42 protein-coding genes, 3 pseudogenes and 1 riboswitch (2 of these 46 cut by a window edge) are annotated in these 57,671 nt (G+C 28.9%); of the genes and pseudogenes, 7 read left to right on the forward strand and 38 right to left on the reverse strand.

Annotated features, from left to right (window positions below; all coding sequences use genetic code 11):
- The 17 genes and pseudogenes from HGAG_RS08390 to HGAG_RS08465 form a co-directional block, all read right to left on the reverse strand.
- Nucleotides 1–311, reverse strand: partial view of a YveK family protein gene (locus HGAG_RS08390; protein ID WP_019118724.1) — the start only. Its footprint begins 328 nt before the window's first position; only the first 311 of its 639 coding nucleotides appear in the window; it begins with the start codon at nucleotides 309–311; its stop codon lies beyond the left edge, outside the window.
- A 61-nt stretch (nucleotides 312–372) separates the two neighbouring features.
- A complete protein-coding gene (locus HGAG_RS08395) occupies nucleotides 373–2,058 on the reverse strand; it encodes an asparagine synthetase B family protein (protein WP_019118725.1) in 1,686 nt (561 codons plus the stop codon).
- Nucleotides 2,059–2,075: 17 nt separating this feature from the next.
- The gene (locus tag HGAG_RS08400; protein WP_040401665.1) at nucleotides 2,076–3,422 is read right to left on the reverse strand and encodes a hypothetical protein; all 1,347 of its coding nucleotides are present in this window, start codon (nucleotides 3,420–3,422) and stop codon (nucleotides 2,076–2,078) included.
- Between the two features lie 4 nt (nucleotides 3,423–3,426).
- Nucleotides 3,427–4,560, reverse strand: coding sequence for a glycosyltransferase (locus tag HGAG_RS08405; RefSeq protein WP_019118727.1), 1,134 nt, complete (start codon nucleotides 4,558–4,560; stop codon nucleotides 3,427–3,429).
- A gap of 27 nt (nucleotides 4,561–4,587) precedes the next feature.
- Complete coding sequence (locus tag HGAG_RS08410) at nucleotides 4,588–5,664, reverse strand: glycosyltransferase family 4 protein (RefSeq protein WP_019118728.1); 1,077 nt, start codon at nucleotides 5,662–5,664, stop codon at nucleotides 4,588–4,590.
- Nucleotides 5,665–5,686: 22 nt separating this feature from the next.
- Nucleotides 5,687–6,835, reverse strand: coding sequence for a DegT/DnrJ/EryC1/StrS family aminotransferase (locus HGAG_RS08415; protein WP_019118729.1), 1,149 nt, complete (start codon nucleotides 6,833–6,835; stop codon nucleotides 5,687–5,689).
- Entirely contained in the window at nucleotides 6,836–7,342 is a 507-nt protein-coding gene (locus tag HGAG_RS08420; RefSeq protein ID WP_019118730.1) for an N-acetyltransferase, read from the reverse strand.
- On the reverse strand, nucleotides 7,342–8,412 hold the full coding sequence (locus HGAG_RS08425) for a Gfo/Idh/MocA family protein (RefSeq protein WP_019118731.1): 1,071 nt from the start codon (nucleotides 8,410–8,412) through the stop codon (nucleotides 7,342–7,344). Before HGAG_RS08425 ends, HGAG_RS08420 begins: the two co-directional genes overlap by 1 nt.
- Nucleotides 8,413–8,415: 3 nt before the next feature.
- Nucleotides 8,416–9,500: pseudogene (gene wecB, locus HGAG_RS12525) on the reverse strand (non-hydrolyzing UDP-N-acetylglucosamine 2-epimerase).
- Nucleotides 9,501–9,519: 19 nt separating this feature from the next.
- Nucleotides 9,520–10,839, reverse strand: a complete 1,320-nt coding sequence (locus HGAG_RS08435; RefSeq protein WP_019118732.1) for a nucleotide sugar dehydrogenase — start codon at nucleotides 10,837–10,839, stop codon at nucleotides 9,520–9,522.
- Nucleotides 10,826–11,134 (reverse strand): glycosyltransferase family protein, encoded by a 309-nt coding sequence (locus HGAG_RS11170; protein ID WP_051008252.1) that lies wholly within the window; start codon nucleotides 11,132–11,134, stop codon nucleotides 10,826–10,828. Before HGAG_RS11170 ends, HGAG_RS08435 begins: the two co-directional genes overlap by 14 nt.
- Before the next feature lie 44 nt (nucleotides 11,135–11,178).
- Nucleotides 11,179–12,114 (reverse strand): glycosyltransferase family 4 protein, encoded by a 936-nt coding sequence (locus HGAG_RS10930; protein WP_051008253.1) that lies wholly within the window; start codon nucleotides 12,112–12,114, stop codon nucleotides 11,179–11,181.
- Nucleotides 12,115–12,128: 14 nt separating this feature from the next.
- On the reverse strand, nucleotides 12,129–12,812 hold the full coding sequence (locus tag HGAG_RS08445) for a sugar transferase (protein WP_019118733.1): 684 nt from the start codon (nucleotides 12,810–12,812) through the stop codon (nucleotides 12,129–12,131).
- A gap of 4 nt (nucleotides 12,813–12,816) precedes the next feature.
- Nucleotides 12,817–14,024: pseudogene (locus tag HGAG_RS10935) on the reverse strand (DegT/DnrJ/EryC1/StrS family aminotransferase).
- An 11-nt stretch (nucleotides 14,025–14,035) separates the two neighbouring features.
- Complete coding sequence (locus HGAG_RS08455; RefSeq protein WP_019118735.1) at nucleotides 14,036–15,997, reverse strand: polysaccharide biosynthesis protein; 1,962 nt, start codon at nucleotides 15,995–15,997, stop codon at nucleotides 14,036–14,038.
- Nucleotides 15,998–16,015: 18 nt separating this feature from the next.
- Nucleotides 16,016–17,539 (reverse strand): murein biosynthesis integral membrane protein MurJ, encoded by a 1,524-nt coding sequence (murJ, locus tag HGAG_RS08460; protein WP_019118736.1) that lies wholly within the window; start codon nucleotides 17,537–17,539, stop codon nucleotides 16,016–16,018.
- 45 nt (nucleotides 17,540–17,584) lie between these two features.
- Nucleotides 17,585–18,925: an LCP family protein gene (locus tag HGAG_RS08465; protein ID WP_083857228.1), complete on the reverse strand. Its 1,341-nt coding sequence runs from the start codon at nucleotides 18,923–18,925 to the stop codon at nucleotides 17,585–17,587.
- A gap of 355 nt (nucleotides 18,926–19,280) precedes the next feature.
- Here HGAG_RS08465 and HGAG_RS08470 point away from each other — a divergent pair, with 355 nt between their 5' ends.
- Nucleotides 19,281–20,600 carry a C1 family peptidase gene (locus HGAG_RS08470; RefSeq protein ID WP_019118738.1) on the forward strand — a complete coding sequence of 440 codons (1,320 nt, stop codon included), beginning with the start codon at nucleotides 19,281–19,283 and terminating at the stop codon, nucleotides 20,598–20,600.
- Nucleotides 20,601–20,933: 333 nt separating this feature from the next.
- Here the strand turns inward: HGAG_RS08470 and HGAG_RS08475 are convergent, their stop codons facing one another.
- The 5 genes from HGAG_RS08475 to HGAG_RS08495 are packed head-to-tail and all read right to left on the reverse strand — an operon-like array spanning nucleotide 20,934 to nucleotide 24,432.
- On the reverse strand, nucleotides 20,934–21,335 hold the full coding sequence (locus tag HGAG_RS08475) for a PTS sugar transporter subunit IIA (protein ID WP_019118739.1): 402 nt from the start codon (nucleotides 21,333–21,335) through the stop codon (nucleotides 20,934–20,936).
- 11 nt (nucleotides 21,336–21,346) lie between these two features.
- Nucleotides 21,347–22,165 (reverse strand): PTS system mannose/fructose/sorbose family transporter subunit IID, encoded by an 819-nt coding sequence (locus HGAG_RS08480; RefSeq protein WP_040401686.1) that lies wholly within the window; start codon nucleotides 22,163–22,165, stop codon nucleotides 21,347–21,349.
- Nucleotides 22,158–22,928 (reverse strand): PTS mannose/fructose/sorbose/N-acetylgalactosamine transporter subunit IIC, encoded by a 771-nt coding sequence (locus tag HGAG_RS08485; protein WP_019118741.1) that lies wholly within the window; start codon nucleotides 22,926–22,928, stop codon nucleotides 22,158–22,160. Before HGAG_RS08485 ends, HGAG_RS08480 begins: the two co-directional genes overlap by 8 nt.
- Nucleotides 22,929–22,938: 10 nt before the next feature.
- Nucleotides 22,939–23,412, reverse strand: a complete 474-nt coding sequence (locus tag HGAG_RS08490) for a PTS sugar transporter subunit IIB (RefSeq protein ID WP_019118742.1) — start codon at nucleotides 23,410–23,412, stop codon at nucleotides 22,939–22,941.
- Between the two features lie 9 nt (nucleotides 23,413–23,421).
- Complete coding sequence (locus HGAG_RS08495; RefSeq protein WP_019118743.1) at nucleotides 23,422–24,432, reverse strand: Gfo/Idh/MocA family protein; 1,011 nt, start codon at nucleotides 24,430–24,432, stop codon at nucleotides 23,422–23,424.
- Between the two features lie 158 nt (nucleotides 24,433–24,590).
- Between HGAG_RS08495 and HGAG_RS08500 the strand changes: the two genes are divergently transcribed.
- Nucleotides 24,591–25,472, forward strand: a complete 882-nt coding sequence (locus tag HGAG_RS08500; RefSeq protein WP_019118744.1) for a MurR/RpiR family transcriptional regulator — start codon at nucleotides 24,591–24,593, stop codon at nucleotides 25,470–25,472.
- 174 nt (nucleotides 25,473–25,646) lie between these two features.
- Here the strand turns inward: HGAG_RS08500 and HGAG_RS08505 are convergent, their stop codons facing one another.
- The 8 genes from HGAG_RS08505 to HGAG_RS08540 form a co-directional block, all read right to left on the reverse strand.
- Complete coding sequence (locus tag HGAG_RS08505) at nucleotides 25,647–27,041, reverse strand: S41 family peptidase (protein WP_019118745.1); 1,395 nt, start codon at nucleotides 27,039–27,041, stop codon at nucleotides 25,647–25,649.
- On the reverse strand, nucleotides 27,025–27,372 hold the full coding sequence (locus HGAG_RS08510; protein ID WP_019118746.1) for a hypothetical protein: 348 nt from the start codon (nucleotides 27,370–27,372) through the stop codon (nucleotides 27,025–27,027). The genes HGAG_RS08505 and HGAG_RS08510 overlap by 17 nt, the downstream gene beginning before the upstream one ends.
- A 17-nt stretch (nucleotides 27,373–27,389) precedes the next feature.
- On the reverse strand, nucleotides 27,390–28,400 hold the full coding sequence (gene tsaD / locus HGAG_RS08515; protein ID WP_019118747.1) for a tRNA (adenosine(37)-N6)-threonylcarbamoyltransferase complex transferase subunit TsaD: 1,011 nt from the start codon (nucleotides 28,398–28,400) through the stop codon (nucleotides 27,390–27,392).
- A complete protein-coding gene (rimI, locus tag HGAG_RS12185) occupies nucleotides 28,401–28,838 on the reverse strand; it encodes a ribosomal protein S18-alanine N-acetyltransferase (RefSeq protein WP_019118748.1) in 438 nt (145 codons plus the stop codon).
- On the reverse strand, nucleotides 28,831–29,499 hold the full coding sequence (gene tsaB / locus HGAG_RS08525) for a tRNA (adenosine(37)-N6)-threonylcarbamoyltransferase complex dimerization subunit type 1 TsaB (protein ID WP_019118749.1): 669 nt from the start codon (nucleotides 29,497–29,499) through the stop codon (nucleotides 28,831–28,833). Before tsaB ends, rimI begins: the two co-directional genes overlap by 8 nt.
- Nucleotides 29,500–29,508: 9 nt before the next feature.
- Nucleotides 29,509–29,934, reverse strand: coding sequence for a tRNA (adenosine(37)-N6)-threonylcarbamoyltransferase complex ATPase subunit type 1 TsaE (gene tsaE / locus HGAG_RS08530; protein WP_019118750.1), 426 nt, complete (start codon nucleotides 29,932–29,934; stop codon nucleotides 29,509–29,511).
- Nucleotides 29,935–30,167: 233 nt separating this feature from the next.
- A complete protein-coding gene (locus tag HGAG_RS08535) occupies nucleotides 30,168–30,764 on the reverse strand; it encodes an ECF transporter S component (RefSeq protein ID WP_004839492.1) in 597 nt (198 codons plus the stop codon).
- A 277-nt stretch (nucleotides 30,765–31,041) separates the two neighbouring features.
- Nucleotides 31,042–31,156: riboswitch (FMN riboswitch) on the reverse strand.
- A 235-nt stretch (nucleotides 31,157–31,391) separates the two neighbouring features.
- Nucleotides 31,392–32,057, reverse strand: coding sequence for a winged helix-turn-helix domain-containing protein (locus tag HGAG_RS08540; protein WP_004839493.1), 666 nt, complete (start codon nucleotides 32,055–32,057; stop codon nucleotides 31,392–31,394).
- 388 nt (nucleotides 32,058–32,445) lie between these two features.
- Between HGAG_RS08540 and HGAG_RS08545 the strand changes: the two genes are divergently transcribed.
- Nucleotides 32,446–33,438 carry a hypothetical protein gene (locus tag HGAG_RS08545; RefSeq protein ID WP_019118751.1) on the forward strand — a complete coding sequence of 331 codons (993 nt, stop codon included), beginning with the start codon at nucleotides 32,446–32,448 and terminating at the stop codon, nucleotides 33,436–33,438.
- Between the two features lie 80 nt (nucleotides 33,439–33,518).
- Here the strand turns inward: HGAG_RS08545 and HGAG_RS08550 are convergent, their stop codons facing one another.
- The 3 genes from HGAG_RS08550 to pepF all read right to left on the reverse strand — a co-directional run bounded on the left by HGAG_RS08550 (nucleotide 33,519) and on the right by pepF (nucleotide 37,455).
- The gene (locus HGAG_RS08550; protein WP_019118752.1) at nucleotides 33,519–34,196 is read right to left on the reverse strand and encodes a CPBP family intramembrane glutamic endopeptidase; all 678 of its coding nucleotides are present in this window, start codon (nucleotides 34,194–34,196) and stop codon (nucleotides 33,519–33,521) included.
- 212 nt (nucleotides 34,197–34,408) lie between these two features.
- A complete protein-coding gene (locus HGAG_RS08555; protein ID WP_019118753.1) occupies nucleotides 34,409–35,530 on the reverse strand; it encodes a hypothetical protein in 1,122 nt (373 codons plus the stop codon).
- A gap of 125 nt (nucleotides 35,531–35,655) precedes the next feature.
- A complete protein-coding gene (pepF, locus tag HGAG_RS08560; protein WP_019118754.1) occupies nucleotides 35,656–37,455 on the reverse strand; it encodes an oligoendopeptidase F in 1,800 nt (599 codons plus the stop codon).
- Nucleotides 37,456–37,502: 47 nt separating this feature from the next.
- Here pepF and HGAG_RS10940 point away from each other — a divergent pair.
- Nucleotides 37,503–38,761, forward strand: a pseudogene (locus tag HGAG_RS10940) (aminopeptidase).
- 1,343 nt (nucleotides 38,762–40,104) lie between these two features.
- Entirely contained in the window at nucleotides 40,105–40,764 is a 660-nt protein-coding gene (locus HGAG_RS08580) for a DUF6198 family protein (protein WP_019118757.1), read from the forward strand.
- A gap of 112 nt (nucleotides 40,765–40,876) precedes the next feature.
- Here the strand turns inward: HGAG_RS08580 and HGAG_RS11760 are convergent, their stop codons facing one another.
- Nucleotides 40,877–41,083: a hypothetical protein gene (locus HGAG_RS11760; protein WP_208853647.1), complete on the reverse strand. Its 207-nt coding sequence runs from the start codon at nucleotides 41,081–41,083 to the stop codon at nucleotides 40,877–40,879.
- A gap of 68 nt (nucleotides 41,084–41,151) precedes the next feature.
- On the opposite strand from HGAG_RS11760, the gene HGAG_RS08585 reads away from it, so the two are divergent.
- Nucleotides 41,152–43,113: a sodium-translocating pyrophosphatase gene (locus tag HGAG_RS08585; RefSeq protein ID WP_019118758.1), complete on the forward strand. Its 1,962-nt coding sequence runs from the start codon at nucleotides 41,152–41,154 to the stop codon at nucleotides 43,111–43,113.
- Between the two features lie 428 nt (nucleotides 43,114–43,541).
- On the forward strand, nucleotides 43,542–44,258 hold the full coding sequence (locus HGAG_RS08590) for a TraX family protein (protein ID WP_019118759.1): 717 nt from the start codon (nucleotides 43,542–43,544) through the stop codon (nucleotides 44,256–44,258).
- Nucleotides 44,259–44,770: 512 nt separating this feature from the next.
- Here HGAG_RS08590 and HGAG_RS08595 read toward each other — a convergent pair.
- The 4 genes from HGAG_RS08595 to HGAG_RS08615 form a co-directional block, all read right to left on the reverse strand.
- Nucleotides 44,771–46,291 carry an RNA-binding domain-containing protein gene (locus HGAG_RS08595; protein WP_019118760.1) on the reverse strand — a complete coding sequence of 507 codons (1,521 nt, stop codon included), beginning with the start codon at nucleotides 46,289–46,291 and terminating at the stop codon, nucleotides 44,771–44,773.
- 1,286 nt (nucleotides 46,292–47,577) lie between these two features.
- The gene (locus HGAG_RS08605) at nucleotides 47,578–48,825 is read right to left on the reverse strand and encodes an MSCRAMM family protein (protein WP_019118762.1); all 1,248 of its coding nucleotides are present in this window, start codon (nucleotides 48,823–48,825) and stop codon (nucleotides 47,578–47,580) included.
- A 24-nt stretch (nucleotides 48,826–48,849) separates the two neighbouring features.
- Nucleotides 48,850–50,949: a pilin N-terminal domain-containing protein gene (locus tag HGAG_RS10945; RefSeq protein ID WP_019118763.1), complete on the reverse strand. Its 2,100-nt coding sequence runs from the start codon at nucleotides 50,947–50,949 to the stop codon at nucleotides 48,850–48,852.
- Between the two features lie 193 nt (nucleotides 50,950–51,142).
- A protein-coding gene (locus tag HGAG_RS08615) for a SpaA isopeptide-forming pilin-related protein (protein ID WP_019118764.1) crosses the window boundary here: on the reverse strand, nucleotides 51,143–57,671 show its end. Its footprint extends 7,805 nt past the window's final position; only the last 6,529 of its 14,334 coding nucleotides appear in the window; its start codon lies beyond the right edge, outside the window; the stop codon is at nucleotides 51,143–51,145.

Below are 57,671 nucleotides of genomic sequence, written 5' to 3' on the forward strand. Positions count from 1 at the left end.
CTAGAGCTAGGATCTGGTTCAACAACAACCTTACTCAAATATTCATCATAAGTCATGTCTAAATCTAATTTTTTTATAATATCAGATACAAAAACATTAGATTTTGTAAGATTTGCATAAGTTGCATTTAAATTGCTATCAGTTGCTTTTGATATCATAATCATAGTTGATGTTTCATAAGTTGGAGTTGACATAAATTTAGTTATTCCAAAAAAAGATGCACCAAAAATTAGACAAGCCAAAAATATTATATGAATATTTTTTATAATCCCCTTACATAATTCTAAAATATCTATTTCTTTTTCATTCATTTTATTTTTCCTTTCTATACTATAATATTTTATAATACTTTATAAAAATTAAGATTTACATTTAAAATAGGTATTTATACGAACCTATCAAACTAAGAACTAATGTTTTTTCTATTGTATTTCCCGAATTATACAAAAAATCAATATCTTTATATAATTGCTCATAATTTTTCAAACACTCTTTATTTGATTCAAAATAATCATCCATAAACCTTTTTAGTTTTTGATTATTATCATACCAATAGTCAAATGGATTCATATCATTTCTTTTACTATACTTAGATTTAATTTTGTTCATAAGCAAACCTTTTATAGTATCTAACTTATATTCTTTCCCATTTATTTTTATTCCACGCATAGATGAAATTTTTACTCCATTGTGTGGATATTTGGTTGCATCTTTAAAGTTACTTATTACCCAAGAGTAATAAATATTATGCTTAAACCTAAATTCAAAAGGAAGTGAAAAACAAAATTCAGCAAAATCTACATCCATGAAAGGAGACATTCCTTCCCCATATTCTTTTATAGATGTTGAATATCCTAAACATGCACCATTTATTGCTCTATTCCTAAACATACCTTCTTCATAACTTGTATCTTTTATATTAGAAGATATTCTGTTAAGTAATTTTGTCGAATAAGCTCCATCGCCTAAAGCATATTTTTTATTTTTATAATCTAAAGATTTATTAAAGCTACCTGGAATTACATCACCTATAACACCTGTATGTATTATTCCAATTTCACTTGTATTAATAGCATTTAAAAAAGTATTAAATTGTGATGCCCATGGATAATAAATTAAACCATCTGCAATTTTTATAGAACTATCAAGGTTAAATAAATCCAATCCATTATCTAAATTTTTATATAACCACTCATATTTTAAATCACTTGCCATTTTTGGACAATACTTATAATCATTTGATTTACTATCAGAATAAGTGTATGTCAATACATTTTCTACACCCAATCTTCTTAAAGAATAAGCAACTATTCTACAATCCAAACCTGCACTTAATGGTACAATATTCCTATATCCATATTCTTCGTTTTTATTAACTTGCATTTCAACAGCATTCAAAAACAAAGAATCTAATTTTTTTATAGCTTCATCTTTATTAATTTTCTTCTCTTCAAAAACCCAATCATGATATGAACTTATTTCTATATTATTAGAATAAACCAGCTTTGAACCTGCTTCTAGTCTCTTTACATCTTCCACCAAAGTATTATCTTCTAACATATAAGCATAAGATATTAAAGAATATGCTCCGTCCATATTTAATTTATAATCAATATTATTAAGTTTTAAATTTTCAACTAATTCATTTAACCTTGTACTAATCAAAAAAACATCATTGTTCTTGTAATATAACAAAGGAATGTTAGACCAGTGATCAGTATATGCTACTAATTTATCTTTTTTTAAATCATATAATACTATGACAAAATTTCCTCTTAATTTATTTATAAATTCATCTAGTTTTCCGTTGTTATACTCTGATATTATACAATCTTTAAAATCATTTTTATTATATTCATTAATGATTTTTTCTTTATTTAAAATTACACCATCAACTAAGATAATTGTTCCATCAATTCTTGTTATAAATTTATCATTATAAAACTTGCCATTACTTGCTAGGCAAAAATATTTTTCATCTAGATTAATACAATTTATATTTTTTTTCTTATTTGTTTCTTTTAATTTTTTAATATTTAATCCTATAAACAGTCCCATTTAAACCTCCATTACTATCAAATAGTAACATATATTTTGCCCTTTCTATAAATCAAATCAATTCCTATTATAAGAATAAATGAAAAAACTAATCCTATATTATAAAAAAAGTCAACAAATCCTCCTATCAAAAGATTGCTAAAAGTATATGTAACTATTAAATATAAGACTATATTCATAGGTGTCTTTCTTTGTTTTAGTATAAAGTTGCTAACAATACTCATAATAAAAGCCACTAACCAAGGAGATATTAAAATTCCTATAATTCCAAAATTAGCATAGGCTTCTGCCAAATAAATTGAATTCATTACACCCGCTGTTCCTTCTTTAACTCCAGAATTATTAAAAATTTCCATAACTACCCTTCCTGATCTTATCCAAGATTGATCTGTATTAAAAATCCATGATATTGCAGTAGGAAAACTAGCTCCATTTAGATAAGAATGAATATTAGGAAAAGCTTGAAAGTGTAAATAACAAGTAGCAATTTGTGTTAAAATAAGTCTAGGTATAGGTCCTGATTTTAATGTAAATAATCCACCACTGTAATTAGTAGTTGCATAATAAACAAATAAAAATCCCGTACCTAAAATGCACATATAGAATAAAGGTTTTTTTATTGATTTAATATTACCAAGAAATATCTCAAGCAAATAAAATTGAAATAAATATATAACAACTGGGGATTTCTCAAAAGATAAGGTCTTGCATATTATGGATAATAATAGTAAAAATATAAATTGATATTTCCATCTTTTTGTATGTAATATTCGGTAATAAACATAGGATATATAAGATAAATTTGGAATCATATTTAAAACCAAAAGATTTCTAATATATTGGTTACCTTTAAAACCTCTACCTATTTGTATTCTCAATACACTTGTATCAGCCTTTTCTGTAATTACTTTTACAATAGGTATATAACCTATTTTATAAAAAGTATAAATCAAGCCTAAAAATCCAACAAAAGATAAGGCCACAATAATACTGTATATACTCTTTTGATGAGTGTTTATATCTACAATATCTCTTTCTAGGTAATCATTATAAAATTTATTGTATTTTTTTATTCCCATCAATCTATTAATTATTATCATTCCTAATGGTAAAGCTAAGTAAGAATAAAATAGAGCAATTGATGTCTTAGAAATTGCATCTTCAGAAGCTTTTTTTACTAAATAATGATCTCTAAACCCCAAAAATATCATGCAAGATCCAATAAAGCAATACATTAGTATCGTATAAAATGATAAACTACTCATATTTAATTTTGTTATAGACAAAGATCCTGATGATATCTTAAATAATGAAATAAAAAATAAAAATAATATAATCACCAAGATTATTCTAAATATAATCATAGATTTACCTACTTAAATCTTTCGCAACTTTACTTGCTCTACTACTCCAAGTATTTTCTTTTAAAAAATCAATACAATTTATATGCTTATTATAAATATCCTTATAATTTAGTAATAAATCTTTTAATAAATTGTTTAGATTTATATCATTATAATCAATAACCCATCCTATGTTACTTTCTTTTATACTTTCACTTATAGCAATATTATCCGAACAAATAATTGGGCAAACATGCCCAATATATTCAAATACCTTTATAGGCACAGCTAATTTCATATAATCATTATCTTTAAAATATGCCAAACATAAATCTGTTTTCATATAATAATCCTCAAGTTCAAAACCAGACTTATGAATTACTTTTATGTTATCATTTAAATAATCTCTATAAAGATAGCTGTATTTTTCCCATTCTGATTTTCTACAACATATTGTTAGTAAAATATTGTCAAATTTAGAAACCATTTTAACAAAATCTATAAAATTATAATTTCCAAAAATTCCACCCACATAAAATACTCTTAATTTTTCATCATAATTATCAAGACGATTCTTATAAAAATTTTGTTTTGAAATAATAAAATTTTCACTATAGGAAGAACCTGGAAGCAAAATATCTGTTAAACTTTCTAATTTTTTACTATTTATGTATTTAGATAATTTATTGCTTGGAAGATAAAACTTATCTACAAGACTTTTATATTTTAATAAATCATATCTATAAGATATTTTTGCAAAAAATTTCTTGATTCCATTAACTTGTTTATTATAAACTGGAAATTTCCAATGCATATCTCTATAAAATAAACCTATTTTTATTCCATGATTTTTGCAAAATTTAAAGAAACCAAAATCTAGATTTGGATATAAAGGAAGGTGATTTTTTTCTGTCAATAATGTTGGCATAGTTGAGCTTTCTGAATATAAAAAATCATATTTAATTCCACTTTTTATATTATTCTTAATTATATTTATGGATTTTTTTCTTTCTTTTCCATATCCCATTACAACATCAACATCATAACCAATATCTTTAAATGCTTGTATCATCATCCTAGGTCTAACTTGTGAACCTGACAATGACTTTTCATCAAGTTTATTAGGAATATGAAATATACATCTTTTATTATTTTCCAAATTCTCACCTTCTTTATATCAAACTTACTATTTAATATTTTTTTCTATCAAATCTAACTCTTTTTTCATAGTTTTTTCTTTATAATATCTTGTATCTTTAACTGTATGATAATCGTAATCTTTAAATTTATCCAATGTATCAATATTATCATTATCAATTAAATAAGCATTGTTAAACCCATCAAATATTTCCCTACACACTTTTATATCAGAAGTTATTACTGGCATACCAAATGCCGCCATCTCACAAGTCATTAAACCTTGTGTATCTTCCCTTGTAGGCATTAAAGCAAATTTGGAATTTTGTAAGTAATTTATCATATCATTATGACTAAGAGTATTATTTATCCACTCAATATTTTCAGATTTTTTATAGTGGTTAAAATACTCTCCCTTACCAACCAAAAGAAATTTTGCATCTGGAGTATTTTTAGCAAGTTCATTAACAAGGTCTACACAATATTTAGAACCATCTAAATTCGACCTTATTGTTATAAAATCATATTTCTTTTCACATTTATCATCAAATGTTTCTCTTTCAAAAACTTCTCCAACGCAGTTATTTATCACATAACAAGAATCTTCAAATTCATCACGATTAAGTTTTGTGTTTTTAAAAAATTCATCTTTTATCCAATTACTTACAAAAACGAAGCTTGATTTATCTTTGATTTTTGGTAAGTAATTCCTCCAAATTTTAAGTTTAAAATTATCGTATGCATTTTGAAGATTTTCTTTAATTTTATTTCTTTTGATATAAGGAAAAGGATCAGGATAAGCTTCGTTTAATTTTAAAACCTCATGACCATGATAGAAAAATATTATCTTTTTAAATTTATCGCTATTTTTTCGTAGAAATCTATAATGATTTCTAACATTAGATGCATGAATAATTAACAAATCAAATTTTTTATCTGATGAATAATAATCAGTTTCGCTTAAAACCTCAATTCCATCTTTTTTATATTTATTTTTAGTTGCAAAATTCAAAACAGTAACATCATATCCATTTTTTATATACGTTAAATTTCTATTATGCACGAACATAGATGCTACATTTCCATTATTATCCGGATAACCTTGCACTAAAACCAAGATTTTCATATTATCTCCTTATAAAATAATTTTATTTGAATGACTTAATGATTATATCTAAATCTTCTTTGCTCAAATATGGATGCATAGGTAGTGAAAATACACTCTTACAAAGATTTTCTGAATTTTTAAGTGATACTGGTGTAAGCTTATTATTTTCAAATGCTTTTTGTTGACTTAATCCTCTTGGATAATAAATATTTGTAGGAATTTCTTTTTTGGATAAGTCTTCCCTTAGTTTATCTCTTTGTTCTTCGTTCTCAGCAATTACTGTATATTGAGCAAAGCTAGAGTAAAAGTTTTCTGGTATTTTTGGCAATTTAATATTTATATTATTTTCATCAATTACTTCTTTCAAACTTTTTGAATAATAATCATAAACTTCATTTACTAAATCAAGTTCATCACTTACAAAAAATTTAAATTTTTCATTTAAAATTGCCGCTTGAACTGTATCTAATCTTGAGTTCATCCCTACCCTTACATTGTTATATTTATGATCTCCTTTTCCATGCACTTTTAGAGATTCTAGTAAATTTTTCAAATCTTCATCATCCACAAATATAGCTCCACCATCTCCATAACATCCTAGAGGTTTAGCAGGGAAAAATGATGTTGTTGAAGCATCTCCAAAAGAGCAAGCTCTATTTATTTTTCCATCAATTTCTATATGACCACCAAATCCTTGAGCTCCATCTTCTAACACTTTTAAATTATATTTTTTAGCTATAGGTAAAATTTTTGGATAATCTGCTGGTAGACCAAATAAATCAACAGGAATTATAGCTTTAGCTGATAATTTTCCATCTTCAATTACTTTTTCAATTGCTTGTTCTAATGATGATGTATCAATATTAAAAGTATCTGTATTAACATCTACAAAAACAGGTGTTGCTCCTACCCTCGATACAACTTCTGCTGTAGAAAAAAATGTAAAATCTGGCACAAAAACTGCATCGCCTTCTTTTATTCCCCATGCTAACAAAACTAGTTCCAATGCATCTGTACCATTTGCACATGTTATACAATATTTTCTGCCTACATAATCAGCTAGATTTTTTTCTAATTCTTTTACTGGATTACCACCTATAAATTGAGAAGATAATAATACTTTTTCTATTGCTTTATCTATATTTTCTTTATGATTTAAATATTGAGTTTTTAAATCTCTAAACTCCATTTATTCGTCCCCTTTTTTTAAAATATTTCCATACTCATCAACTTTTGCATAAAATCTTGCAGGAATTCCCATTACAAGTTCATAATCATCAATATCACAAGTTACTAATGCACCTGCTGCAACCATGGAATTTTTACCTAACGTATTTCCACAAACTACAGTTGCATTTGCACCTATGCTTGCTCCCTCTTTCACTAGAGTTTTTTTATAATTATCTTTTCCCTTTGGATATCTTGCTCTTGGTGTTAAATCATTTGTGAAAACACAAGATGGTCCACAAAAAACACCATCTTCTAAAGTAACTGCTGAATATATAGATACATTATTTTGTATTTTACAATTATCCCCAATTACTACATTTTCTCCAATAAAAACATTTTGACCTAAGGAGCAATTTTTTCCAATTTTTGCACCTTTAGAAACATGACAAAAATGCCAAATTTTAGTATTTTCGCCTATTTCAACACCATCGTCTACTATAGAGCTTTCATGAACATAATAAGTCACTAAAATTCTCCTTCAAAGTCAGTTGATGCACAATTTTCTAATGGCAATTTCACAGATTTTCCTGTAAATGATGATTTATATATAGCCAATACTATTTCCAAAGCATTTTTTCCATCTACAGCTGTTATATATGGATCTCTATCATCTTGTATTGCTTCTATCATATCTTTAAATAAAGATGTATGTCCATTCCCATACACATTTTCTGTTTCTTCTTTTAAGCCTATATTGTTTTGATCATCAGCATCCTCATCTTTAAAATTCCAAACATCAATATTATTTGTAGATTTTCCACCAATTTTTACAGTGCCATCTTCCCCAAATAAATATAAAGTTTCTTCTAAATTTTGAGGATATACATTGACTGTTCCTTCAACTGTAGCTACGGCTCCATTTTTAAATTTGAGTACAGCCATTCCTATATCTTCACATTCTAAGTAGTCATGAAATTGTTGTTTTGTAACTCCGTACACTTCTTCAACTTCTTCTCCAAGCATCCATCTTAACAAATCTATTCCATGGATGCATTGGTTCATTAAGCAACCACCATCAGATTCCCATTTTCCTCTCCAAGGTGCTTGATCATAATAGTTTTTATTTCTATTCCATCTAACATGAATTGAGCCATGAGATAATCTCCCAAATCTTCCTTCATCCATTGCTTGTCTTGTTTTATGAACAGCTATGTTAAATCTATTTTGATGACAAACTGATACTTTTACATTTTTTTCTTTACTTAAATTTATAATTTTATTTGCATCTTCCATTGACATTGCCATTGGTTTTTCAATTATTACATTAATTCCATTTTCAATACAATATAAAGCTATTTCTGCATGAATTCCGCTTTCTGTTGCAATGCTTACAAAATCTAAATCTAGATTTTCATCTATCATTTTTTTGTAATCACTATATTTTTTGAAATCTTTATTGTATTTTGTTTTTTCTACTAGCTGATCAATTTTTTCAAGTTTTATATCACAAGCTGCAACCATATCTATATTGTTTTCTACAACTGCTTTGATATGATTTACTGCTATACGTCCACATCCAATTAGTGCATATTTCATTTATTATTTCCTTTCTGAATATGATTTATATAATAAATCAACTATTTTCATTGCTGAGTTGCCATCTCCAAATGGTCTATAATTATCATTTATTTTTTGAATTTTATTTAAATTATTTAAAATATCACTTTTAATAGGCTTTGATAAATTATTCCTATTTTCAACCATTGTTTCTGGCCAACACTCAAAATCAAGAAGTGTTACACATTTTTTATTTGCAAAGAAAGCCTCTCTTTGTAGACCACCTGAATCTGTTACAATTTTTTCTGCATTTTTTACTAAACAAGTGCTTTCTAAATATCCTACTGGTTCACACAATATTATATTTTTAAAATTGTATAAATTATTAAGTCTTGATGCTCTTTTTTTATTTCTAGGATGAACCGGATAGATAGTTGGGTAATCTAAATCATTCATTGCCTTAAATATTTCTAGTAGAGTTTGATCATCTTTTGTATTTTCTTCTCTATGACAAGTCAAATAGTAAAATTTCTTAGGTACATCTATTTCTTCTCCAAATAATGTATTTAATTTAATATCTTTGACATTTAAAATCTTACTATATTTATCAAATGCATCATACATTGGATCCCCTACTAAGAAACTATTATTGGATAGTCCCTCTTTTTTAATTCATCGTATCCACTTTTTGTACTAGCAAGCAAAAGGCTTGATACATGATCTGTACATATCCTATTTATTTCTTCTGGATTTGTCATAGAATGAGTTCTTGCACCTGCTTCAACATGACAAACTGGAATATGAAGTTTTGCTGCTGATAATGCTGCTGCAAGAGTAGAGTTTGTATCTCCATAAACCAATAGATAATCAGGAGATTCTTTTTCCAATACTTTTTCAATTTCAATCATCATTTTTCCTGTCATTTCAGCATGACTCCCACCTGATATTCCTAAATTATAATTTGGCTTAGGTATATCTAATTCTTCAAAAAATTTTTCTGACATATTATAGTCATAATGTTGACCAGTATGGACAAGAATTTCTGTATATTTTTTTCTAAGCTCATGTGATACCACTGCAGCTTTTATAAATTGAGGTCTTGCTCCAACAACAGTTAATATTTTCATATTATCTCCCTATTTTTTTCTAAAGGACATCTATTTTATCTCTATTTTTTACATTTACTAAAGCATTTTTTGTATCAAATACGCGTTTAGATAACTTACAAATTCTTTCGTAATCTACTTTTGAGTGATTTGTTGTTACTACAATTAGATCTGATTCTCTGATTGTCTCATCGCTTAATTCTTTAAGTCCATCTGAATATAGTTTTCCTTTGTATTTATATTCTCTAATGTATGGATCATAGAATTTTACATTAGCTCCATAGGCTTTTAATTTGTCGATTACTTCTAATGATGGACTTTCTCTATAGTCATCAATATCTGCTTTATATGCAATTCCTAAAACTAAAACATTAGCTCCATTAAGAGATTTTCTATCTTTATTTAGTATTTCCATACTTCTATCAATTACATATTGTGGCATTTTATCATTTATAATCATAGAACTTTCAATCATAGATGTGTGGAATTTATATTCTTTCGCTTTCCATGTTAGATAATATGGATCTAAAGGTATACAATGTCCACCTAAACCAGGACCTGGGTAAAATGGCATAAAGCCGTATGGTTTTGTTGATGCTGCTTTGATAACTTCCCATATATCTATATCCATTTCATGGCATAGAATTGCTAACTCATTTACAAGTCCTATATTTACATTTCTAAATGTATTTTCAAGAATTTTTTCCATCTCTGCAACCGCAGGACTTGTAACTTTATAAACATCTCCTTCTAGGACTTCATTATAAACTGCAGCTATTGAATCTAGTGCATCTTGTCCTATAGCACCAACTACTTTTGGAGTATTTTTAGTTTTATAAACTGCATTACCTGGATCTACTCTTTCAGGTGAAAATCCTAGATAGAAATCTTCTTCACATTTTAATCCTGATTCTTTTTCAAGAATTGGTTTAATTAATTCTTCTGTTGTGCCTGGATAAGTTGTTGATTCTAATACAATCATTGTATCTTTGCTCATGTGTTTTCCGATTTCTGTAGCACTTGATTTAACATAATCCAACTCTGGTGCTTGATGTGCATTTAAAGGAGTAGGTACGCAGATAGCTATAAAATCCATATCTTTTATAAATGAATAATCTGTTGTCGCCTTTAATTTACCTTCATCAACTAATTGTTTCATTTTTTCAGGAATTACATCGCCTATATAATTAATTCCATTATTTACTTTTTCTACCTTTTCAGCTTGAACATCAAATCCTGTTGTTTCGAATCCAGCTCCTGCTTTTTCTACAGCAAGTGGCAAACCAACATATCCTAACCCTACTACGCCTATTTTTAATGATTTGTCTTTAATTTTTTCTAAAATTTTATTTTTGTCCATTTTTATTCTCCTTTTTTGTTACATTTCCAATTACACCTAATAATTTATTTGTTAAATTAACATAATCATAATTTATTGAAGCTTTTCTTGCATTTAAACCTTTTTTGATACGTATATCCTCATTATCAGAAATTTTTTCTATTAGTTTTGCTAATTCATCTGGCTTTTGCTCATTGAGAACATAACCACAATCATATTTTTCTATTATTAAAAATTTACCTGGAAAAGTTTGAATTGTAGGCTTACCAGATGCTAGATACTCAAATAATTTATTTTGACTTCCACCATATTTCATTATACCTGACGATTTATAATGCAATAAATTAAATGTAGATTTTGTTAAAATATAAGGTATGTATTTTTTTCTACTCTTCCCATAAATTTAACATTATTTATATTCTCATTTTTGCACTTTTTCTCTAGATTTTCCTTTTCATTTCCATCTCCATATATTATAAATCTAATTTTATTATTTTTTATAATTTTAGCAGTTTCCAAAATGAAATCTAAATCATTAACTTTTCTAATTGAGCCTGTATATACTATATTTATAAAATTCTTATCTTCTAGTATTTTGTCATTGAGAATATCTTTTTTTGCACTTACATCAAATTTTTCTAGCTCAACTCCATTATTAACATAATGAATTTTTTCAGAACCAATATAATCAATCCACCCCATATCTTCGATATATTTTGGACCGCCTGGCATTGTGAATATTAAAGCAGATGATTTTTTATATATCCATCTTTCTCCTTTGTATAAAATTTTTTCTAACAAAGAATTTCTTTTAACATATCCATATTCTATTAAACTTTCTGGCCATAAATCTCTGACTTCACAAATACACGGTACATTTAATTTTTTCGATAAATAGTTTCCTACAATCATTGTTAAAGGATGTGGTGAGGAAGCAATTATTACATCAGGTTTACCTTTTTCTCTAGCTTCTTTTTTAGCAACCTTATACAAATTCTTAGCGAAGTCAAACATATTTATAACTCTATTTATGCCATTTCCTGTGGCAGAGTGAGTTCTTACATAAATAAAAGGCACTCCGCTTGATTGGTCTTTCTTGTATAAACTACCATCATTAATAATCTGTTCATTAGAATAGTGAAGATATGAGGATGCAAAAACTGTAGGATCGTGTCCTTTTCTTATTAAATATTTAGAAAAATAATATGGCCTTGCAAGTCCTGTAGAAGTTGGTGGAGTTGCATAATGATGAAAAAACCATATTTTATATTTTTTATTTTCTTTTGAATTTTCCATTCGCTTTACCTTTTCTATTTTGATACAGCTATAACTGTTTTTATCATAGTTTTTATATCTTTTGCAAGAGAAAAGTCTCTAACACTTTTTAAATTATATTTCATTTTTTCTGGCAATATTTTTTCTATATATATTTTATCAGTGTCAGTTTCATCTCTAAGCAAATTTGCTTCATCCTTATATTCTATGCTTGTTTCTGATGTTACTCCTGCTTTTAGCAATAGGGTTGCATACATTTCATTTGTATAATGCTTTACATAATATGGACTTTCAGGTCTTGTGCCTACAAAACTCATATCTCCTTTTAAAATATTAAAAAGTTGAGGAATTTCATCAAGTCGATACTTCCTGAGTGTCTTTCCTATTTTGGTTATCCTATTATCATTACCTACAGTTACTTGACTACCTATTTTATCTGCATCTTTTACCATAGTTCTAAATTTATAAATCTGAAATTCTTTATTATACTGAGTTATTCTAGTAGACTTATATATGATTTCTCCTTTAGAATCTCTTTTTATTAAAATAGCTAGTATTATTAGTAATGGAAATAGTATTATTATCAATATTAAAGACATAATTATATCAAATATTCTTTTCAAGAATAAACTAACTTGTTTCTTTTTGAGAATTTTATAATATGATAGAATTTCATCTTTTCGCATTTCTAAAGGCAAATCATCCCATTTTTTCAACATCATTTTACCTTTTTATATATTTATTTGTTATAAATCTATAATTTTCAATTATATAATCAACTTCCTCATCAGTAAGTTTTGTGTGAAGAGGTAGGGTTATTTCATTTTCGAAATGGTTATAAGCATTTGGATAGTCTTTTATATCAAATCCTAGATTTTTGTAGGCTGTTAATAATGGAAGTGGTTTATAATGAACGTTACATGCTATTCCTTTTTCTGCCATTTCTTCTATTATTTTATTTCTTTGTTCTGTATCTATTCCTGGAACTTGTGTTATATAAAGATGTCCTGATGATTTGTGATTTTGGTCAAAGTGGTTTAGACTTTTTATTCCTAACGGTCTAAAGGCTTTGTCGTATTTTTCTATTATTTCTTTTCTTATTTTTAAAAGTGTTGGATACCTTTTTACTTGGGCAAGTCCTATTCCTGCTAATACATCTGTCATATTGCATTTGTACCAAGGGCCTACTATATCATATTCCCATGATCCAAGCTTTGTTTTGCTTAGGGCATCTTTTGATTGACCATGAAGGGATAATAATTGATATTTTTTGTAGAGTTTTTCGTTGTCTATTCCTTCTTTGTCTTTCCATGTTGCATATCCACCTTCTGCTGTTGTGAAATTTTTTACTGCATGGAAGGAAAAATTTGAAAAATCTGCTACTGATCCTACTTTTTTTCTTTATACTCTGCTCCCAAAGCATGAGCTGCATCTGCCATTACTATTATTCTGTTGTAGGCTTTTTGAATTTCGTTGTTTGCCTTAAATAAATTTTTCTTTTCTTCTACAATTTCAAATATTTTATCATAATCGCAAGGCACTCCGGCCAAATCTATAGGGATTATTACTTTTGTTTTTTCGTTTATGGCCTCTTTTAATTTTTCGTAGTCCATTTCTAAATTTTCTTCTTGGGTATCTACTAAAACTAATTTTGCTCCAACATGTTCTACTACTGAAGCTGTTGCGGTATATGTGTAGGCACTTGTTATTACTTCATCGCCTTTTCCAATTCCTAAAACTCTAAGGGTCATTTCTGCCGCTGCTGTTTGAGAATTTAAACAAACTCCTATATTTGTTCCTGTAAATTCTAGCAAATCTTTTTCTAATTTTTTTGTTTTTGGTCCTGTTGTTATCCAACCAGATTTTAAAGCATCTATTACTTCATTAATTTCTTCTTCGCTAATGTCTGGTGGAGAGAATGGTATGTTCATTTTTTTTGTCATTATTTATTACCCTTTCCTATAAACGTACTTATTAAATTATTTATCGTAACAACTATGTCTAATTCATCTATATTTTCTTGGTTTATTACTTTGTCTAGTTTTTGGAAAAATTCTTCTCTTGAAAATTCTAATGGTCTTCCTACGGATATTCCTTCGACTTTTGTATCTGATAGGAGCTCTTCATCCATTAGTCTTTCTTCGTATAGTTTTTCTCCTGGCCTTAGGCCTGTGTATACTATTGGCATATCTATATCTGGTTTATAGCCTGATAGTTTTATTAATTGTCTTGCCAAGTAATCTATTTTTACTGGCTCTCCCATATCTAGTACGAATATTTCTCCGCCTTGTGCCATTGAGCCTGCTTGTAATACTAATTTTACTGCTTCTTTTATGGTCATAAAGTAGCGGATTATTTCTGGATGGGTTACTGTTACTGGCCCACCTGATGCTATTTGTTCTTTGAATAATGGGATTACTGATCCGTTTGAACCTAGGACATTTCCAAATCTTACTGCTACGAATTCTGTTTTTGGTGTTTTTCCTTGTAGGTAATCTTTTGGATTTATTGTAACTATTCTATCTCCATCGTTGATTGTTACTTTTGCTAGTTTTTCGTATTCTTTGTTTTGTCTTATGTCATTTATTCCTTGGATTATTTTCTCACAAACTCTTTTTGTTGCTCCCATTACTGATGTTGGGTTTACTGCTTTATCGGTTGAGATTAGGACAAATCTTTTTGCATCATATATTAATGAAAGAAGAGCTACTATGTAGGTTCCTCTTACGTTATTTTTTATTGCTTCTACTGGACTTGTTTCCATTAATGGTACGTGTTTATGAGCTGCTGCGTGAAAAATTATTTCTGGTTTGTAGGTTTCGAATACTTTTTTTACTCTTGCATAGTCTCTTACTGATCCTATTAGGGTGATGAATTTTAAATCTTTATTATTTCTTTTTAATTCTTGTTCAATTTCGTAGGCATTGTTTTCGTATATATCTAATATTATCAAAAGTTTTGGTCCGTATTGAGCGATTTGTCTACAAAGCTCTGATCCAATTGAACCTCCACCGCCTGTTACCAAGACTACTTTATCATTTAGGTAATCAAATGTTTCATTTGAAAATATTTTTACTGGATCACGTCCTAATAAATCTTCTATTTGGACATCTTTCATTCCAGACATTGATATGCTTCCTGAAACTAATTGGTAAATTCCTGGTAGGACTTTTACCTCACAATTTGTTTCATTGCATATTTGTAGGATTTCTCTTTTTTGATTTTCTTGGGCTGATGGTAGGGCTACTAGTATTAGATCTATATCTTCTTTGTTTACAAGCTCTTTTATTGAATCTCTACCACCATAAATTATTGTCCCGTCTATATATTGACCTTTTTTTTCTGGATTATCGTCAATAAATGCAACTACTTTTATGCTTGTATTTTCTTGTCTGTTTGATTTGTTTATATCTTCTTTTATTGTCTGTCCAGCTGATCCTGCTCCTATTATTATTGCTTTTTTAAATTCTGGATTTTTGTCTAATAGATTATATTTTCCTTGTATAAACATTTTTTTTGAAAATCTTAATGCCACTGTCATTGTATATTGAATTAATAATCCAAAAACAAAATATGATATAGGCATTCTTCCAAATAGTTTAGTGATTCCTAAAAAATGGATTAGTCCTGATAAGATAACAGCTTGAGTAATTCTAATTAATTCATTATATGATATATATTCTAGAATAGCTTTGTACATCCTAAAAAATGAATAAATTGCAATTGTGATTAGTGTATTAACAATTGCATAATTTTCAAAATTTTTTAAATATTCTAAAGGAATATTTGTTATACTTGCATCAAATCTAAAAATTAATGCAAAAAGATAAGATAAATTTATTATAGCAATGTCAAATATTAATAACGTTACGGTTTTTTTATTCAATAGTTTTTCAAAACTCATTTTAACCTCTTTTATAAACTATTTCTTCAATTTTCTATTTTTAAAAGAATTGATAATTTCTTCGAATTCAGGAACTTTAATTATTATTATACCTATAAAATAAACTAAACCACCAAGTAAAACTGATAAGCCAACGCTTAAAATTAAAGGCAATACTTTTATAGACACATTATAAGCCAATCTTGCAATTACACTCATAATAATTGAGATTATTATTAATTTAATTATAGAACCTATATTATATTTACTATCATTATTCCCATATTTTCTTTCAAAAATATATATGATAATTATACTTCCAATAGCAGTAGAAATTGTGGTTGATAATGCTAATCCATTTAATCCTATTAATTTTGATAGGATCACATTTAGAAAAATATTAATTAATTGTTGTAATAAAATTATTATTACAGGGGTTTTTGAATCTCCTAAAGAATAAAATCCTTTAGAAACAATTTCTGTAATCGCAGCAAAAATCACAAAAGGAGCATAGGATACTAAAAGTGATGCAACTATTTTTGTATCCTCACTTGTAAAAGCATTTCTTTCAAAAACCAATTTAATAATTGGATTTGAAAGGCTTATCATTCCAAATGTAGCTGGCAATATTAAAATCAAAGTAAAAATAATAGCTGACTTTATTTTATTATTCATTTCTAACATTTGTCCCTTTTGAGCAAGTCTAGCTATTTCAGGAAAAGACATAGTAGCAATAGTTGTAGTAACTACACCTGTTATAAATCCAAGCATAGTTTTAGCATAAAACAATTTAGATATACTTACTTTCCCAAAAATTGCTGAAGCCATAGAATTATCTACTATTAAAGAAACTTGACTTGCAGCATTTGATAATATTATAGGCAATAATAAAACCATAAAATATTTTACATATTTATTTTTGAAATTTAAGCCTAATTTATATTTGAATCCTAATTTTTTTGCAGCAAATGGGAATCTTGCAAATTGTAAAACATTTCCCAACAAGGCACCAACAATTAGAATATACGGATTACCAAATATCCCTGTCAATACTGTTGCTGCAATTATAAAAACATTCATAATTATAGCTATTAAAACTGGATCTACAAAATTATTATTTATGTTCAAATATCCCCTTATAACTCCTCCATAGAGATAAGCAAAAGTTGAAAACATCATAATAATAGTGAAATTCGCAGCCATATCTAGCCATTTGCCACTCAAATCTGGAGATAAAATTTTTGATACTGGCTTAGCTAAAACAATTATTATAAGGAAAGAAATTAGTCCATAAAACATTAAAATATTTACCAAATCATTAGTAAATTTGTTAGCCTCTTCTTCTCCTCCTTCATTTTTAGCTTTATTAAATGTAGGAATATATACAGAAAGTATTCCAGAGGCAACTATACTAAATATTACAGTTGGTATTGTTGTTGCAGTTGTATAAATTGATTTCAAATCTCCAGCGCCAATGAAAGCCGCCATGACAGCTTCCCTTGCAAAACCAAATATTTTAGATATTAAAGTTAAAATCATTATTAATATGGTTGTTTGACCCATTTATTTCCCCAATCTAATAAATAGAGAATAACTCTCTATTTATTACTACTTATTTTTATTATTTTTCAAAATCCCATCATGAACTTGGTCAATAGATTCTTCATCCGCTCTCATCATGTATAAATTACTTCCTGGCATTAGGTATGATGGTAGACCTGGTTCGCTTGTTCCTGTTACTGCTTGACTTTTTATTTTCCAGTCCTTTGCGTCATCTATTTGACCATTTACTAATTCTATCATTTTATCATAAGGCATATTTGTATTTACTGAATCAAGTGCAACTTCTGCTATCGAATTGAAATTCAAAAGTGTTTCAGTTGATAATAATTTTTTTATTATACCTGTCATTACTCTCACTTGATTTTTTCCTCTATCAAAATCGCCTTCTGCAAGGTGGTATCTTTCTCTTGAATATGCCAAAGCCATATCTCCATCCATGTGAATTGTACCTTGTGGGAAATATTTGCCACCATTGGTTTCAAAAGCAACAGGATTTTCGACATCTACTCCACCCAATAAATCTATAAGTTGTATAAGAGTTGTGAAATTTACTTTTGCATAATAGTCTATATTTATATCAAGGAAATTTTCCAAAGTTTTTATAGATGTGTCTACTCCAAATAAGCCTGCGTGAGTTAATTTATCATTTGCATAATCTCCCATTCCAGCTATATTTACATAGGTATCCCTTGGAATTGTTGTTATTAAAATTTTTCCTTTTTTAGGATTTACACTTACTATTAAATTCACGTCAGATCTTGATACAGTTGCAAGATCTCCATAAGTGTCTATTCCTGAAATATATACATTAAAACTTTGATCTTTTTCAACTTCATTGTTTTGATTTAATTTTTGATCTCCCTTAACAGAATAAGATTTTAAAACTCTAGTTTTTTGGCTAAATCCTTCAATATTATCATCTAACATTTCCCTGAAGCCTTCATTTAATAAAACAGCTTGAACATTTCCATTAATTAAGCTGTTACCTAAAGTTAAATAATCTCCCAAGTCTTCAACATTTAAATCATCGCCATTTTCTTTTTTGAATTTTTCTAAAGCTTGTTTAACATTTTCTTTGTCCACTTGCTTAGCTATGGCAACTTGATTTTCATTCAAATCATCCAATGTTTCAATTGGAGATTCTTTCAAAACAACAAAAGACATTTTTGTTTTATTTACTTCTTTTTTTTGATTGATTTTTTGAACAGTTTGTATTGAAGTACTTGCGTAAGAAATAAATAAGCCTTCCACTGCACTTACAAACAAAAGTACAATTATAAAAAAGGCTTTAATTGGCTTGCCAGCCTTTTTTCTTTTGAAAATCAACAAAGAAAATCCAAAAATAAGTAAGAATATAAGTCCCAAAACTATAAACCTATATTTCACTGGCAAAATGCTATATTTATTTAAAAAATAAAAAAATATTATGTACACAATAGTTGATAAAAAAATCGAAATTTTAGATATTAAGTTTTTAAACATATCGTCGGAAAATTCTCCTTACATTTAAAATTTGTAATTATTCTCAAACAATGATATAACAACTTGTAGCATTTGTCAATAATAAAGCACTTCAAACATTTAAATTTTGCGATTTTCATAACTTTTAAAATTGATTTTTAAAAGTTCTTTTATAATTTTCAAATTAACAAATAAAACTTCTTACTATTATTATAAAAACAAGTTATTATCGTTTTTTGCTTTGTTGAAAGTATAATATTTCCAAAGAAAGAGGTGACCTATGATATTAGATGAAAAAACATTTAAAGAATTAGAGAAAAATTATGAAAAAGATCCTAAAAATAAAGTTATTGAAAATGCCATTTCAAATATGGGGATAATGGAGGCTTCTTTAAATAAAAATATTATCAACAAACATGATTTTATTTTTTCTAACGAAGTTGAAACTAAAGATGTTACTAATCAAAGAAAAACTGGCAGATGTTGGATGTTTGCAGGTCTTAATATGATTAGAATGCATATTGCCAAAAAACTTAATATGGAAAAATTTGAGCTTTCTGAGTCTTTTCTTTATTTTTATGACAATATGGAAAAAGCAAATTTGTTTTTGCAAAGAGTTATTGATACAAAAGACTTGGATATTAAAGATAGAAAAGTTGAAGATGTTTTTTATTCAACTCCAGAAGACGGGGGATATTTTGAATTTTTCTATTATTTGATAAAAAAATATGGAATTGTTCCAAAGACAAATATGGGCGAACTTTTCCATACAGAGGAATCTTCTTTTATGTTTTATACTTTGGAAAATGCCCTCAAAAAAATCGCTATGGATATTAGAGCGACGGATGACGAAAAAGAAATTGAAATTTTAAGAAAAAAAGGTCTATCCTATGCCTACAATATTTTTGTAAAATCCATTGGAAAACCTGTTGAAAATTTTGATTTTAAATACTATGACAAGGACAACAATTACAAAATCGAAAAAGATATGACGCCAAAGAATTTTTTTGATAAGTACGTTGGGGATTTTTTTGATGGAAAAATAAAATTATTAAACGATCCAAGACATCCTTACAATAGGATTTTGGTTGATAAGAACGCAAAAAATGCAATAGATTTGCCAGATCTTGTTGGAATTAATGTTGACATGGATACAATGAGTAAATCTGCTCAAAAATCTATAAAAAATAACGAAACAATGTGGTTTGCTTGCGATGTTGACATAGATAAAGACAGAGAAAGCGGAGTTATGGATGAAAATTTATTTAATTTTGACCAAACTTTTACCAATTTTGAAAAAATGACAAAAGCTCAAAGAATTGATTCTAGATATTCTTCAGCTTGCCACGCTATGAATCTTACAGGATTTGACAAAAAAGATAAAGACGTGAAATTTTGGAAAATTGAAAATTCATGGGGAGAAGATAATGGACACGATGGATATTTTTCTATGACTGACAAATGGTTTAGGGAAAATACTTTCGAGTTAATAGTCGACAAAAAATATTTAACCAAAAAAGTTTTGTCTGCCTTTGATAAGGAAAAAATCTATTATGATGAGTTTGACCCGATGTATAAAATGCTAAAAAATATAAAATAAAATCTTTGAAAAAAATTTATAAAGCTGGGCTTAATATAAATAAAAAACCCAGCCTAGGCTGGGAAAATAAAGAAGAACGTTATACGGTATAAAATAAATAAGTCCGGGATTAAACAAAGTTCAACTTTATAAAATTTACAAAAGTAGTATTACTTCTTGTAAAAAATTATACCCCAGCAAATCGAAAAAGCAAGCGGAAACGATTTTTTCCGAAATGTTTTATGGCGTATTTTTATAATTCGAATAATAAAAATCCTAGAAATAAAGAAATTTATACTAGGATTTTTATTTATTAAAATTTCATTCTCAATTTTTATAATTTTAAAAGGTAATTTATTTTTCAATTATATCATTCACAGATGCAATGCTTGATTTCCCAACCTCCAAAAGTTTATTTCTATCAAATATTTCATTTCTTGTGTTTGTATATTCCAAAACAGTAGCAAGATTTATTCCAGATATTATTTCTAATTTTCCTTTATAAATTTCTTCCTTTAGTAAACTTGAAACTATGTTGCTAGGAGTTCCATATAGTAAGTCACAAAAAACAACTACACCATCACCAGAGTCCACTTTGTCAATTTTATTTTTTAATTCTTCAATAAAACTCTTTAAGTCTTGATCTGGTAGTAGTGAAATGTATGAAAAATTTTCCAGCTCTCCAGAAAACATTTTTATAGCATCATACATTCCTTCTGCAAATTTCCCATGACTTGCAATTATAATTCCTCTCATATTCTTACATCCTAAAATATTCCAAAAAATGACAAGACAAGACTTACAGCTATTGTTGAAAAAATTAGTTTACTTATGCTGAAATTTTTCTTGCCTATCAAATAGTAAAATAAGAATAAAACCAAGATTGTTAATATTCCTGGAAAAATTTTATCTAAATTTTCTTGAACGTTTATAGCAGCCTTCCCAAATCCAAAATTTAATTTGCTTTGTAAATTAACCATATTAGCTGATAAAGCCCCCATCATTCCCATACCAAGAATATTTGCTCCATACAATACATATCTCATTTGCTTTGAAGATAAAACATCTTTTATAGCATCACGACCTTTTTTATAAGTTAAATTTGTTGTAATAACCAACTCTGCCATCAAAATAGCATTTCCCAAAAATAACATTGGAAGAGCAAAAAAGGAACCTTTTACAGCCATAGTACTTGCAGCTAATATGCAAAGTGTTTGAAATGTTCCAGCACTAAAGGAATCTCCGAAAGCAGCAACCGGTCCCATAAGACCAGTTTTAATAGCCACTATTGCATCACTTGAAATTTTTCCTGTTCTAGCTTTTTCTTCCTCCATGGCGATTGTCAGTCCAACAATCAATCCGCCAGCTGTAGCATTTGTATTAAATAACTTCATATGACGAACAAGTGCTTCTTTTAATTCACTTTTTTCTGTATACAATTTTTTTAATATCGGCAAAAAAGCATAGGTAAAAGCTAAAGCTTGCATTCTCTCAAAGTTAAGAGATAATTCAGTAGCAAAATACCACCTTCTCATAACCCTATTTATATCTTTTTGACTAATACTTATTTCTTTATTTTCACTCATTTTTAGCCTCCAATTTTTCATCTACTTCCTTTTTGTTGTAGACTAGTATAAAAGCAACACTTATTAAAATTGCACCAGCAACTAAATTATTTAATCCTAGAGCTTTTACCAAAATAAAGCCAATTATTGTATAAGGAATTAATTTTGGCTTACCAATAGAATTCATTATAAGAGCAAATCCTACAGCAGGCATAACATTTCCTGCAACTTCTAATCCATGAAGCATCCATTCTGGTATAAAAGCTAACAAATCTAGCATTACATTTTGCCCTAATAAAACCACTAAAAAAACTGGCAAAAACAATAAAGGAAAAGCCAATAAAGCTGGATACAAAATCGCATTTTTTTCTAATTTTTTAGTATCTACATCTTCTACCGCCTTATCTGCTCCGTGTGCAAAACGTACATTAATAATTTTTCTTAAACTCATTAATTGTGCTCCAAGTAATCCCAAAGGAACTGCGAGAGCAATCGCCTGATCAACATTTAAATTTGCTGATAAAGCTAAAGGAATCATAGTGGTTGCCGCCATAGTTTGATCAGTTGGCATATTTCCACCAGGAGCAATAATTCCAGCAAAAACAGCAGAAATACCTCCTCCTAAAATCAAACCTTGAGTCAAATTTCCGCTTATTATACCGGCGACAACCCCTACAAATATCGCATTTCCTATAAAAAATAAAGCAAAATATCCACCCAACATACTTCTTGAAATCCAATAAATTAGACCCATAGCAATAGCCATTATTAAAGCATTTTCCATACGATTCTCCTTATATTTTTTTCTTCATATTTTCTAAACTTATTTTAGAATTTTCAGGTATAGATTGAGAATAAACATCTATTTCCTTTTTTCCTAAAATATCAAGTTTTTCAATTTCTTTTTCAGATAAAGAAACTCCTTGAATAATTTGCTTTCTTTCTGATGTACTTTCAGAAGCACCAACATTTATTTCTTCCAATATTAATCCATTTTCAACAGCTTTATAGCAACTATCTACATTTTTAAAAATAAGCATTACATTATCGTCACTAGATTCTAAACATTTATTTAGATTTTTTATAGATACAATATCAACTTTTTTGTCAGCTGCTGCCATTTTGTATATATCTGCCATGAACTCATCATCAACAAGTTCATCATCAGCAAGAATTATTCTGTCTACAGGATTATATTTTATCCACTTAGCAACAACCTGACCGTGTATGAGTCTATAATCAATACGTGTCATTTTTATTTTCGCCATAAATACTCCTTATATTTTTTCAATTTTACCAGACTCTAAGCTTCTATGGATAGCTTCTGTTAGTTTAGCAGCTTGGAGACCATCATAAACATCAGCTACGAATTCTTTATTATTAATTAAAGCATCTACAAAAAAATTAATCGGATCTGCACCAAAGCCTATAACTTTTCCATGAAAATCATTAAAGAAAAAAACATTAGGTGTATGCAATTTATTTTTATCAAAAATTTCAACACCCCTGTTTTGATTATCAATTCTAATCAATTCTTCACTCGTTATTATTGATGTTTTTCCATCATTATTTTTTGCAAAACCTTTTGGCAGAATCCACGAATTTTCTAAAGTACATACACATCCATTTTCAAACTTTATAATTGAAGTTACACTATCATAAGTATCTACTCCCATGCTAGGTAAAAGTTTTTTTGAACCAACAGCATACACATCAACCGCTTCACAATCCATATACCATCTCATCAAATCTACACAATGAACACCCAAAAAATCTACAGGATCAGAAGAGCCTCCCCATTTAAACCATTCAGTCGGCACATCAATAATATCATCCATATTCATATAAGCTCTTATTGGATAACCTTTGCTTGATTTTAATTTATTATAAATAAATATAGCAGCAGGATCCCACCTCTTATGAAAATCTACAGCAACTCTAACTTTATTTTTCTTAGCAGCCTCATATATTTTTTTACAATCATCCACGCTTGTTGCCAAAGGCTTTTCAATAAGTAAATCTACGCCCTTTTCAATACAAGCCAAAGCAGGCTCTACATGAAGATGATCAGGCGTTACAATTGATGCAGCATCAATTTTTTCATTTTCTAACATATCTTCTACATTATTGTAAGTTTTTAAGCCATAATTTTTTTCAATGTTTTCTCTTATTTTTTCACTTTGATCGCAAACAGCAATTAAATTAACATAAGGATTTTGATGATATACATCCACATGATGAATACCATAAATCCCCGCACCAATTACTGCTACATTTAGTTTCTCCATAAATTTTTCCTTTCCTTAATATAAAAATGATTTATATTGTTGTTCCATTCTTTTAAAAGTATTGTAACATAATTTTATTAAAATTACAACATTTATTTTTTTTATGTAGTTTTGCTACTTGTATTTATATATAGTAAGATAAAAGCAGAGGTGATATTATGTCTGATGAATTAATTTTGGATAAAATTGAAGCTATGCTACCTTACTTTACTAAATCAGAACTAAAAGTAGCAGAATATATTTTAAATTCTAATAATACAATCAACTGTAGTCTATCTACACTTGCAAAAAAAATCAAAGTTAGTGAACCAACAATAATAAGATTTTCAAGATCAATTGGACTAAACGGATACTCAGATTTAAAATTAAAATTGTCTATAAATAATTCAATAAACGATAGTAAAGAGTTAAAAAATTTAGATATAAAATTAAATAAAGGCGATGATGCTTACGAAATTTATAGATCATTATCAGAATACACAATAAAATCTATTAGAAGCACGTGGCATAATACCTTAGATAAAAAATCATTTGAAAAAGCAATAGATTTGATTTACAACACTCATAAAAATAATAAAAAAATTTTTTTAACTGGTATGGGCGTTTCATCGATATTGGCAGAATCCCTACAAATAAAATTAATGAGATTAGATATAGACTCAATATTTTATTCAGATATACATTTAAGATTAGAAGCTTGCTCAAACTTAAAAAAAGATGATTTACTAATATGCTTTACTACCCTTGGAAAATCTAAAGAAAATCATGATTTTATAAATTTAGCTAAAGAAAAAGGAGTAAAGGTAATTCTTATTACTCAATTTGGAGTAAATAAAATAAATAAGTCATCAGATATAGTTATCTATACTTCCGCAATAGAAAATAATCTAAGGCTTGCAACTCAAGCATCATTTATTGTTCAAAATTTAATTATAGAAACAATTTTTCTTTCCCTAGCTTTGAAAGATTTTGATAAGATAAGTGAATCCGTGAAAGATACAAAAGATATTTTTCATAAATATGGATATAATCTAAATTAGGCTTTTAAAAATACCAAAACAGCCAAAGATTTAATTGCCGTTAATATATAAATACAAATATATTTTTAATCATTTCTTCTTTATAAAAATCTATCTATCATTTTATATCTAAACGCGAAAACCCCTCTATCCATTTTTGGACTTTGGGGTTTACTTTATTTTATCTATTTTTATTTATTCCTCAATTTTTTCCAATTTTTTTATTGTATCTATTGATTCGTTTAGGCTTTCTGTGTTTATGTCTGGGTTTGTTTTTTCTTCTTCGTTTATCATGCCGTCTGGGGCGTAGCCTAGGGTGTTTGTGTAGGTGAAAACTAAGCCGGAATTTGGGCATACGTCATTTATTAAGCCAAGTGTTACTCCATCTCCCCCTGTTTTTTTCCCTACTAATTTTGCAATTTTTGCGTTTTTACAAAAATTTGCCATTCCTTCGGCTGCTGAATATACTCCTTCGTCAACTAATAAATACAAATCTCCTTTAAATTTATTTTTTTTCATTGGAGTGATTTCTATTTTGTCTTTGCTATAATATGAAAAATCTTTTAAATCTTCTTTGTGTTCAAGATCCATTTTTTCTATATTTACATTTGAAATATCTTCAAAGCCAAGCTCTTCGCTTTCTAATAATAGCTTTGTTCTCATTCCATCTTTAAAAAACATGTGGTTGTTTACGGAAATTTTTTTGTCTATGAGTCTTGGCAAAAGATATTCTTGCCAATATTCTATATTTCCACCGGAATTTTCTCTGATGTCTATTATTATGGTTTTTAAATCTTGATTTTCTTCTAAAAATTTGTCTAATTTTTTCATATCTTCTGAAAGTTCATATTCTGCTAGCATTTCTTTTATTTTTATTAGTCCCAAACTTGGTGCTAGCATTTTTACTTCCATATTTTCGCCGGAATTTTCTGTGTATAGGGTTCTTCTCCTGATTTTTTTCCTATCAGCCTTATTTGATTGGACTCCATCAACTCCGTATCTATCTCTTACGCTTTCTTTGTTCAGTGTTAAAAATTCGTAATACATTGACGGATCTGTCCAAAAATGTGAATAGTATTCTAAGGTTTCTTCTACGTAATCTTTTTGTGCAATTGTTGCGTGGTCATTGTGCAAATCTTCCATTATTTTTTGCATAGTGTTTGTAAATTCTTGGTCGTTTTTGCAAAATTTTATTTCGCTTAAATATTTTGAATAATTTGCCAAAAAGTCAACTCCGTATTGCCTTTTCAAAACTCCAAAAAATGGATAATTATCTCTAATTTCATTAAAAAGATAATTGAAATCTTCTACCATTTCTTCTTGGCTTAATTCTTTTTTTTCTACCTTATCTTCAAAAACTAATTTGCATGGCCCATCTAATTTTTTATACCATGCCATATAGGCTTCTATTGATTTAAATTCATCAATTTTATCTGGATTTATTTCTATTATTTTCTTCTCTTTTGGCTTTTTTTCTGAAATCAAACTATCTTTTCTTTTTTCTAGATAGTTTATTCTCCTTTGAGCGCATGATGAAAATAAAATAATAATCGCCAAAAATAAAATGCTTATCTTACTTTTTTTCTTCATCAAGTCCTCCATTTATAACCCAATCTCTTTTTTTTATTTCGTATAAAAAGGGAAGAATGCCTATTGGATTTATTAATGAAAAAGCCATTATCATCAAAAGTTTAAAGTAAAGTCCTTTTTTTTCATTTCTCAAAATTGAGCCTGTGCTTTTGTTGTTGGTTTTTATTAAATATATTCCTCTTAAAAGCAAAAATATTCCACCAGCAATTTCAAAACCTTCTTTATAATATATGCCAAAAGCGAAAACGCAAATTGCAGACAAAAAGTAAAGAAAGTATGCTATTTTATTTTTTGTATTGTATTTTTTTAATTTTGTAATTTCTCTACTCATAAGTCTATTATATCAAATTAAAGTCCTAAATTCGGATACACTTTCAAATAATTATCAGACCTTGCTCCAGCTTTGTAATTTAAATATCCTGCCATAGCAATCATTGCCGCATTATCTGTGCACAAAATTATATCTGGATAATAAAATTCGACTCCCCTTTTTTCACATTCTTCTTTTAGTCTTTCTTTTAATCTAGAATTTGCAGCAACTCCTCCTGATACTGCAAATGTATTTAATCCTGTTTCATCTATCAATCGCATAGATTTTTCTACCAAAACATCTACAACGGCTTCTTGAAAACTTGCTGCCAAGTCTGCCTTGTTTATTTCTAAATTTTTTTGCTTTTGGTGGTTCATATAATTTAAAACTGAAGTTTTTAAACCTGAAAATGAAAAATCGTAAGAATCTTTTTCTAGCATAATTCTTGGAAAATCTATGGCATCCTTTCTTCCTTCTTTGGAAAGTTTATCAATTTTTGGTCCACCTGGATAGCCAAGTCCGATTGACCTTGCAATTTTATCGTAAGATTCGCCAGCAGCATCATCTCTTGTTGTTCCAATTATTTCATAATCTGTATAATCGTTTACTTTTACAAGATAAGTATGACCTCCACTTACAACCAAAGAAATAAATGGTGGCTCTAGGTCTTTATTTGACAAATAATTTGCACAAATATGTCCTTGCATGTGATTTGTTCCAATCATTGGAATATTTGCTGACAAAGAAAGAGCTTTTGCCGCAGAAATTCCTACCAAAAGTGAGCCAATAAGTCCAGGACCTTTGGTAACAGAAATTAAATCAATATCGCTATAAGATAAATTTGTATCCAAAAGCGCCTTTTCAATCAAAGGATTGATTGCCTCAAGGTGTTTTCTTGATGCGATTTCTGGCACAACTCCTCCAAATATTTTATGTATATCAATTTGTGATGATATTAAATTAATCAAAACTTCCCTGTCGTTTTTCAAAATAGCAACTGAAGAATCGTCACAGGAAGTTTCAATTCCCATTGTATAAAAATCTTTCATCTAATCCAATTCCTTTAACATTATATAAGCATCTTCGTGAACTCTGGCATAATAATTTTCCCTAAGTCTAATTTTTTCAAAACCAAATTTTTGGTAAAGATTTATAGCTGGAAAATTTTTTGTAGAAACTTCTAGCCAAATTTTTGAAACTTTTAAACTCTTTGCAAAATTTATCATGTGTTCAAGCATAAATGAACCGATATTTTGCCCGCGATACAATTCATCAACTGCTATTGTATAAATTTCAATTTCATCCAAAATTTTTGAAATTATATAAAATCCTAGAGTTTCTCCATTTTTTTCATATACAAAACACTCTTTGTGCTTATTTTTTTCAATATCATTTATAAGATCTTTTTTAGGCATGGGTCTATAAAAAGCACTAGATTCGATTTTATAAACCTTATCCGTATCTCCTACAGTCATTGTCCTAATCATTTTTCTTTTCTCTATCCCTTTCCGCTTGCGATTTTCTCAAATAATTTGGCACAAGCTTATAAAGATCATAGTCCTCATCTTTTTTCAAAAGAGCAAGCTTACACAAATTTTTTCCAATACAAGAATTATAAGAAAAATCCAAAATTCTTGCCCTAGCAAATTTGTCCTTATATTTTTCACCAACTTCCGAAACCAAATCAAAATCTACATTTTTTTCATTACAAAGTTTCGAAAAATCATCTATATTATATAAATCTTCCTTAACAATTTCATTCATATTTTCATCATACATTGCCCCATAAACTCTTTTTCCCCTTGCATCAAGCATAGAAGCCTTAAAAGAATTCGAAGAAGAATTTAAGGCAAGAGCCTTCAAAGTTGAAACTGGAATTAATTTTTTATTTCCAACTTGGGCAAAAGTCTTTGCAATTGTCATTCCAATTCTTAAACCCGTAAAAGATCCAGGACCTTGGCTAATTGCAAAAATATCAATATCAGAAAGCTTTAGTCCCAAAAGATTTAATAAAGTTTCAATCATTGGCACAAGCGATTCCGAATGAGTTTTTTCTTGATTTACATTAAAATCCCCAATGATTTTTTCATCTTCTACAACAGTTACAGTAGAAATCATAGTTGATGTATCAATTCCTAAAACTCTCATTAAAATCTCCTAATCTAAAAATTTCACGCTAATTTCCCTAGCGTTTTCATCAATTTTTTCTATATTAACTTCAATCATATCATCTGGAAGATATCCTTCTGCCTTGTTAGCCCATTCCAAAAATGTTACAGCATCTTCTGGGTAAAAATAATTTTCAAAATCTATATCTAAAATTTCATCAGGACTTTCAAACCTGTAAAGGTCTAGATGATAAATCGGAAAATCTTCCCCTTGCTTTTCTCCATTATAAATATTTACAAGAGCAAAAGTTGGAGAAGAAGTATTAGAAATCCCAAAATATTTGCAAACAAAAGAAGTAAAAGTAGTTTTGCCACTACCCATTTCTCCAATTAAATTTACAACTTGGCCCTTTTTCAATTTTTTAGAAAAATCAAAAGCAAAATCTTCCATTTCCTTTAAAGAATTAATTCTCATAAAAACTCCTTCTAATCTATTATACTACAAAAGTTTAATTTGAAGCTTTTTGTAAGATATATTATAGTCTAAAATAAAAAAATTCCAATGATTTTTAAGGTAAAAATAAAATTCTATCTATCTCCAAAAATAATAATAGAGATCTCTTTTATTAAATTTATAAAGTAATAAATTTCAGCTTTCAGAAAAAACAAAAAACAGACCACAAAGTCTGTTTTTAAAATTTAAAATAATTATTTTCTATCGTGCAAAATTCCTGAAACGTGTTTGTATAATAATTTTGTTACCAAAATTTCTATTGAACCTTTTATCAAATTAAATGGAACAATAGCGAAAAGCATCATAGTAAAATAAGAATTTACTAAAGTATTTGTTTTGTGTGCCATAGCTACAAAGGCGCTCATTTCTACTCCCATTGCTTTTCCGTAAAGTGGAAAAATTACAAAAGCATTTGATAAGGTTGCTGCAAGTGTCATAATTAACATTCCACAAATCATAGCTATAGTTGCATTTTTTTTGGTTTTTTTCCTTTTATATATACTTGCTGATACAAATACAAAAAGTCCTCCGACTATAAAATTTGAAATTTCTCCAACGCCGCCTGTGCTTGTCTTGCTCAAATTCAAAATATTTTTGATAAGTTGAATTAAGACTCCATACAAAGGCCCCATCGAAAATCCACCAATAAGAGCTGGCACATCTGCAAGGTCAACTTTCATAAAAGGTGGTGCAACTGGAATTGGAAATTGAATAAACATAAGTATAAAACTCATAGCTGAAAGTATTCCAACTTTTACTAAATTTCTTAATTTTTTTTGATCATGACTCATAAAATCCTCCTAAAATTCGGCATAAAAAAATGCCCTTTCAGGGCTCAGACTGTTGACAAAGTTTACAAATCCTCATGCTAAGAATATCATACGGAAAAAATTGATTTGATTTCAAATTTTAAAATTCGTTAAAAATCGCACTGATTGAGCGTTAGCGAGTTTGCGATTTTAGAATTTTGAAATTTAGAAATCAACAATTTTTGAAGTCAGATATTCGTGCTTGAGGGTTTGTATACGATCCGTGCCCTTTCAGGGCTAAATAATTTCTCATAAAAAAGAATATCTTCTCTCATCCAGACTATAACTGTCGGTATGGGAATTTCGCCCATTCAGTAAAAAACTCGCAGACTTTAACTGCCGGTTAGGAATCAAACCTCACCCTGAAGATATTTATATAATATCACAAAATAATTTGTGGCACAAGATAATCAATATCAATTTTATTTTTTTATTTGAATTTGAAAATCTCTAAATTTTTTCAAAAAAAATAACCCATCTAACAAAGTATAAAAATTTCAAAATTTAAATTTTCTAATTTTAAAATTTTTATACCTCTCCCGCTAGTTAGATTTGGGTTATTTAAAATTATTCATATTCTATATTATAAAAATCATTGTACAAATCGGGCTAATTTCCTATTTCACAAGATTCTAAAATCCATTCGTATCCTTGTCCTCTTACTGTTTTAATTGGTTCAAGTTTTGCTTTTTTAAATTCTTTTCTGATTTTTCTAACATGCTCTCTAACTGATCTGTCTGTTGTTTCAATTCCCATTTTTGACATTTCTTTTACAATAATTTCTTTTGAAACTGGTCTGTTCATATTTTTTATTAGAATTGTACAAAGACTAATTTCAGATTTTGTAAGATCTAAAATTTCATTTCCTATCCTAAAAATCCCATTGTCCACTTCAATTGAACAAAAACCAAAAGAAATAATTTTGGAATTGTTAATTTCTTCGACCTTTTTCAAAGTATATTTTATAAATTCATCCCTTGAATAAGAATGAATTACAAAATCCTTGTCGTCAATTTTTGCCTCATAGGGACTTTTTTTGTACCTATCTGTAAGATAAATTACCGGAATATTTGTAGTTTGTTTTATGTACTGGATTAGCTCAATACACCTAGTATGAGTCATATCCACTAAAATTAAATCAAACTCCGACAAATCATCTTCAAGAATAATGTCTTCAAAATTCTCATATTTTTTTACAACAACTTCATTCTCATCAAATTTAGAGTTGAGCAAGTTAGAAATCCCATTTTTGTATTCCATCGATGCAATTTTCATAAGATCTCCTAACTTTTAAATATTATCACGTTAATTTGTAATAATTTCACTCATTACTATTATATAGAAAATTCTTGCAAATATCAATATAAATATTCACAATTATTATAGAATTATTTAAGCTTTGAAAATTATTTTAAAATCGCTCATTTCAAACAATTTAAAATTTTTCAAAATCCTTTTAAATTTTCCGAAGTTTATTTTACCTCATTTTTCTTTTAAATTCCAATATTTATTTTATATGATTATTTGATTGTTTTCCGTAAGAAATTCTTTCGATAAATTATAAGACAAAAAATCCAGAAAATTTTATTGAAATATGATATAATATTTTGTATAAATTATGTGGATATTTTCCCGTTATATTTTTATTATTAAGGAGGAAGTTATGACAAAAAAACAGGGAAAACTTGCTGTCTATATTGGACAAATTATTACTAATTCATTATTGGTTCTTTATTTGGGAATGATTTTGGCAAAGATGAAATCATTTTCAAACATTTACGAATCAATTGAAAACGGCACAGGTAATATTGAAGATTTTTTAAGCCAAATGGAATTTGCTATTTTTGAATATCTTGGAAAATTCAAAAATATAATTCAATACATAGGATTTATCAAATTTTTATTTTTTGTAAATCTAGTTTTGTTGATTGCTGGAATTTTTATTTTTAAAGAACAAATTAAAAAATATATTTTCTCAGCCGCTGGAACATTGGTTTTATTAATATCTTTTATTACAATTTCGCCATTGATGGAATTTGTTAAAGTAGTTAAAGCAAATATTATGGCAATTAATTTTTCAAATCCAGACTTGGGGGCAATTGAAGGAAGTTTTGCAAATATTAGTCAAGCTTTACAAAATTTAGCCAATGATTTTGGCCCACAAAAAGCAAAATTCGCAAAATTTTTGGTAATTTTGGCAATAATTTTATTTGTTATTTCAATAGTAGTTTTTGCCCTAGCAATTAAAAATAAAGAATATGATAATCTTTCAGATTTAAATACAGACGCAAAAAATACAACTGAAAATTCTTTAGAAAATGACGAACAAAGCCAAACAAAAACAAGCGAAGAATTAAAAGAAGAAGTTAAATACGAAAAAACAAATGAAAATATAAAAGAAGAAGAAAACGAAAATAAAAAAGAAAAAATTTCTGAAAAACCCGATTTAGCCGAAGATACAAAAGATAAAGAAAATAAAAAAGAAGTAAAAAATAAATCCACAAAAGATAAGAAAAATCAAGACAAAGACAAAATTACAAAAGCAAAAATTGATGACATAATAATCAAACGTGGTGCTTACGACTTTTCTTCTGGTTTCAAAAAAAATAATATCGAAGAAAAAAAACAAGAAAATCCACAAGAAAATAATAAATAAAAATTTACGAAAAAAGGACTGTTGCAGAATTAAAAAACATTTAATCTTGCAACAGTCCATTTTTATTTAATATTTTAAAATTAAATAGCGTAATATAAAATCACACTTGACAATAAATTCCAACAAATATGAACAAAAGCCGATAACTTCAAATTATTTGTCAAAAATCTTACCATAACCAAGACAAAGCCTATTGAAAAATATACCAAAAAACTATAAATATCAGTTGGAAGATGGGCAAGAGAAAAACAAACATTCGCCAAAATAAGGGCGAAAAAATCCTTAAAATCCTGATCACGTCTTTTGAAAATATTTCTAAAAACACCAGGAAGATACTCCCTAAAAGTATATTCTTCAACAAGAGGTCCCAAAAAAACTATATGAGCAAGAAGAGCCGGAGAAAAATTTCTCCTAAGCATAAACTCAATCGCCTCTTGATTTTGAGGATTTGAAATATTTTCCCCAAAAGCTAATTCAATCAAAAAAGACAAAGTATAAATTGCCACAAGAGAAATTAAAATCACTTTTAAATTTGCAAAAAATCCCCCAGACAATTCAAATTTCCTATAAAAAATAAGAAAAAATAAAAAAGCCGCAAGAATATAAGCCCCAGTCATAATATAAAGCAAAGACTTGTCCACGCCCCTAATCAAAATACTATAACTTGCAGGCAAAGCTCCAAACAAAGTCAATAATAACAAAAAAATAAATTTAATTATCCCATAATTTCCAGTAAATCTTTTAGATAAATATTTCATAAAATTCCTTTCTTTTTCCATATATGAATATTTTTACCCAAAATAATAGGAATTTAAAATTTACAATAAGGAAGAAATAAAAACCCATCAAGTGAGAAATATTTCTCTATGCGTACCAATCCAAAGAGATCCCTCCACTTCGGTCGGGATGAGTAATTTATGTTCTTTTTTTTATAGCTAAAGTTTTAAAAACTTAAAATATATTTATTTTTTCAGTTTTGTTTATTAATTAACCCTTTTATGCCATCAAATTCATCTTTGCTAACAAATTTCTTTAAATTATTTTGGCTTATCATACCACTTTGATTTGGGAAATGGTAAAAAAATTCCAAATTAATTTTTTCAATATATCCTTCTATAATTTCATTATCTATCTCTTCATTATGTATTTTATGCAATGTAGCAACTAGTTTGTATTGCCATTTGCTATAAGACCTAAATATAAATAATGGTTTTTCTATTTGTCTTACTATGTTTTTTCTATAATTTTCTAAATCATTTAAATACTTACCAATTCTATACCAAATTATATAAGCAGAAAATTCACTAAACTGTGTATTTAAAATCTCATTTGTTACAGTGCCAGCATTCTTCGCTCTAAATGGACATAGATCTATATTTACAATTCTATCTGTAATTTTATATTTTTTATCGTTATTTTCTAACTTATCAATTACTTCACTTTTCAAAACTTTATAGTACTTATCTATATAATAATGATCTTTATCCATATTTTTTAATTCTTTTGTCAAAGTAGATTCTTCGCTTATTATTATATCTACAAGCTTGTTTATATTTTCTTCTTTTTTTTCATTTTTATACCAAGTTTTATATTCATTGATAATTGTCCAAAATTCTTCATTTGCTAAATCATTTTTTCCTTCTACCATAGGAGGTTTTGTATAGTAATCTTTTATGCTACATATTTTAGTACTTTTCTTTTTAGATTTTTCACTTTTATAAATCAAATTGCTATCTTGAATTTCTACAACGTTTGGATTGAACAAGCACAAATATATTAAGCCATCTCTATAATTTCCATGAATATGTGAAGGTAAGCCATAATGAATATTTGCAATTTTGTCTTTATCTTCTTCATCTATATTTTTTTCTCCCTTTAACTTGTCAATCCAAGAAAATTTTGAATTTCCATTTTCTAAATCTATTAAAAATTCTTCTATTTTTTCTTTTAAAAATTGCCTACTATCATCCAAAGGATTTTTAGAATTTTTATTATTTTTTAAATAAGGATTTTTTTCATTTATTTTATCCTTTTTCGAAAAATCTTTTAAAGCATCTTCTATTTCATCAATTGTAACAATTTTCTTAGCCATATTCCCTCCCAAATATTTTATAATTCTTACTTTATATCTACCCAAGTTTTCACAAAAAAACTGTTGTAAAATTGTGAATAATCATCATTTTACAACAGTCTTTTTTTCTGATTTTTTAAATTATTTTATTTATACAACCCAAGCTTCTCGCAAAGCTCATCTATTTGGTCAATTATTTCTCCGATAAATTCTATGGTTTCTTCTAAGGCTTTTGTATTTGTCATATCTACTCCAGCTTTTTTTGCAAGATCCATTGGGCTTAGGGTTGAGCCTAGGTTTAAAACTTCTCTCCAATTTTTGATTTCTTCTTTATTTCCGTTTATTATTTTGTCGGAAACTTTTGTTCCTATTGTAAGGCCTGCTGAATAGGTGTATGGATAAAGTCCCATGTAATAATGTGGTTGGCGCATCCATGTCAAATCGGATCCTTCTACAAGTTTTACATCTTCTCCCCAAAATTCTTTTAATTTTTTATTAAAAATTTCTTTGAAATCTTCTGCTGTTAGGCTTTCTCCCTTATCTATTCTTTCATAAACTTCTCTTTGGAAAACTGCCTCTAGAAAATGGGTTACGAAATTATGGTAGTAAGTTTTTGAAATCATTGTATCCAAAACCCACAATTTTTCCCTATCATCCTTGGCATTTTTTAGTAAATATCTTTCCATGGTGATTTCGTTTGCTGTTGATGGACTTTCTACAAAATACATGGAAACATCTGTGTTTATTGCATCTTGATTTTTGTTTGTATTTTCAAAATGTCCAGCGTGTCCCAATTCGTGAGCAAGGGTCATAACTTGGCTCATATCCTTGTTGTAAGTTGTCATTATATAGGAATGAGATCCGTAAGGTGTATCGCAAAATGCTCCGGTTCTTTTTCCCTCGTTTTGTGCATAATCAATCCATCTTTCGCTGAAGGCTTTTTTGAGCATTTCTACATAATCATCTCCCAAAACTTTTAGCCCATCGATTATATAATCTCTTGCCTCTTCAATTTCAATTTCTTTTGAAAAACCAGAATCAATTGAAAGTTTCAAATCCGCATAGGTCATCTCGTCAAGTTTGTAAACTTTTTTCAAAACATTTGCATATTTTCTCATGTGCTTTGGAAGTTTTTCCATAATTGTATTAATATGATTGTCATAAATTTCTCTTGGAATATCTTGATAATCCAAAAGCATATCGATTACTGAATCATATCCCCTTAAATTTGCAAGGATTTTTTCATTATTTATATGAGTATTATAAATTGCCCCATTTCCTGATTCGTAGCGACCAAGTGCCTTGTGATAATTTTTGAAAGCTTCCCTTCTTACTTTTGTATCTTTATCACTTTCATAATACTCTTCAAAAGTATTGTGATTTAAAGGAATTTCCTTTCCATCAATTTTAATATCATCAACTTTTATATCCCCATAACGTAAAGAAGCATATTCGCCGTAAGGTGCATCAAAAGTTGGAGATAATTTTGAAATAACTTCTTCAGCCGCCTCTCCCAAAATATGGTCTTTTTTGTCCAAGGCTCTTTTTAGAAAATAATCATAATCTTTGTGATTTTCTCTCACTTCATTTATGATTTTTTCATCAATTTTTGTCAAAAGCCCATCAAAAAAAGTTAAATTTGCAGAGATTTCGCTCGCCTTTGCCCCAAAATTTGCATATCTTTTTTGTGGATATGGGTCATTGGCATCAACTTCTGTAGAAATTCCTGCAAAAGATCCCAACCTGTGCATGGCCCCATAAATTTCTGACAAATCTTTTAATCCCTTATATAATTTATCGGAAGAATCTATTTGACTGTATGTTTTTTTGAAATTCTCACTTTTTTTGACTGTTTTATCAAGTTCTTCATAAAATTTCTCATCATTTTCAAATAAATCTTCCAATTTCCATGTTTCTTTTATATCAACTTCATTTCTTTTTACCATAATATCCTCCATTTCTAAATTTTATTATACCATCACAATATAGTATAATGAAAAAAACGGAGGGAAATATGACAGTAAACAAAAATAAATTAGAAAATTATGCCAAACTTGCAGTTGAATTTGGTGTAAATGTACAAAAAAATGAAGACGTTTTGATAAATTCTTCCTTGGAAGATCCTACTCTTGCAAGACTTATTGCAAAATATGCCTACGAGAAAGGTGCTAGACTTGTAAGTATCAATTGGAAAGATGAAGAGCTTACAAAATTAAAATATACCTACGAGACCCAAGAAACTTTAAACGAAGTTCCTGATTATATTATAGAAAAAAATATCTACCAACTTGAAAAACATAGGTCAAATAGGATTTCAATAATTGGCGATGATCCAGACTTATTAAAAGATTTGGACCAAAAAAAGATAGCAGAAGCTGTTAGAGAAAATTCTCTAAAATTAAAAGATTTTGTAAAATATACCATGAACGATATGGTTTCATGGCTTGTAATTGCCTATCCAACCAAAAAATGGGCAAAGAAAATTTTCCCAGACCTTGATGAAGAAAAGGCAGTAGACAAATTATGGGAAGTTATTTTTGATGTGAGCCGTGTTGATGAAAATTGGGAAAAAACCAAAAAAATTGGAATGACCATATTTCTTTATTGAATGAAAAGGCAGAATTTTTAAATTCTCACCAATTTGACGAAGTTCATTACAGGTCAAAAAACGGAACAGATTTAAGAGTAAAATTGCCAAAAAACCACATTTGGATGTCAGCTTCATCAAAAAATGAAAAAGGCGATTTATTTTTGCCAAATATCCCAACAGAAGAAGTTTTCACTTCCCCACAATTTGACGGAGTCGACGGAAGGCTAGTTTCTGTAAAACCCCTTGTTTATAATGGGGTTATAATAAATAATTTCGAATTTACATTTGAAAAGGGAAAAGTTGTAGATTTTAAGGCAGAAGAAGGCTACGATACTCTAAAAGAAATGCTAGAATCAGACGAAAATGCAAAATATTTGGGAGAAATTGCCCTAGTTCCTTATGAATCTCCAATTTCAAAATCAAATATCCTATTTTTTAACACCCTATTTGACGAAAACGCATCATGCCACTTCGCCCTTGGAAAAGCCTATCCAACAACTATAAAAGGCGGAACAGAAGTTGAAGACAAAGATCTTCACAAAATCGGCCTAAATGATTCCCTAATCCACGAAGATTTTATGGTAGGAGCAAAAGATTTAAATATAAAAGCCTACAAAGACGGGGAAGAATTTGATGTATTTGTTGATGGAAATTGGGCGTAAAATATTTTATTTTAAAAATAATTAAATATAGAATAATAGATTAGTATTTAAATAGCTTAATTTTTTTGAGTATTAGGCAAAGTTAAAGTAAATTATATTCTAAAATTAATCCAGAGATCTAATTTTTAATGTAAGCATAAAATTATATAACGTAGATTTTTAAATATATATAATGAAAACATATTGAAAATAAAATAAAAAGATGTAAAATAATATTAAACATGGAGTCGAATATACCATGACCAATTAAAAAGACAGGAGTGACGCCTCCTGTCTTTTTATGTGCTAATTATCGTCTTTTAATATATCTATCTAGCCGCTTGCTGATATAATTTGCTATTATACCAGCTACGATAGATATAATCATAGAGTCGAATTTTTCCATAACCTCACCTCCCAACTGTTACCAGTTTGGGTACGACAACAAAATTATTATATCATTTTGAAAAATCGTAAACTATTAAATTGAAAATATTATAAAAACTTATATAATAATATTGAGCATGGTACCGAGTTATATCCATTACAAACAAAAAGACAGGAGCAGCCACTCCTGTCTTTTTTTGTGCTAATTATCGTTTTTTATATATCTGTCTAGCCACTTGATAATATAATGAGCTATTACATTACCTGCGACAGATATTAAAATGGTACCGAGCTTTTCCATAACCTCACCTCCCAACTGTTACCAGTTTGGGTACGACAACAAAATTATTATATCATTTTGAAAAATCGTAAACTATTAAATTGAAATTAAAATAAAAACTTATATAATAATATTGAGCATGGATTCGAGAATTATACCATGGCACACAAAAAAGACAGGAGTTGCCGCTCCTGTCTTTTTTAGGCTAATTATCGTATTTTGAATATCTATCTAGCCATTTGATAACATAATGAGCTAATATGTTAGCTGCGACAGATATTATTATAGATTCGAGAACATTCATGACTTCACCTCCCAACCGTTACCAGTTTGGGTACGATAACATCTTTATTATATCATTTTGTTTATTATTTTATTTTAAATTCTAAGCAAAAACCCTAAAACTTTACAATTTACAAAAACAAGGTATTATAATATACGAAGAACTGTTGTAAAACGGTGGTTGCCGATTTTTTGTCGGTAGTTTTTATCTGATTCGTGGAAGTCGAACCTTGCCAAATAAGTGCCTGATGTGGGATTTATTTGACCTTAAATTCTTCTATAAGCTCAGAGTTTTTACAAGAAAAAATAATCTAAACAAAAAAGCATCAACACCAGCCGAAGATTGCGCGATTAGTTATTACTAAGACAGCAGTCTTTTTTGTTTTGCTAATCGCCAGATTAGGAGTGAAAATTTATGCTCAGAAAATTTCTGAGAAGTTTAGAAGTTACGAAAAAAGAATTTTTGATTATTTCCCTTGGTTGTTTAGTTATGGCATTTGGAGTTATAAATGTCCATGAACAAGCACAAATAACCGAAGGAGGAGTTTTGGGACTTGGCTTATTTTTGAAAAAAGCCTTAAATATGAATCTTGCCTACACCACACCAATTTTGGATGGCTTATGCTATCTTTTAGGCTTTTCAATGCTTGGAAGAATATTTTTAAAAAAATCCATTGTGGCAACAATAATGTTTGCAGTATTTTATTGGATATTTGATTTTATTGGACCAATAATTCCAAGTCTTTACGATATGCCATTAATGGCAGCAATATTTGGTGGAATATTTATAGGATGTGGCTGCGGAATAGCAGTTACAGCCGGAGGATGTGCAGGAGGCGATGACGCCTTGGCAATGACAATTTCCAAAAAAACAAAATGGCCAATATCAAGAGCTTACCTATTTACAGATTACGTAGTTCTTGCCCTTTCTTTAATATACATCCCAATGAACCACCTAATATATTCATTTTTGACAACAATTATCTCATCATTTTTGATAGGACAATTCGAATTAAAAATGGAAATTCCAGCCTGGCAAGTATGCCAAGGAAATTTAAATCATGCAAAAGGTTAATTTAAAAAGGATATTTCAAAGTATCAAGTATTTTGAAATATCCTTTTTTTATATAAATTTATCTTTCGCAAGGACTTTTCTTATTATTTTCTTTAATATACGCACTTTTATCCTAGATTTTTTTAATTAATGAGATCTCTCCGCTTCCTCTGAACGATAAATAGAGATAAACAACCGAAGCAGGCGAATGTTTATCTTGTCGATAGATCTCTGGATTATTTTTATATAATACTTTACACTTTCCTTGATTTTTTTTGATTTTTAAAATTTTTACAAAATTCTTAGACAATTTTTCATCTTTTTTCCAAGATTCTTTCAAAAATGATTGTTTATATCAATATTATGTTATATAATAATAAGAGTAAAATTTAATAATAGGAGGAATTTATGTTATCTGATTTACTACCTGTTATAGTGGCAGTTATCGCTATTTGTTTTATGGGACTTCAAATTAAAACAAATATACTTCCAGTTAGCGAAGGAAACGATAGAATGAGAACTATATCAGGAAATATTAAAGAAGGAGCTATGGCATTTATATCTCGTGAGTATAAATACGTTGTTATCTTTGTAATTATTGTTTCAATTCTTATAGCAATTTTTATTAACATTAATACCATGATTTGTTATATCCTTGGCTCTTTATTATCAATGGCAGCAGGTTATGTAGGTATGAGAATTTCTACAGCCTCAAATGCTAGATGTACAAACGAAGCTATGGAAAGTGGACTTCCATCTGCCCTCAAAGTTGCCTTTGCTGGTGGATCTGTTATGGGATTTGCAGTAACAGGATTTGGACTTTTGGGAGTTGGAATTGTTTATTTAATCTTTAGAGACCCAACAATCCTTATGGGATATTCTTTTGGAGCAAGTTCAGTTGCACTTTTCGCAAGAGTAGGTGGAGGAATCTACACAAAAGCTGCAGACGTTGGAGCTGACCTTGTAGGAAAAGTTGAAAAAGGAATTCCAGAAGACGATCCAAGAAACCCAGCAGTTATCGCCGATAACGTAGGAGATAATGTAGGAGACGTTGCAGGAATGGGAGCTGACCTTTTTGAATCTTATGCAGGAGCAATCCTTTCATCAATGGTTTTAGGTTTTTCAATCTTTGGAGATGCTGGAATTAGATTTCCACTTGTACTTTCATCAATAGGAATACTTGCATCAGTTCTTGCAGCATTCTTATTCCTAAGAAAGAAACAAAAATCCCCACAATCTGCCCTAATGATGACAATTTATCTATCAGGAGCAATTGTTCTTGTAGCATCATTTATCCTTTCACCAATATTTTTTGGAAATATGAAAGCAGCAATTTGTATAATTGTGGGAATACTTGTAGGAATTGCAATCGGATTTTTATCAGAAGTATTTACATCTGAAAAATATAGCCAAGTAAAAAGAATAGCAGAAGAAAGTCAAACAGGAGCAGCTACAAATATAATCGCAGGATTATCAAGTGGTATGCTTTCAACAGTAGGACCAATCATTCTTATAGCTATAGGAATTTTAGTTTCATTCCACACAATGCAAATGTACGGAATTGCCCTTGCAGCAGTAGGAATGTTATCAATCACAGCAACAACAGTAACAGTTGACGCTTACGGTCCAATCTCAGACAATGCCGGTGGAATCGCAGAAATGAGTGGACTAGATGAATCAGTTCGTGAAATCACAGACAGTCTTGATTCAGTAGGAAACACAACAGCAGCAATCGGTAAAGGATTTGCAATAGGATCAGCAGCTTTAACAGCACTTTCACTATTTGTAACCTACACCGACACATTAAACCTTGACAACCTATCACTACTAGATTCAAAAGTAGTAGCAGGAATGTTCGTAGGAGGAATGTTACCATTTTTATTCTCAGCTTTGACAATGAATTCAGTTGGAAAAGCTGCAACAGAAATGATTAACGAAGTAAGAAAACAATTTAGAGAAAAACCAGGTATCCTAGAAGGAACAGAAAATCCAGATTACGCATCATGCGTAGATATTTCAACAAGAGCATCCCTAAAAGAAATGGTAATACCAGGAGCATTAGCAATCGTAGTACCATTATTTATAGGAAAAGCATTTGGACCAGAAACCCTAGGAGGACTATTAGCAGGAGCCCTAGTAACAGGCGTATTAATGGCAATATTTATGTCAAACGCAGGTGGAGCTTGGGATAATGCAAAGAAATTTATAGAAACTGGAGCAGAAGGCGGCAAAAACTCACCAGCCCACCACGCTGCAGTAGTAGGTGATACAGTAGGAGATCCATTCAAAGATACATCCGGCCCATCACTTAATATCCTAGTAAAACTTATTACAGTAGTATCTGTAGTATGCGCAGGATTATTTATCTAATATAAAAATAAAAGCTGTTACAAAATATAAGGTATTTTGTAACAGCTTATTTTTTTCCATTTTTTTATTAAATCTAATGGGGATTTTATAATTACTTAATATTCTAAAAAACAAAACTAACTATTACCCATATCAATCGAATATAATGAATAAAGATAGCTCTTGAATTAAATTTATATTACAATTTATTCTTTCTTTTAAAATCTTTTTTATTAGCTTTAAGTGCAAATTAATCCCTTTTTTGAAATTTCAATTTAAGACTTTGATAATTAATATTTATATTTTCCATTACAAATCACAAGTTTATATATTTGAATCTTCAACATAAGCAATAAAAAATATTATATTTATTTTCAAGAAAAAATATAGTATAATATAAAAAACTTAATTATAAAAATATACAATTTAAAAATAGAAAGGAATAGAAAATGGAAAAATTTAAACAAATACAGAAAAAATTTCAATTAAATGGTGCCCAGATGAAATATATTGCTTTTATTTCAATGTTTATCGACCATTTTAACAAAGCAATCATTACACCAAAACTAAATTACCAACAACCACTAGTTACAATATCAATGATTTTTGATATACTGGGCAGGATTGCCTTTCCGATTTTTGCCTTTATGATTGTAGAAGGCTTTTACAAAACAAAATCAAGATTCAAATATCTAAGAAATCTATTGATTTTCGCCGTAATTTCAGAGATACCTTACGATATGTTCCAATCAAAAGTTTTTATAAACAACAGATCACAAAATATAATGTGGGCACTCGCCCTTGGACTATTGACCTTGATGGTGGTTGATAAATTAAAAGAAAAAATCAAAAACAAATACCTTTGGCTTTTTCTTTCAATACTAATAGTTGCAATAAGCGCAATCTCCGCAACTCTCCTATCATTTGACTACGATTATTATTCCATAATAATAATTTTTATCCTATATCTTTTTTTCGACAAAAGACTTGTTGGAACTTTATTGGCATACCTTGTAATAATAAAAGAAGTTTATGCAATTTTGGGCTTTGCAACCATTAACTTTTACAACGGAGAAAAAGGAAAGCAAAATAAATGGTTCAATTATTTGTTCTATCCGGTGCATTTATTGATACTTGGAATTTGTAGGTTTTTGTTTGGCTTGTAGATATTTTATAAATATAAATTTATCCTTAATAAATCTAGGGTAAATTTATATTTAAATATTTTATTTTCGCTAAAAAATAAAATAACAATTATTTTCTCTAATTATCTATCTTAGTTCATAAATAAATACATAAGTTTTTTCTAACTTGACTTATAAATACCATCACATCTATATTCACAATAATCTTCTTTTAAAATAATTAGAATCAAATACAATTTATGATATTGTTGAATTTTACAAATTTATTGGCACTTTTAAGTAAATATATACTCCATTATTACTTCACATCTATCTTCACACAGATTTCATTTTAATTCACATCTAGATACAGTTATTTTTGATAAAACATTGAAATATTAATGTTCTATTAATTTATTGAGCAAACAATCATAATTATATGTCTTCACATCTGTCTTCACATTTGTATTAACATTAATCATTTTTAAAAACATAAAGCTAATTTAATTATATAATTTTACTATAAATTTATTAATCCAATAAAAGTTATATCATTACATATGATTTTTTAATACATCGATCATAGAATACATGACATCAATAACACTATATTTAGCAAAATCCTTATTAATATTTATCATGTACACATATTTATTTCCTATTTTGGATTGATATAATATCCCTTTATCTTTGAGTCCATTTAAATATTTATAAGATGTATTTCTATGAATATTTAAATTATTTACAATTTCATTAACTGTAGCTGTTTTGTGTGCTAAAATGAATTCAAGTATATTCCTTTCTATTTCATTTTTTATATCAAAGCTATCAATAATGGAAGTATCCCAAAGAGTAAATTCAAACTTATCAATTTCAGTAATTAAAGATGGATATCTATATTTATTATATTCTACAGCTTCCATTATTTTAGGCACCCCAGATCCAGCCTTTTCACATAAATTTACCAATCTAAATATTTCCTGTATATAATAATTTCTAGGTTTAGAATGCTCCCCTTTGAAAAAATCAAGTTTACTTATTCTAAGAGAGCCACCATTCTTAAATGTTATATTATCAGAATATCTAGTTATAACTATCCCTAAATCAACTTGATAATCACAATGTATTATAGAGTTTACTAAAGCCTCTCTAATTGCAATTTTAAATTTAGAAGATGATTTTCTAGTTATAGAATCAGACAATATCTCTGAAGATTCGTTTACAGTAAGATACAATTTGTCTGCAGTTTTATTAAAAAAATTATATAAATTATCCTCTCCCCATGTTCCATCATATATCAATCTGTCAATAAAACCGTAATTCTTGTTATTGCCTTTTTTACTAATATATTCAACATTATAGTGAGGTAAATATTCTTTAATAGAAGTATGTTTTCCAAAAACTAATAGACCTGCTACTGTAGGTTCAATATCACTATTCTGTCTTGATTGTCTTAAAGCATTAATTTTAATGAGAAATTCGATATTACTTAGTTTATTAAAAGGATGTTCAGGTTTTCCTTTCTCAAACTTATACCTATATTCATTAATAGTATCAATATCAAAATCATTTATAGAATAACCTTTTATAATTTTGCTATCAAAAGATATTTCGAGAGAATCTCTTATCATCATCTCTATAGTCTTTCTATCACATAAATAATCATCTCTTCCAATTCTTCTATAAGTATATCTATCATTATCTTTTAAAAAGATTGGCATTTCAGAATAACTCATCTTAGGTATAGGAACTATCAATAAATCTATATCCTTATTTTTATATTTTATTTCTTTTACATCATTAAAATCAATGGGATTATAATTTATAGCTTTTGGTTGCAGTAATAAGTCATACATTCTACTTTTTACTTTATCTATATTTTTAACACCAACTGCTTCGAATTTGCCGTCTGCAATTTCTTTAACGCCTAAAATTAAATATCCACCATCAGTATTAGCAAAGGCACTTATAGTTTCCAATGCATCTTTAGGAAAATCATTTTTTGCTTCTTTAAATTCTATATGTTCATCTTCGCCATTTTTAATTGCCTTATCTAAAAATTTATCAAAATTCATTATTAAATTCTCCTGACTCAAAAACTATGTTTTACTAAATAAAAGACCTAATTAAATTTATTTCAAATACAATCCAATACTGGTTTTGGATATGATATTATAAAGTATCGAATTAATTATTATATTAATTTTTTATTTATCTTTGACCATTATCTAGCTTATATTAAATATACTATAGATTAAAATTTTATTCTATATTAATTAAGAAACAGTAACTTAAAAGGAAAATCTAAAAAACTATCAGAATTCATTAGTTTTTTTAATATATTTTTAAATTTATCTTTATAACGGAATACAAAAAGACAATAAATAATTAAGATTATAAAAATTCTATCAACACCGAGGAAAAATATTTTTACAAAATTTGGAAACTTATTTATATCATCTATAGCTAAAAACCTATATAAATCAAGAGTAATTTTAGAGTTTTGTGTTAGTATGATTAATATATAAATAAATAAATTAAGAAAAGCTAGTATTATTCTCATAAATGCAAATTTATCCTTTAGTTCTTGCTTTCTTATTGAATTTATAATTAATGTTTCTTTAAATATGTATTTATAAATTGAACTACAGTTATCATAATTAATACATAATGAAATAAAGGCGAATAACAAGGATATTATTTGCCAATTATTAATACTTATTATTCCAGCTAAATAAATCCATGAACCATATATTATTAATTCTTTGTAAGATATGCATAAAATATACTTTCTTATAAAATCAAATAACTTAAAGAAAAATAATATAAAAATCATTGAATTAATGTATGATAAAATTACACAAATCTTATATATAAGCCCATAACTTTCATATTTATAAATTATATTGATCAAAATTTTTATATATAAAAATATAAAAAGTAAAAGAACAGTATTAGAATAATCCATAATTTCTTCATAAATTAATTTATTTTTCTTAAAAATTTTAGAACTTTTAATTTTTTTATCCATATATTTTTTAAAAGCTAATACAATTATTAATATAATAATTAATAATATAGCATATATCTTGTCAGTATTTTGTAAATTATTAAAAAATATATACAAAATGAAATTAATACACAACAAGAAAATCCATAAAATCGTATTAGCTATAATATAATTTTTACAGTAATTTTTTTTATTTGAATTCATGATATCCTCCTTTGCCTCATTTCCTATATAATAAATACAAATTATTAATAAAATATGTAGAAGAAAAATAATTTTTAACCATTTTTAATTATTCCCAACAAAAAACTACCCCGCCAAGCAAGGTAGTTTGTTTTTTCTTATTATATTTTATTCTTTAGCCCTTACAAATTTTACACCAACTCCTATCATTAGTAGGCCTAGTAGTAGGATTAAGTAGATTGTTGCGTCGCCGGTTTTTGCCATGGCGTCTACTCTTTTGCTTAGTCTGTTGTTTCCTCCTTTTGGGCCTGGGGTTGTTGGTTTGTAGTTTTTAACTTTGATTGTTTTGTTTGATGAAGTTTCTCCAATTGTAAAATCTACTGCGTCTAATTCTGGAACGTAGCCTTGTGGGGCTTTTGTTTCAATTAGTCTGTAGTCGCCGTAAGGGAGATTTTTTGTTTTAAATTCTCCGTTTTCGCCACTTGTTAGGGTGTAGACTTTTCCGTTTTCTTCCAAGTCTTTGTAGCCATCTTTGGTTTTTTCTTGAACTTTAAAGATTGCCCCTTTAAGTGGATCGTTGTTAGTTCCGTCGATTTTTTGGAATGAGAAATAATTTTCTGGTTTGTCTTTTTCATTTAAAAGCTCAATACTTCCTGATCTTTTAAATTCACTTTCTTTTCCGACGTTTTTTTCATAACCTTTTAGAGGTTTTGTTTCTTTGAACTTTACCTCTTCTTCTAAGCCAAATAATTTAATTTGACCTTTTTGGTCTGTGAAAATTTCTGTTATCTTCCCATTTGGGGAGTAGGTCAATTGTTCGTTGCCCTTGTCATCCTTAATTTTGTTAAATTTAAGAATCTCTCCCTTTTTATTTACCACAACAAATCCAACTCCTGCAAGAACTTTTTTCTCTGGGTCATCCCCATCCCTTTTTGTAAGTGTTAGGGTATCAGGAGCTTTTTTTGGATAAATTGTTAGAGGATTTTCAGTATTTTCGTCAATGATTGCTAGGAAAGGAATATATGGTCTTGATGGATCATCTGACCTGTATCTTAAAAGATATACTCCCTTTTCCAAGCCTTCAATTAAAGCAAAATACATCCCATTTTTTTCTTTAGATTTGTTAGAAGTTTTCATTTCTCCCAAATCTTTTGAAATTTCCTCATCATACTTGTCCTTATAAGAATTTATAAGGTCAAGTTGTTTTTCTGGTTTTTCGATATTTTCGATTTTACCATCAGGTACTTTCCAATAATCAACATAATCAACTACGATTTGTTTGGAATTTTCATCAGTATAATTTGTATTAATTCTTAGGCTATTTCCGCTTTCAGCATAAGCCAAAAGAGGAGCAACTAGCTGTAATATTACCATAAGAAATATGGAAGATATTAAATTTTTATTGAACTTTTTCATAGTAACTCCTCTATTTAGTTAATATTATGCTTGTTCTTTGTTAGCTTTCATTTTGTAAGCTGCAAGTCCCATAATCATAAGACCAGCTACTACAAAGATGATTGAACCGATTCCACCTGTTTGTGGGATTGTTAAGTTTCTATTTTCAACTTTCATAGCTGATGTTCCTTCAGCTGCTATCTTGTCTTTACCATCTTGGTTCTTAGTAAATTCAATATTACCTTCAGATGCCCAAGAATCAGCGCTTATTATAAATTCTTTTTCTTCTTTTATTTCAGCGTATCCTTCTGGAGCTTTTGTTTCTTTTAGATAATATTTTCCATCTTTAAGACCGTCGATTGCAAATTGTCCATTTTCGTTAGAAACTAATTTTACTAAATTAGCATCTTTAGCATCAGTAGACCATTCATATTTTGTGTTTAGTTTGTCATAAGCTGCTTTTACTTTTGGATATTGTGCATCAGCTTTAGCTTGGTCTTTGTCAGCTATATATTGATCGTAGATAGCTTTTTCTTTTGTATATTCTTGTCTATCATTAGCTGCTTGTTCAGCTGATTTTTGAACTAAATATTGAGTTTTGTCAGCGTTCATTACTACGAATTCTGCTCCAGCTAATCTTTCATTAGTTTTTTCATCAAGTTTTACGAATTTTTTACCGTGTTGAACAACTTTTGGTTCTTTTGGGTTTACTTCTTTATTGTTACCTTTGTAGTTTACAACTTTAATTGTACCTTGTTCAGTAACTTCATAAGAAGTTTCTTCGCCTTCTTGTCTGTTAATTTCTACTGGTTTGTATGATTTTTCATCATTAAGATTTTCCCATGTATGTGTTGGGTTGTCTTTATTAATTGTTACAGGATCTCCAACTGCTTCTCCAGTAGATGCATCATAAAGTTGGAATGTTGCTGATTCGCCATCTGCAAATGTTCCATTATCCCATTCTTTTTTTACAGTTATTTTCTTATCTTTTGGTTTTGTTGTTTTTGGAGTATTTCCTCTTTTTTGATCGTTACCATAGAAGAAGTCAACGTCGTTTGATTCAGGAATATTAACGATAGCTTTTTCGTTAAGTGTTGCTGAATATTCAAGAGCTACTAAGTGTTTATCTTTTCCATTAACTTTTGCAAGACCTTTTTCTGTTAATGATACGTAGAATCCTGTTGCATCATTCTTTTCAATTGTATAATCTTCTGCAGCTGCTGCTTTTCCATCAATAAATACTTTTAAGTCTTGATTGTATGTTAAACCAGCTGTCATACTATCTTGCCAGTATGCTGTTTGATAAGATGTGTTTTCTTTAAATAGAGTTTCTACTCTATAGTCAAGTTTATCGCCTATTTGATGATCTTTTTTATCTTTATTTATAGTTTCTTGATCTCTTTTGTTATTTAGAGCATCAGTTTTTGCTGCATCTCCAGTATTAAATTCGTCTTTATAGTCTTTTACAACTTCTGGTGCTTCTGCATCAGTGTTCTTTGGATATAAATGTAGAACATTTCCACCCATAATTGTTGCTGGAAGAACTATTGCTGAAGGTATAGCTTTACCTTCTTTACTTAATGTTTTGTTGTTTTCTTTGTATGTTGATTTTTCAAGATTTTCAACGATTACAAATTTAGTATCTTTAACTTTATCTCCGTCTTTGTCAAGGAATTGAGTTAAATCAATACTTCCTGTACCATTAGCAGTTGTCATTTTTTCAGCAACTTTTTGATAAGCTTTTGTTGTATCAATTTCTTTTGAAGGATATTTTTTATTTAATTCTTCTCCAGTTACTGTTCCTGCTGTTCCTGCTGGTACTTCTTTGTAAACTTCAAAGTAAACATTAGCTACTTCTTTAGATTTTTCTCCAAAGAATTTTTGAATTTCTGTGATCTTTCCACCATTTGTTCTATTTTGTTCTGGATCCCAATTTGCTAAATCAGCTGAATCCATAACAATTTTGTGGATGTCAATTGTTGAAGTTGTTGAAGCTTCTGCTTCATCAGCTGGTGCGCCTTCTTTTGTTGTTGGCTTTTGAGTGCCTTTGTAATATTGGTCAGCGCTAGCATTTACAAAAGGTGCTGCAACTATTCCGAACACCATTGCGAATGCTGTTAAAAATGACAAAATTTTGTGTTTCATAATTTTCTCCTTTTTATTTTTTTGTCAATTTGCCTTGATATGTTTTGGCTTTCGCCTTATCAATTATGTATAATCTGTATTTCAAGATTTATACTAGAAACATTCCTACATTTATAATAACCCAAGCTTGCAAGAAAATTTTATTTTTCTTGCAAGTTATTATTAGGTTTATTACCGAAAATTTTTAGACATCTTATACTATAAGTTTATCTTTTCTTTTTGAATAGGTCAATACTGCGACAAACATTATTATTAGTCCTAGGATTGTGTATCCTATCCAAACTCCAGGGCCTCCTGTGTGAGGATATTCTGCCTTTTTGTTTGTTACTAAAACTCTATTTGTATCCGAATTTTCTTTATTTTTATCTTGAATATTCAAATCAATTTTAGAAATCTTATTGTCCTTCTTATCCTTATATATTATTTTACCATTTTCTACATCAAATTTGAAGACTATTTTTTCAACAAGTGCGTAACCTTCTGGTGCTTTTGTTTCGACAATTTGGTATTCGCCATTTGGAATTTTTTCAAATTCAAATTGACCTTGGGCATTGGATGTAACTTTCCATTTATCTTCTTCTTTGTTGATTTTTGGCAAAAATTCTGTTCCGTCTTTTGTTAGTGGAACGAAATTTCCATTGTCATTTTTTCTACGAATTTCAAATTCTGCTCCAGCAAGTGCCTTGTCTGGTTTATCGGCGTCTACTTTTTTGAAGTAGATGTCTGGGTTTTTGATATTGGCGATGTCTAATGTTATTAGATTGACGTCACGGTCTAGATATTTACCATCGTACTGTGTCATAGCGACATTGTTTTTGCCCACTGTTATTTGCGTTGCTTTTTCCAGATATTTATCTAGGATTTGTTTTGTATCATTTTCGCCAAATTCTACTTTACCACTTGTTTTATTGATTGTGCCGATTTGGTAGGTTGCTTTTGCTCCTACTCTACCTTCGTCTTTGTATGGCATATCCACAATAAATTGATAGTATTTTTCTTTTTCTTCTTGTGGGGTTTGTCCTTGTTCTGATCCTACTGGTTTATTTTTATCTTCTTCCTTGTATGGAGGTGTGATTGTTAAGGTCAAGTTTGGACTAGCTCCACCGTTGATTGCAACTTTATAAGAAGTGTTATCTTTATTTCCTATCTGATTTGCTCCATCGCCTGCTACTAATCTTACTTTTGTATTTGCTTGACTTAGTTTTAGTGATGGGTCTGTGGATTCTAGGATTAGTTTTGTTTTCTTTATGTCGCTTGGTTTTGCTTTGATGGTTATTTTTTGTCTAAATGTTTTGTTTTCTTTGTCTATTCCGATAATTTCTGTGTCAAGATTTTCTGGCTTGTTGCCATTTTGTTTGTAGGTTATATTTTCTACAGTTTTCATCTTGTCATTTTTATCATCGAATGAGTTTAGCCATTTGACTTTACCATCTCTTGTTACTTCAAGTTTCCAAACTGCGTCAGATTTGGTGTAGCCTTTTGGAGCTTTTCTCTCTGTTAGAGTATATTTTCCTGCTGGAAGATTATTAAATAAGATTGTTCCATCTTTTTCTAATGTTCCTATATTAGGTGTGTATTTATCATCATTATCTTTTTCTAGTAGGAACTCTGCTCCTTTGATACTTTGTCCATTTTCGTCAGTTTTTCTTACTCTTATTTCTGCTTTCTTGTAGTTTTCTATGATTTGTTTATTGTTTTTTATTTCTACAATATTTCCTTTTTCATCTACTTTGAAAGAAGAAACTTCTTTTGCTGGCAAGTCGTAATGTTCATTATCAGGTGTGACGGTTTCTATAACTCTGTACGTACCTTCGGATAATCCTTCCCAAGAAAATACTCCGTTATCGTCTGATATTCTTGTTGAATTATTTACTTCGTCCCATGATAAGCCATTTTGTTTTTGGAGTTTGAATGTTGCTCCTCCTAAAACTCTTCCTATGCCTAAATCTTTGAGAGATTCTGGATTTTCGCTTGATTGGTCTACTACATTTGATAAAACTCCACCGTCAATTTTTACAAATTCTATTTTGTTTTTGAAGTTTAGAAGTTTTAATTCTTTGTTAGCATCTCCAATCGCTTCAGGATTAAAGAATTCTGAGAAGGTTTCGAAATGATCTGTGTGTGTTCGTGTGTAACCATAATAGTCTTTCTTATTATATACCGCCTCTGATGTTGTCTTTAGTGATTGAGCTTTTCCTTCCAATTCTCCTTTGATTTCTATAACGTAGGTTGCATCGTTTGGATATCCATTTTTATTAATTACACTATTAAATTCAATTCTATCGGTTAATGTATTGTCTTTTGTAATTTGATAATATCTCCATCTTCTAGCAGAATAATCATATTTTCTATAGTCATAACCGTCATAGTAATTAACTTCAGTGTGAACTCTCCTAGCGTATACATCATAGTCATATTTCGAATCGCTTACTAATTCTAAGTCATCTTCGTTTATATCGTAAGAATCTGGCAAGTCTCCATTTTGCCATCCCTGTGTAGCATTATTCACAGTTTTGTGGCTTCCTGAACCAGTTTTAACATAGGTTTTTACTGATAGGTTCTCATTTATCTTGATATATTTATCTGTTGTAAATGATAGACTCTTATTCCAAATATTACTGTTCCAAGGATTTAGATAAAGAATTGCTGTAAAGGTCTTTTGATCTGGATCAAGTCTTAGCATATATGATGATATAGCTGTATCTGGATTTTGGTATCCGTCGTATTCCTCTTCAGCATTGTATCCTCTATAGTTTATATTTATAGAATCTGAATAATGATAATTTGTATTTGTTTTATCGGTGTTATTTCCTATGTTTACATCGACTGTTATGTCTTGTGTATGGTCTACAACTCTTCTGTTTGGGAAGATTTGCATAAACATTGACATAAAGTCTGGTCTGTAGTCGCCTACGTATTTTGTAAAGGTATAGGTGATTGATTTTCTATCAGAATTTATTTTTGCCTCAGCAAGTTTTCCAGCAGGTCCGATTATATCAAATTGTGAATCTGGATTTTTTCCTTTGTTATCATTATCTTTAAATATTCCATCTAAATCTACATTTTCTGAGAAATGGATTGTGAAGTAATCTCCAGGTTTAATTTCTTTGTTAGGATCGATTTTAAATTTGAAATTTGCAATCATTCCTTCAGCCTTGTTTGGATATACAGTTGTCTTACTTGGTATATCAGCTGTAGAAATTAATTCTTTTTGATCTCCATCGAAGCTTATATATTTTGAAACATCATCTTTTCTTGCTGGAGTTTCGCCCCAATCTCCTCCTCCAAGAGTGATTAATTTTTTCTTGGTATCTAGGATGTAGCCGTTTATTGTTTTTCTTTCTTTTAACCAATAGTAGCCATAAGGCAAGTCTTTGAAAGAAATTTCTCCATTTTCATCTGTTATTCTTTCTTCTCCAACTTGTGTTTCGTTTTCGTCGGTTTTGTGAAGGGTGTATTTTACATTTGCAAGTGGCCTGTTATTTTCGTCAACTTTTTTGATTTTAAATTCGCCCTTGCCTGGTTTTTCGTTGATGATTTTACCAAGTGTTCCAATGTTAGCATCGGTTACTTCTTTTTCTACGAATTCGTCGTCGACTTTGTCGTAGATGTAAATTTTACCTTCTAGAACTCTGAATTTCTTGACTGGACCATTTACTTGCATGTAGCCATCTGGGGCATTTGGTTCCATAATTTGATAGAAACCATCTGTTAGGCCTTCGAATGTAAATTTACCTTTGTCGTCAGATTTTCCTTTGTAAGCGCTGTTGTCGATTGTTACATTGCTTACTCCAACTTTACGTTGTTTTGTTCCATCGGATTTTTCGATGTAGAGACCTTCTTTATCTTTTTTGATAAATTCTATATCTTTTGTTACTGGATAGTAGCCTTTGTTTTCTTTATCCCAATCCTTTGGATCTTGTTTTTGTAGGATAAATTCTACATTTTGTAGTGGAACTTCCTTGGTTATAAGTTTGCCACCTTCTCCTTTTTCTTCGTCTTTACCAACTTTTGTAAATTCAACTTTATTTTTTTCATTGATTACTTTGAGTATAGAATTTGGATCGGCAATATTGATTGTTATTCCATCTCCGATTACTTTTCCATCTTCTGTAACAAGTTGTCCTCTTGCATTTTTAAGCTCTTTGTTATTTTTATCTAATACAGCTTTTAATATAGCTATAACTTTTCCAGGATTTTGTGTATCATTTACAAATAAAAGTTTGTATTTATTTGATGATAGCTTATATCCTTCTGGTGCTTTTTCTTCTTCTAGAAGATAGGTCTTACCAGTTTTGATTCCGTTTACATCAAACTTATAGATTCCAGCATTTGAATCTTTTGCAAGGTCGATAGTTGTTCTAAATACATCCTTATCGTCATCTGTGTTGGTTAGTTTTAAGTGTAACTTACCTTTTGTGATGTTGTTGAATACTTTTCTACCATTTGAATCTGTTAGGAATCCTTTGGTTAAGTAGAAGTATTGTTGTTTTTCATCGTTTTTAACGTAGAAATATCCAGGTCCATCTGTATCTACTTCTGTATTTCTATTTCTAGTAAAGATGTATGAAAACTCTTGAGTTTTATCTACCAATACATTTTCGCCGCTATCGGCATCCTTTTTCATTTCATAGAATTTCTTCTTTAGCTTGTAGTTATCTTTTTCGTCTTCGTAGATTTGGATAACTATTTGCCTATCCATTTCTTTGAAGCCATCTGGCGCTTGGGTTTCTATTAATGTGTAGATACCTTTGGATAGGTTTTTAACTTCAAATGTACCATCGGTTTCTATGAGTTCGTAAGGTGCTGCTGATGAATTTCCTTTTTTAGCATCTTCTAATTTTGTTGGATCATCAGAGTTTTTAAGCATTACGAATTTAGTTTCTTTGGCAATTGTATCTTTGTTTACATTTACCTTCTTCCACTTCAAATCTACAGTGGTTTTGGTGTTTGTTAAGATGTAATTAAATTCGCCAACTTGTTTTTGTTCCAAATTACTCTTCTTATCAAAGCCATTTTTGATATAGGTTGTGTAATAATTATCTTCTTCTTTATTTGGATTTTTATCATGATTTGCATATTTTTCGTAATATTTTTTCTCAAAAGCTTTATTGTATTTTGCTTGTAGACCATTTTCAGTTTTTTCAACTGTTATTATCCACCTATCTTGAACAGCCTTGCTGTCGTAGCCTTCTGGCTTGTCGGTCTCTCTTAGTTCGTAGATACCTTCGCCAAGTGTGTCGAATGTGACTGAACCAGATTTTTGAGAACGTGCGCTTTTGTTGTACATATAGGTTGCACCTGAGACAGCATCATAGTTATAAGCTTTGCTATCAAATGTTTGTCTTAATTTTTTGAGGTTGAAATATACATCTGGAAGTATATTTCCATCTTGGTCTTGTTTTTTGAATACAAATTTAGTTTTTTTGTAGTTTGCAACCTTGATGTCTTTTGGATTGCCTTTATCGTCAAGTTGTGGAGTATTTTTGCCATCTGTTTCATTTTCTGGCGTAAATCTAATTGACGCATCGTGTTTTTCAAAGACTATTTTTAGTTTGTAGGTTTTTGGATCTTGAACTACTCTGAAATACCATGGATCAGGTTTTATAAATTTCTCCAAAGCTTTTGTTTCTTGTAGTTTGTACCTACCAACACCAAGACCTGTGAAGGTAAATTTTGAACTTACGTAAGAATATAGAGGTTGATCATATCCACCAGGGATTGGCTTTCCATCTTCATCAACTTGGGTTACCCTAAAGTCTGATGACTCTACTAAAATATCATTTCCCTTTTCATCTTTTACACCTTCGATTTTTTGGAATTTGAAGTCGATGTAGTCTTTGTTGTTAAATACAATATCCAAATCTCCCTCTTGGTCTTTTTGGAAATGTAATCCAGGCTTTTCTACTTCTACATATTTTCCATTTTGTTTTTCATAAGCCTTGATAACTTGCTTCCAATAACCTTTTTCATCGGCTTTGAAAGTGATAGCTAGGAATTTATCTTCTAGCTTATAACCAGCTGATGGCTTTGTTTCTTTGAGGATATAAGTACCTTGTTCTAGATTAGAGAAAAGAACTTGTGTATCCTTCTTTGACGTCTTTTTGACACCGTTGATAGTTTCATCATAGCCTTCTGGTTTGATAAACTTATCATATTCTTTGCCATCATCAGCCTTTTCTTTTTCGTTAAGATTTTCGTATTTTGGATTTCCTTCATTATCAAATGTTAGATTGCCATCTCCATCGAGTTTTGCTCTTCTTAAAATAAAATCTGCTCCATCTATATTTTGATAGGTCGCAAGGTCTTTTTTGTAGAAGCCTAGCTCTGTTGTTTTGAGGAAGTTTGTAACTCTAACATCGTCGATACCCTTGTATGGAGCATCTGGTCTTGCTGGGTCTGACCTGTGGTCGTCCTTGATGATTTGAGTGAATTTATCATACTCATTATCGCCAAGCTTAATACCTTTGATTGGTTTACCTAGAAGCTCTTTTCTATCTTTTTTTGGTATTGCCCATCTTGCATCTTCTACATTTTCTGGCAAGGTTTCAGTAAATTGGAATTCTATTTTCATGTAGTCATCGTCAGATGGTTTTTTGTAGTTTCCATTAGCATCTTTTGCGACTTCTACCTTGAAATACCATTTCTTGTCATTGCCATTTTCATCTTTAGGAAGTCTATAAGCTCCACTTGGTGCTTTGATTTCTGTTAGCTCATAGAGA

It is taken from the genome of Anaerococcus obesiensis ph10 (assembly GCF_000311745.1).
Lineage (GTDB): Bacteria > Bacillota > Clostridia > Tissierellales > Peptoniphilaceae > Anaerococcus > Anaerococcus vaginalis.

Excerpts from the sequence above, each read along its gene's own strand:
- HGAG_RS11170 (WP_051008252.1), bottom strand. The coding sequence starts at position 11,134 with ATGAAATATGGTGGAAGTCAAAATAAATTATTTGAGTATCTAGCATCT.
- pepF (WP_019118754.1), bottom strand. The coding sequence starts at position 37,455 with ATGGTAAAAAGAAATGAAGTTGATATAAAAGAAACATGGAAATTGGAA.
- HGAG_RS08555 (WP_019118753.1), bottom strand. The coding sequence starts at position 35,530 with ATGGCTAAGAAAATTGTTACAATTGATGAAATAGAAGATGCTTTAAAA.
- HGAG_RS08535 (WP_004839492.1), bottom strand. The coding sequence starts at position 30,764 with ATGAGTCATGATCAAAAAAAATTAAGAAATTTAGTAAAAGTTGGAATA.
- HGAG_RS08435 (WP_019118732.1), bottom strand. The coding sequence starts at position 10,839 with ATGGACAAAAATAAAATTTTAGAAAAAATTAAAGACAAATCATTAAAA.
- HGAG_RS08470 (WP_019118738.1), top strand. The coding sequence starts at position 19,281 with ATGATATTAGATGAAAAAACATTTAAAGAATTAGAGAAAAATTATGAA.
- HGAG_RS08585 (WP_019118758.1), top strand. The coding sequence starts at position 41,152 with ATGTTATCTGATTTACTACCTGTTATAGTGGCAGTTATCGCTATTTGT.
- tsaD (WP_019118747.1), bottom strand. The coding sequence starts at position 28,400 with ATGAAAGATTTTTATACAATGGGAATTGAAACTTCCTGTGACGATTCT.
- HGAG_RS08415 (WP_019118729.1), bottom strand. The coding sequence starts at position 6,835 with ATGGAGTTTAGAGATTTAAAAACTCAATATTTAAATCATAAAGAAAAT.
- HGAG_RS08480 (WP_040401686.1), bottom strand. The coding sequence starts at position 22,165 with ATGAGTGAAAATAAAGAAATAAGTATTAGTCAAAAAGATATAAATAGG.
- HGAG_RS08545 (WP_019118751.1), top strand. The coding sequence starts at position 32,446 with ATGACAAAAAAACAGGGAAAACTTGCTGTCTATATTGGACAAATTATT.
- HGAG_RS08605 (WP_019118762.1), bottom strand. The coding sequence starts at position 48,825 with ATGAAAAAGTTCAATAAAAATTTAATATCTTCCATATTTCTTATGGTA.
- HGAG_RS08445 (WP_019118733.1), bottom strand. The coding sequence starts at position 12,812 with ATGTTGAAAAAATGGGATGATTTGCCTTTAGAAATGCGAAAAGATGAA.
- HGAG_RS08475 (WP_019118739.1), bottom strand. The coding sequence starts at position 21,335 with ATGAGAGGAATTATAATTGCAAGTCATGGGAAATTTGCAGAAGGAATG.
- HGAG_RS08505 (WP_019118745.1), bottom strand. The coding sequence starts at position 27,041 with ATGAAGAAAAAAAGTAAGATAAGCATTTTATTTTTGGCGATTATTATT.
- tsaE (WP_019118750.1), bottom strand. The coding sequence starts at position 29,934 with ATGAGAATTAATTCTTTAAAGGAAATGGAAGATTTTGCTTTTGATTTT.
- HGAG_RS10930 (WP_051008253.1), bottom strand. The coding sequence starts at position 12,114 with ATGGAAAATTCAAAAGAAAATAAAAAATATAAAATATGGTTTTTTCAT.
- HGAG_RS08395 (WP_019118725.1), bottom strand. The coding sequence starts at position 2,058 with ATGGGACTGTTTATAGGATTAAATATTAAAAAATTAAAAGAAACAAAT.
- HGAG_RS08400 (WP_040401665.1), bottom strand. The coding sequence starts at position 3,422 with ATGATTATATTTAGAATAATCTTGGTGATTATATTATTTTTATTTTTT.
- HGAG_RS08425 (WP_019118731.1), bottom strand. The coding sequence starts at position 8,412 with ATGAAATATGCACTAATTGGATGTGGACGTATAGCAGTAAATCATATC.
- HGAG_RS10945 (WP_019118763.1), bottom strand. The coding sequence starts at position 50,949 with ATGAAACACAAAATTTTGTCATTTTTAACAGCATTCGCAATGGTGTTC.
- HGAG_RS08580 (WP_019118757.1), top strand. The coding sequence starts at position 40,105 with ATGCTCAGAAAATTTCTGAGAAGTTTAGAAGTTACGAAAAAAGAATTT.
- HGAG_RS08485 (WP_019118741.1), bottom strand. The coding sequence starts at position 22,928 with ATGGAAAATGCTTTAATAATGGCTATTGCTATGGGTCTAATTTATTGG.
- HGAG_RS08495 (WP_019118743.1), bottom strand. The coding sequence starts at position 24,432 with ATGGAGAAACTAAATGTAGCAGTAATTGGTGCGGGGATTTATGGTATT.
- HGAG_RS08500 (WP_019118744.1), top strand. The coding sequence starts at position 24,591 with ATGTCTGATGAATTAATTTTGGATAAAATTGAAGCTATGCTACCTTAC.
- HGAG_RS08595 (WP_019118760.1), bottom strand. The coding sequence starts at position 46,291 with ATGAATTTTGATAAATTTTTAGATAAGGCAATTAAAAATGGCGAAGAT.
- HGAG_RS08455 (WP_019118735.1), bottom strand. The coding sequence starts at position 15,997 with ATGAGTTTTGAAAAACTATTGAATAAAAAAACCGTAACGTTATTAATA.
- HGAG_RS08590 (WP_019118759.1), top strand. The coding sequence starts at position 43,542 with ATGGAAAAATTTAAACAAATACAGAAAAAATTTCAATTAAATGGTGCC.
- HGAG_RS08490 (WP_019118742.1), bottom strand. The coding sequence starts at position 23,412 with ATGGCGAAAATAAAAATGACACGTATTGATTATAGACTCATACACGGT.
- murJ (WP_019118736.1), bottom strand. The coding sequence starts at position 17,539 with ATGGGTCAAACAACCATATTAATAATGATTTTAACTTTAATATCTAAA.
- tsaB (WP_019118749.1), bottom strand. The coding sequence starts at position 29,499 with ATGAGAGTTTTAGGAATTGATACATCAACTATGATTTCTACTGTAACT.
- HGAG_RS08510 (WP_019118746.1), bottom strand. The coding sequence starts at position 27,372 with ATGAGTAGAGAAATTACAAAATTAAAAAAATACAATACAAAAAATAAA.
- rimI (WP_019118748.1), bottom strand. The coding sequence starts at position 28,838 with ATGATTAGGACAATGACTGTAGGAGATACGGATAAGGTTTATAAAATC.
- HGAG_RS08410 (WP_019118728.1), bottom strand. The coding sequence starts at position 5,664 with ATGAAAATCTTGGTTTTAGTGCAAGGTTATCCGGATAATAATGGAAAT.
- HGAG_RS08550 (WP_019118752.1), bottom strand. The coding sequence starts at position 34,196 with ATGAAATATTTATCTAAAAGATTTACTGGAAATTATGGGATAATTAAA.
- HGAG_RS08540 (WP_004839493.1), bottom strand. The coding sequence starts at position 32,057 with ATGAAAATTGCATCGATGGAATACAAAAATGGGATTTCTAACTTGCTC.